The organism is Paenibacillus xylanilyticus (assembly GCF_009664365.1).
In the GTDB taxonomy this organism is placed as follows: Bacteria; Bacillota; Bacilli; order Paenibacillales; family Paenibacillaceae; genus Paenibacillus; species Paenibacillus xylanilyticus_A.
Genome location: NZ_CP044310.1, coordinates 4,095,001 through 4,152,671, shown reverse-complemented (window position 1 = coordinate 4,152,671; position 57,671 = coordinate 4,095,001). Strand labels below are relative to the sequence as shown.

Annotated in this window: 48 protein-coding genes and 1 rRNA gene (2 of these 49 only partly in view); 40 read left to right on the top strand and 9 right to left on the bottom strand. The window is 47.1% G+C overall.

The genetic code is table 11. The features are described 5' to 3' along the window. The 22 genes from leuC to F4V51_RS18170 form a co-directional block, all read left to right on the top strand. Positions 1-1,231: the 3' portion of a 3-isopropylmalate dehydratase large subunit gene (gene leuC / locus F4V51_RS18275; protein ID WP_153980763.1), read on the top strand. It extends 191 nt beyond the left edge of the window; the window shows 1,231 of its 1,422 coding nt (coding positions 192-1,422); its start codon lies off the left edge, out of view; it ends in the stop codon at positions 1,229-1,231. A gap of 31 nt (positions 1,232-1,262) precedes the next feature. Next, positions 1,263-1,865 (top strand): 3-isopropylmalate dehydratase small subunit, encoded by a 603-nt coding sequence (leuD, locus tag F4V51_RS18270; RefSeq protein WP_095292742.1) that lies wholly within the window; start codon positions 1,263-1,265, stop codon positions 1,863-1,865. Positions 1,866-2,346: 481 nt separating this feature from the next. Then, positions 2,347-3,753: an N-acetylmuramoyl-L-alanine amidase family protein gene (locus F4V51_RS18265; protein ID WP_153979146.1), complete on the top strand. Its 1,407-nt coding sequence runs from the start codon at positions 2,347-2,349 to the stop codon at positions 3,751-3,753. 257 nt (positions 3,754-4,010) lie between these two features. Then, positions 4,011-5,420 (top strand): N-acetylmuramoyl-L-alanine amidase family protein, encoded by a 1,410-nt coding sequence (locus F4V51_RS18260; RefSeq protein ID WP_153979145.1) that lies wholly within the window; start codon positions 4,011-4,013, stop codon positions 5,418-5,420. 33 nt (positions 5,421-5,453) lie between these two features. Continuing rightward, positions 5,454-6,155 (top strand): GerMN domain-containing protein, encoded by a 702-nt coding sequence (locus F4V51_RS18255; protein WP_153979144.1) that lies wholly within the window; start codon positions 5,454-5,456, stop codon positions 6,153-6,155. Positions 6,156-6,227: 72 nt separating this feature from the next. Continuing rightward, the gene (locus F4V51_RS18250) at positions 6,228-8,966 is read left to right on the top strand and encodes an S-layer homology domain-containing protein (RefSeq protein ID WP_153979143.1); all 2,739 of its coding nucleotides are present in this window, start codon (positions 6,228-6,230) and stop codon (positions 8,964-8,966) included. Positions 8,967-9,129: 163 nt separating this feature from the next. After that, positions 9,130-9,825 (top strand): endonuclease III, encoded by a 696-nt coding sequence (gene nth / locus F4V51_RS18245; protein WP_127540382.1) that lies wholly within the window; start codon positions 9,130-9,132, stop codon positions 9,823-9,825. A gap of 23 nt (positions 9,826-9,848) precedes the next feature. After that, the gene (locus tag F4V51_RS18240) at positions 9,849-10,121 is read left to right on the top strand and encodes an NAD/NADP transhydrogenase alpha subunit (protein ID WP_095292936.1); all 273 of its coding nucleotides are present in this window, start codon (positions 9,849-9,851) and stop codon (positions 10,119-10,121) included. Between the two features lie 313 nt (positions 10,122-10,434). Beyond that, positions 10,435-14,109: a dynamin family protein gene (locus tag F4V51_RS18235; RefSeq protein WP_153979142.1), complete on the top strand. Its 3,675-nt coding sequence runs from the start codon at positions 10,435-10,437 to the stop codon at positions 14,107-14,109. Positions 14,110-14,377: 268 nt separating this feature from the next. Further along, positions 14,378-16,150 (top strand): ABC transporter ATP-binding protein, encoded by a 1,773-nt coding sequence (locus F4V51_RS18230; RefSeq protein ID WP_153979141.1) that lies wholly within the window; start codon positions 14,378-14,380, stop codon positions 16,148-16,150. After that, complete coding sequence (locus tag F4V51_RS18225; RefSeq protein ID WP_153979140.1) at positions 16,147-17,997, top strand: ABC transporter ATP-binding protein; 1,851 nt, start codon at positions 16,147-16,149, stop codon at positions 17,995-17,997. Before F4V51_RS18230 ends, F4V51_RS18225 begins: the two co-directional genes overlap by 4 nt. A 136-nt stretch (positions 17,998-18,133) precedes the next feature. Then, positions 18,134-19,321, top strand: a complete 1,188-nt coding sequence (purT, locus tag F4V51_RS18220) for a formate-dependent phosphoribosylglycinamide formyltransferase (RefSeq protein WP_153979139.1) — start codon at positions 18,134-18,136, stop codon at positions 19,319-19,321. Next, the gene (locus F4V51_RS18215; RefSeq protein WP_095292715.1) at positions 19,311-19,769 is read left to right on the top strand and encodes a GNAT family N-acetyltransferase; all 459 of its coding nucleotides are present in this window, start codon (positions 19,311-19,313) and stop codon (positions 19,767-19,769) included. The genes purT and F4V51_RS18215 overlap by 11 nt, the downstream gene beginning before the upstream one ends. A gap of 440 nt (positions 19,770-20,209) precedes the next feature. Continuing rightward, the gene (locus F4V51_RS18210; protein ID WP_153979138.1) at positions 20,210-20,971 is read left to right on the top strand and encodes a CAP domain-containing protein; all 762 of its coding nucleotides are present in this window, start codon (positions 20,210-20,212) and stop codon (positions 20,969-20,971) included. Positions 20,972-21,205: 234 nt separating this feature from the next. Further along, positions 21,206-22,072: a GDSL-type esterase/lipase family protein gene (locus tag F4V51_RS18205; protein ID WP_153979137.1), complete on the top strand. Its 867-nt coding sequence runs from the start codon at positions 21,206-21,208 to the stop codon at positions 22,070-22,072. After that, positions 22,072-23,037 carry an ABC transporter ATP-binding protein gene (locus F4V51_RS18200; RefSeq protein ID WP_153979136.1) on the top strand — a complete coding sequence of 322 codons (966 nt, stop codon included), beginning with the start codon at positions 22,072-22,074 and terminating at the stop codon, positions 23,035-23,037. Before F4V51_RS18205 ends, F4V51_RS18200 begins: the two co-directional genes overlap by 1 nt. Beyond that, positions 23,030-24,019, top strand: a complete 990-nt coding sequence (locus F4V51_RS18195; RefSeq protein ID WP_153979135.1) for an ABC transporter permease — start codon at positions 23,030-23,032, stop codon at positions 24,017-24,019. The genes F4V51_RS18200 and F4V51_RS18195 overlap by 8 nt, the downstream gene beginning before the upstream one ends. A gap of 76 nt (positions 24,020-24,095) precedes the next feature. Beyond that, complete coding sequence (parE, locus tag F4V51_RS18190; RefSeq protein ID WP_095292702.1) at positions 24,096-26,075, top strand: DNA topoisomerase IV subunit B; 1,980 nt, start codon at positions 24,096-24,098, stop codon at positions 26,073-26,075. Between the two features lie 12 nt (positions 26,076-26,087). Beyond that, the gene (gyrA, locus tag F4V51_RS18185) at positions 26,088-28,550 is read left to right on the top strand and encodes a DNA gyrase subunit A (protein ID WP_153979134.1); all 2,463 of its coding nucleotides are present in this window, start codon (positions 26,088-26,090) and stop codon (positions 28,548-28,550) included. 228 nt (positions 28,551-28,778) lie between these two features. Continuing rightward, a complete protein-coding gene (locus F4V51_RS18180) occupies positions 28,779-29,219 on the top strand; it encodes a MarR family winged helix-turn-helix transcriptional regulator (protein WP_095361860.1) in 441 nt (146 codons plus the stop codon). 269 nt (positions 29,220-29,488) lie between these two features. Continuing rightward, on the top strand, positions 29,489-29,935 hold the full coding sequence (locus F4V51_RS18175; RefSeq protein WP_153979133.1) for a MarR family winged helix-turn-helix transcriptional regulator: 447 nt from the start codon (positions 29,489-29,491) through the stop codon (positions 29,933-29,935). Next, positions 29,932-31,443 carry a DHA2 family efflux MFS transporter permease subunit gene (locus F4V51_RS18170; RefSeq protein WP_153979132.1) on the top strand — a complete coding sequence of 504 codons (1,512 nt, stop codon included), beginning with the start codon at positions 29,932-29,934 and terminating at the stop codon, positions 31,441-31,443. Before F4V51_RS18175 ends, F4V51_RS18170 begins: the two co-directional genes overlap by 4 nt. A 140-nt stretch (positions 31,444-31,583) precedes the next feature. Here F4V51_RS18170 and F4V51_RS18165 read toward each other — a convergent pair whose 3' ends face one another. The 3 genes from F4V51_RS18165 to F4V51_RS18155 all read right to left on the bottom strand — a co-directional run bounded on the left by F4V51_RS18165 (position 31,584) and on the right by F4V51_RS18155 (position 33,672). Then, on the bottom strand, positions 31,584-31,922 hold the full coding sequence (locus tag F4V51_RS18165; RefSeq protein ID WP_153979131.1) for an MGMT family protein: 339 nt from the start codon (positions 31,920-31,922) through the stop codon (positions 31,584-31,586). A 161-nt stretch (positions 31,923-32,083) separates the two neighbouring features. Continuing rightward, a complete protein-coding gene (locus F4V51_RS18160; protein ID WP_236146589.1) occupies positions 32,084-32,812 on the bottom strand; it encodes an RluA family pseudouridine synthase in 729 nt (242 codons plus the stop codon). Then, positions 32,809-33,672: a class I SAM-dependent methyltransferase gene (locus tag F4V51_RS18155; RefSeq protein ID WP_153979130.1), complete on the bottom strand. Its 864-nt coding sequence runs from the start codon at positions 33,670-33,672 to the stop codon at positions 32,809-32,811. The genes F4V51_RS18160 and F4V51_RS18155 overlap by 4 nt, the downstream gene beginning before the upstream one ends. A 251-nt stretch (positions 33,673-33,923) precedes the next feature. On the opposite strand from F4V51_RS18155, the gene F4V51_RS18150 reads away from it, so the two are divergent. The 3 genes from F4V51_RS18150 to F4V51_RS18140 are packed head-to-tail and all read left to right on the top strand — an operon-like array spanning position 33,924 to position 35,799. Then, entirely contained in the window at positions 33,924-34,376 is a 453-nt protein-coding gene (locus F4V51_RS18150; protein WP_153979129.1) for a flavodoxin, read from the top strand. Between the two features lie 5 nt (positions 34,377-34,381). After that, entirely contained in the window at positions 34,382-35,185 is an 804-nt protein-coding gene (locus F4V51_RS18145; protein WP_153979128.1) for a hypothetical protein, read from the top strand. Positions 35,186-35,235: 50 nt separating this feature from the next. After that, positions 35,236-35,799 (top strand): nitroreductase family protein, encoded by a 564-nt coding sequence (locus tag F4V51_RS18140; RefSeq protein ID WP_153979127.1) that lies wholly within the window; start codon positions 35,236-35,238, stop codon positions 35,797-35,799. 26 nt (positions 35,800-35,825) lie between these two features. Here the strand turns inward: F4V51_RS18140 and F4V51_RS18135 are convergent, their stop codons facing one another. Then, complete coding sequence (locus F4V51_RS18135; protein WP_153979126.1) at positions 35,826-37,283, bottom strand: 4-hydroxyphenylacetate 3-hydroxylase family protein; 1,458 nt, start codon at positions 37,281-37,283, stop codon at positions 35,826-35,828. A 204-nt stretch (positions 37,284-37,487) separates the two neighbouring features. Beyond that, positions 37,488-37,640, bottom strand: a complete 153-nt coding sequence (locus tag F4V51_RS18130; RefSeq protein ID WP_095292667.1) for a DUF1540 domain-containing protein — start codon at positions 37,638-37,640, stop codon at positions 37,488-37,490. A 456-nt stretch (positions 37,641-38,096) separates the two neighbouring features. On the opposite strand from F4V51_RS18130, the gene F4V51_RS18125 reads away from it, so the two are divergent. Then, the gene (locus F4V51_RS18125) at positions 38,097-38,909 is read left to right on the top strand and encodes an AAA family ATPase (protein ID WP_153979125.1); all 813 of its coding nucleotides are present in this window, start codon (positions 38,097-38,099) and stop codon (positions 38,907-38,909) included. Positions 38,910-39,025: 116 nt separating this feature from the next. Here F4V51_RS18125 and F4V51_RS18120 read toward each other — a convergent pair whose 3' ends face one another. Both F4V51_RS18120 and F4V51_RS18115 read right to left on the bottom strand, forming a co-directional pair. Further along, positions 39,026-40,489: a HAMP domain-containing sensor histidine kinase gene (locus tag F4V51_RS18120; protein WP_153979124.1), complete on the bottom strand. Its 1,464-nt coding sequence runs from the start codon at positions 40,487-40,489 to the stop codon at positions 39,026-39,028. Beyond that, positions 40,474-41,160 (bottom strand): response regulator transcription factor, encoded by a 687-nt coding sequence (locus tag F4V51_RS18115; RefSeq protein ID WP_153979123.1) that lies wholly within the window; start codon positions 41,158-41,160, stop codon positions 40,474-40,476. The genes F4V51_RS18120 and F4V51_RS18115 overlap by 16 nt, the downstream gene beginning before the upstream one ends. Before the next feature lie 189 nt (positions 41,161-41,349). On the opposite strand from F4V51_RS18115, the gene F4V51_RS18110 reads away from it, so the two are divergent. The 4 genes from F4V51_RS18110 (at position 41,350) to F4V51_RS18095 (ending at position 48,956) form a co-directional block, all read left to right on the top strand. Then, a complete protein-coding gene (locus F4V51_RS18110; protein ID WP_153979122.1) occupies positions 41,350-42,066 on the top strand; it encodes a YceI family protein in 717 nt (238 codons plus the stop codon). 346 nt (positions 42,067-42,412) lie between these two features. Continuing rightward, positions 42,413-46,732: a glycosyl hydrolase 53 family protein gene (locus F4V51_RS18105; RefSeq protein ID WP_162009955.1), complete on the top strand. Its 4,320-nt coding sequence runs from the start codon at positions 42,413-42,415 to the stop codon at positions 46,730-46,732. 161 nt (positions 46,733-46,893) lie between these two features. Next, positions 46,894-47,934, top strand: coding sequence for an SPFH domain-containing protein (locus F4V51_RS18100; RefSeq protein ID WP_153979120.1), 1,041 nt, complete (start codon positions 46,894-46,896; stop codon positions 47,932-47,934). Beyond that, complete coding sequence (locus F4V51_RS18095; RefSeq protein WP_236146588.1) at positions 47,931-48,956, top strand: diacylglycerol kinase catalytic domain-containing protein; 1,026 nt, start codon at positions 47,931-47,933, stop codon at positions 48,954-48,956. The genes F4V51_RS18100 and F4V51_RS18095 overlap by 4 nt, the downstream gene beginning before the upstream one ends. A gap of 24 nt (positions 48,957-48,980) precedes the next feature. Here F4V51_RS18095 and F4V51_RS18090 read toward each other — a convergent pair whose 3' ends face one another. Continuing rightward, positions 48,981-49,682 (bottom strand): Crp/Fnr family transcriptional regulator, encoded by a 702-nt coding sequence (locus F4V51_RS18090; RefSeq protein ID WP_153979119.1) that lies wholly within the window; start codon positions 49,680-49,682, stop codon positions 48,981-48,983. A 267-nt stretch (positions 49,683-49,949) separates the two neighbouring features. Here F4V51_RS18090 and F4V51_RS18085 point away from each other — a divergent pair, with 267 nt between their 5' ends. The 8 genes from F4V51_RS18085 to F4V51_RS18050 all read left to right on the top strand — a co-directional run bounded on the left by F4V51_RS18085 (position 49,950) and on the right by F4V51_RS18050 (position 56,130). Further along, the gene (locus tag F4V51_RS18085; protein ID WP_153979118.1) at positions 49,950-50,681 is read left to right on the top strand and encodes a ZIP family metal transporter; all 732 of its coding nucleotides are present in this window, start codon (positions 49,950-49,952) and stop codon (positions 50,679-50,681) included. A gap of 387 nt (positions 50,682-51,068) precedes the next feature. Next, complete coding sequence (locus F4V51_RS18080; RefSeq protein WP_153979117.1) at positions 51,069-51,677, top strand: hypothetical protein; 609 nt, start codon at positions 51,069-51,071, stop codon at positions 51,675-51,677. 34 nt (positions 51,678-51,711) lie between these two features. After that, positions 51,712-52,365, top strand: a complete 654-nt coding sequence (locus F4V51_RS18075; RefSeq protein WP_153979116.1) for a hypothetical protein — start codon at positions 51,712-51,714, stop codon at positions 52,363-52,365. Beyond that, a complete protein-coding gene (locus F4V51_RS18070) occupies positions 52,362-52,919 on the top strand; it encodes a hypothetical protein (RefSeq protein ID WP_153979115.1) in 558 nt (185 codons plus the stop codon). Before F4V51_RS18075 ends, F4V51_RS18070 begins: the two co-directional genes overlap by 4 nt. 55 nt (positions 52,920-52,974) lie before the next feature. Next, a complete protein-coding gene (locus F4V51_RS18065; RefSeq protein ID WP_162009954.1) occupies positions 52,975-53,709 on the top strand; it encodes an SMI1/KNR4 family protein in 735 nt (244 codons plus the stop codon). 21 nt (positions 53,710-53,730) lie between these two features. Further along, the gene (locus tag F4V51_RS18060) at positions 53,731-55,032 is read left to right on the top strand and encodes a WD40 repeat domain-containing protein (RefSeq protein ID WP_153979113.1); all 1,302 of its coding nucleotides are present in this window, start codon (positions 53,731-53,733) and stop codon (positions 55,030-55,032) included. A 43-nt stretch (positions 55,033-55,075) separates the two neighbouring features. After that, a complete protein-coding gene (locus F4V51_RS18055) occupies positions 55,076-55,522 on the top strand; it encodes a hypothetical protein (RefSeq protein ID WP_153979112.1) in 447 nt (148 codons plus the stop codon). Further along, a complete protein-coding gene (locus tag F4V51_RS18050; RefSeq protein ID WP_321573897.1) occupies positions 55,519-56,130 on the top strand; it encodes an SMI1/KNR4 family protein in 612 nt (203 codons plus the stop codon). Before F4V51_RS18055 ends, F4V51_RS18050 begins: the two co-directional genes overlap by 4 nt. Before the next feature lie 70 nt (positions 56,131-56,200). Here F4V51_RS18050 and F4V51_RS18045 read toward each other — a convergent pair whose 3' ends face one another. Next, entirely contained in the window at positions 56,201-56,524 is a 324-nt protein-coding gene (locus tag F4V51_RS18045) for a hypothetical protein (protein ID WP_153979111.1), read from the bottom strand. A 106-nt stretch (positions 56,525-56,630) separates the two neighbouring features. Here F4V51_RS18045 and F4V51_RS18040 point away from each other — a divergent pair, with 106 nt between their 5' ends. Both F4V51_RS18040 and F4V51_RS18035 read left to right on the top strand, forming a co-directional pair. Beyond that, positions 56,631-57,107 (top strand): hypothetical protein, encoded by a 477-nt coding sequence (locus F4V51_RS18040; protein WP_153979110.1) that lies wholly within the window; start codon positions 56,631-56,633, stop codon positions 57,105-57,107. 477 nt (positions 57,108-57,584) lie between these two features. Next, a 16S ribosomal RNA gene (locus tag F4V51_RS18035) occupies positions 57,585-57,671 on the top strand (it continues 1,465 nt past the right edge of the window).

Here is a 57,671-nt window from a genome sequence, read left to right as displayed (position 1 = left end):
CAACGTTCCTACCAAGGATCGTTACAATATTACCGATCCAATCTCCAAACAACAAATTGATACACTTTCTCAAAACTGCCGCGACTTTGGCGTAAAACTGTATGATCTGGATACGATTGACCAAGGTGTTGTACACGTTATGGGACCAGAACTTGGTCTGACTCACCCGGGTAAAACCATTGTTTGCGGTGACAGCCATACGTCTACACACGGTGCATTTGGTGCACTGGCATTCGGAATTGGAACAAGTGAAGTAGAGCATGTCATGGCTACACAATGTTTGCAGCAAGCAAAAGCAAAAACCATGGAGGTTCGCTTCGTCGGGAAGCGTAATCCGGGCGTAACAGCAAAAGACATGATCCTCGCAGTGATTGCCAAATATGGCACAGACTTTGCAACAGGTTATGTTATTGAGTATACGGGCGAATCGATCCGTGAACTCAGCATGGAAGAGCGTATGACCGTATGCAACATGTCTATCGAAGGTGGAGCAAGAGCAGGTATGATCGCTCCGGATGAAACGACATTTGAGTATCTGCGTGGACGTGAATATGTTCCTGCTGGTGCGAAGTTTGATGAAGCTGTTGCAGCTTGGAAAGAGCTTGTTACAGACGAGGGTGCCGAGTTTGATCGTGTTGTAGAGATCGATGTGGAGTCCCTGATTCCGCAAGTAACTTGGGGCACCAGCCCGGGTATGGGAACGGATATCTCATCCAAAGTGCCTGTTCCGGCAGAACTGCCAACTGAAAATGAACGCAAAGCAGCTGAAAAGGCGCTTGAATATATGGGTCTTACACCTGGAACACCGATTTCTGAAATTCCTGTAGACTATGTATTTATCGGTTCTTGTACGAATGGACGGATTGAGGATTTGCGTGCGGCAGCCAAGGTTGCCAAAGGCCATACCGTGTCCAGCAATGTTACGGCAATCGTAGTTCCTGGCTCAGGCCGTGTTAAAATTCAAGCCGAAAAAGAAGGTTTGGACAAAATCTTCACAGAAGCAGGATTTGAATGGCGTGATGCAGGATGCAGCATGTGTCTTGCGATGAACCCGGATGTATTGAAACCAGGACAACGTTGTGCATCAACATCCAACCGTAACTTTGAAGGACGTCAAGGACGCGGAGGACGTACCCACCTGGTATCTCCGGCAATGGCTGCAGCGGCAGCAGTTAAAGGTCACTTCGTTGATGTACGTGACTGGAATTTCAAAACGGAAGCAGTTATCTAACAGGTAACGGACAGAAGGGAGAACGGATCACATGGAAGAATTTAAAACACTGCAAGGCATCGTGGCACCGGTAGACCGGGTCAATGTAGATACAGACGCGATCATTCCAAAACAATTTTTGAAGCGCATTGAACGTACCGGATTTGGACAATTTTTGTTCTACGAATGGCGTTTCGATGAAGAGGGGAATAACAATCCTTCCTTCGAAATGAACAAATCCCGTTATGAAGGAGCATCCATTCTGATTTCCCGTGCAAACTTCGGCTGCGGCTCATCCCGTGAGCATGCACCTTGGGCAATCATGGACTATGGATTCCGGTGTGTCATCGCACCATCTTTTGCAGATATCTTCTATAACAACTGTTTCAAAAACGGCATCCTGCCAATTAAATTGTCTGAAGAGCAAGTAGAAGATCTGTTCCAGCGCACAGCTGCTCATGAAGGCTATGAACTGAATGTTAATCTGGAAAACAAAACGATTACTGATGCACACGGACTGCATATCGATTTTGATCTGGATGAGCACCGTCGTCAATTCTTGCTGCAAGGTCTGGACGATATCGGTCTGACATTGCAACATGATGATGAGATTACAGCGTATGAGCAGCGTCATGCCGCAAAATTGTTTGGATAATCTCTGACATATCGAATAAAAAAGGCTTCTGCTTCTCCGTAGGAACGTTGTTCCGATCTGAGACAGAAGCTTTTTCTATTATTCAGTGCTGATTAATCCTGCTGCGTAGAGCAGCTTGCCATTGGATGCCTGTTTATACAAAGTGATCACCGGTTTCCCTCCTATGAATAAAATGACTTTCATTCTTTCTTTACAATACAAAGTAGATTGAACAGTTGGTTATGTATGAGGATCTTCTTATGGTTCTCATAAAATATAATAGCATCAATAGATGATATTTTTGACAAGATATTCAATTCCTGTTGACTAAAAAGAAGATATTTCTCCAATTTGATTTCTTTTTTCATCGTGGTTCCGACTAAATATGACAACGTTGTAACCGGATAAAAAGCCATTATCTGATAAACTGATTAGTATATTATGGAAGGTTACATAGAGGACAATACGTAGGTACAGAACACAACAGAATGGTGGATGATCTATGAAGAAATGGTCGGCTGCAGTCGTTATCTTTCTGTTCATGTGTTTATTTCCAATCGCAGCCCAAGCAGGTGTCGTGTCCTCAATTGTTCTTGATGGAGTAACCCTTGATCAGCGATCCAGTGCACCAGCAGAAAATGTCGGAAATGCCGTGATGGTCCCAATCCGCATTGTTTCAGAGAACCTCGGTTATCAGGTGAAGTGGGAAAAGGAAACCAAGTCTGTTCTGGTTCAAAAAGGGAGCCGCAGTATTGCAATGACGGCCGGTAAAGATACAGCAACAGTTAATGGAAGGCCTGTAGAATTGGATTCCCCACCTTTGGTCAAACAAGGAACGACGCTGGTCCCCTTGCGCTTCGTCGGAGAAGGCATGGGGCTTGAAGTAGGATGGGACAATGGAACCAAGACAGTCAGCCTACGCAGCGCACCGCCAGTGGCAGAACAAGATGAAGAGGATGAGGCTGCCACCACTCCTTCTCCCAGCTTGAAAGCCGAGCTTCAGAGTATCAGTTTCAGCAGTAATCGATTGATGATAACGACAAGTGGAGAAGTCAAGCCGAAGCTGTCCACTCTCGGTGCACCGGATCGGATTATTGTGGATATGCCTGAAACCACGTTCTCTGAGTCTTTCATCCAAGGACAGGATTCCACTTCGGATGGCAGTGGCAGCATTGTCGTTACAGATTCCACTGTGGTATCCAAGGTACGATACGCCATGTTCAGCCATTCACCATCCACGGTTCGAATTGTGTTTGATCTGAAACAATCCGCTACGGCTAAGTGGTCGCTTGGAGATAACGATGTGCTGCTCGTTGATCTGACAGCAAGTAATGGGGAGTCTGCCAGTCAACCCGCCTTACCAACAGATGACGGCAAGAAAATCGTGATTATTGATCCCGGGCACGGCGGGAGGCAGTCGGGAGCAGTAAGTATTTCCGGAGAGTACGAGAAGGACTTTAATCTTGCAGTGGGTTTGAAAGTACAAGCACTGCTGCAGAAGCATGAAGATATTCAAACGGTGATCACACGTCAGGATGATACTGAACTTTCCTTACAGCAGAGAGTCGAGATGGCAGAACTTAATCAGGCGGATCTTTTCATATCCATTCACGGGAACAAATTTATGACTCCTGATCCGAACGGAATAGAAACGCTCTATAGTCGGATAGAGAGCAAAACGCTGGCCGATGTGCTTCATACACATATCATGCCAGTTGCAGGCCTTAAGGATCGTGGTGTGAAAATGGTCAGCTTGCATGTCACTCGTGAGACGTCCATGCCAGCCGTTCTGCTTGAGCTAGGTTTTATGAGTAATCCAACAGATGAAGCACTCATGCTCACAGAAGATTATCAAGACCGCTGTGCAGAAGCAATTGTAGATGGAATTATAGGATTTTTAGGGCTTTAAGTCCGATTATTCGTAAATACGCAGTTTAGGAAAGCTCGTTGTTTCCAGATGTTTAATTGATAAAAAAGGAAATAAAAAGACATTAAAATGTAGAAAAAGCTTGATTTGACAACGTTTTTTTTCTGTTATGTTGGAATATATTCGCAACTTTTGAGAGTACAAGGCGTCTAATAGGTGTCTGGTAATGCCCACGTGGTCAGTCGGAGCTGTAAGTCACAACATGCGGCGAAAAAATATGAGAATGGTAGGGGTGAAGGATGAAGAAGTTCGGTTTTTTGGTACTGTTATTTGTCTTTGGGCTCGTTTTCCCGGGCTATAGTCATGCAGCTGTGGATACGAAAATTATCCTAGACGGGAAAGAAATTGTGCAGCCATCGGATGCCAAAGCGGAAATCATCAATAGCAAAGTGATGGTGCCGATTCGGGTTATTTCCGAGAGTCTGGGGTACGGTGTGGAATGGAAGCAAAGTACAAGCACCGTGACGATAAGCAAAGACAACACTGCCATGCAGATGATTGTAGGACAGAAGACGGCAACGGTGAACGGCAGTAACGTGAACCTGGATGCCCCGCCACTCGTAAAAAATGGTACGACTCTTGTGCCACTCCGATTTATCGGTGAACAAATGGGTCTTAAGGTGGGTTGGAACAACACAACGAAGACGGTAACATTAGTTACCCAGAATTCAGGTTCCGGAAACGGGACTACAACTCCTCCGAACTCCGGCAATAATGGCGGGAGTACAAATGAGGAAGGTCTTGTACTGGTGAACGGCATCAGCTTCAGTGACAACCGCTTCTTTATTGCAACCAGCGGAGAAACGAAGCCGAACGTCTTCACGATGACAGGACCGAATCGGATTGTTATCGACTTACCTAATACAGCATTTGCTGATTCTTTCAGTGAGGGACAAGCTCTTGACAGCAACCAGAATGGACAGCTTGTAGTCAGCGGTTATCCCGATGTTTCCAAGATTCGGTATTCGTTATACAGCAACAGCCCTTCTACTGTTCGTTTTGTCATTGACCTTTCGAGTGCCAAAGGTTATGACGTTCAAAACGATTCAGGTTTGATTATGGTTGATCTGAACAAGCAAGGCTCGACACCTACTCCTCCAGTTGGAGATAATGGCAAGAAAGTTGTCGTCATTGATGCAGGACACGGGGATCATGATCCTGGAGCAATTGGTGTTACCGGTAAACGGGAAAAGGATTTCAACTTGGCAATGGCTTTGAAAGTGGAAGCACTGCTGAAAAAAGAGTCTAAAATTGACGTTGTGTTAACCCGCAGCGATGATACTTTTCTGGCTTTGAGTGAACGTGTGAAAATTGCCGAAAAGGTAAACGCGGATATTTTCATCTCGATTCATGCCAATAGTGGTCCTGCTGCTGCGAACGGTGTAGAAACCTTCTATACTCGATCCACCAGTAAGGAATTGGCTACCATCATGCACAAATATCTTCTGCAATCTTCGGGATTAAAGGATCGTGGCGTGAAAACGGCAAGCCTCCATGTTACCCGTGAAACGACAATGCCAGCTGTTCTGCTGGAGGGCGGTTTCCTGAGCAATAAGAGTGATGAAGCAGCTCTGTTCACTGAAAGTTTCCAAAACAGTGTTGCCAAGGGTATTGTTGCAGGAATCAAGGAGTATCTGGGAATTAAATAAGGGTTTCCCTTATGATCAGGAGGCGGAGTTAGAATGAACAAAAAGATATGGATTGCAGCACTGCTGGTAACGGTTATGGCAGTTGCTGCCGGATGCGGAAGCAAGCCAACAGCAGCTCCTGCTCCAAGTCAGACTCAAGGGGCAGGTACGGAAGTTAGTGTCCCTGAGGATCAAACGAATGAGAATGAGACAAATGATACAGAAATTACTGATCCTGTAACTGTGGAAACAGAAGGTACGACATCTACACCGGATTCAACACCTTCAAGCTCAGGTTCGGAAGGAACAACTTCTTCGGGAGGAACTTCTACGGATTCGAGCAGTACTTCACAGAGTACAGAGCAAAAAACGATCAAGGTGTTTTATACCGATCCGGAAGAGCTGGATCTGCATGAAGCCACAGCAAATATCTCCTACGCAGCAGATGATGATAAATACAAGGAAGCATTTGCGGCTCTACAACAAACGTCTGATGACAAACTTGTTCCACTGTGGGCCAAAGATATTGAATTGAAGTCCGTAAAATTTGATGCAGGTGCACTTACATTGGATATTCATATGCCTGATACTGCACGTCTTGGTGCAGGTGGAGAAGCCTATGCAATTGATGCCTTGAAGAAAACATTCTTCCAGTTTGATGAAGTCAAATCGCTTGATTTGCTGGTGGACGGGCAGCAATCTGAGAGCTTGATGGGCCATGTCGATCTTGAGCATCCAATGACAAGATCCGAATAGTTTCGCTGCAGCATGTTGTTTTACCGTTTTCCAATGGATATCGACCGTTTTACATGAGAGGGGAAATCATAGGTGACTTTTAAATATAACAATCCATCACACTCTAAAAAAGTAGTATCAGCCGTGCTTGCAGGCATGATGGCCCTTAGCGCTGGCGGAGCTGCCATGGCAGCGGAATCAACAGAAGCGGAGCAGAGCCAGACTGCGGCTGTAAGCAATACGACTGCACCTGCAGGTTTGTTCAGTGATATCAAGGTTGGATACTGGGCTGAGAAGCATGTCTATAAGCTGGCAAACCAAGGTATCCTTCTCGGTAACAATGGTCTGTTCCGTCCTGGAGATGCGGTAACACAACAGGAAGCTGTAACCATGGCGATCCGTTTTATGAACCAGGAAGGCCAGTTAAACGACAGCACGGCTGCGGCATTACCGACAAATATGGAAGTGGGGAATTACTTCAAGCCATATGTGGCTTTGGCACTTCAACTGGGACTGATTGATAAAACGGAAGAAGCTACAGCAGACGTATCTAAAACAACATGGGGACAAAAGCCTGCATCGCGTGAGTGGATTACCAAGCTGCTGATTCGTTCATTGGACAAAGAGGCTGAAGCGAAGGCTCAGAACAGTCAGTCCACTGGCTTCGCCGATGATGCAAGCATCTCCACAGATGGCAAAGGTTACGTCAATCTCGCAGTGAGCCTGGAGCTTGCCAAAGGTGTAGAAGGCAACAAGTTTAATCCAACCGGTTCGGTAACCCGTGCCCAATTAGCGACTTTCTTCAGCAGAGGAGAAGCGTTAACAGATACAGCTTATCCGAATACGTACACGGGTTATGTAACTGGATTAAAAGATGGTCAGATCAGCCTGCTGGTTAATGGTAAAGTAACAAACTTTACGGTGAACAGCAGCACTCCATATTTTACAAAAGATAGTGAGACGCGTGCGGCAGAACCGAATGTTCAGCTCTATACCAAAGTACAGGTAGTTGGATCTGCTGGAAATGCAGCTTATGTGGAAGTCATCGATGCGACGCCGCAGGTGGAGAGCGTCGAAGGTACATTTGCGCGTTCGTTGTCAGGCAATAAAATTGGGATCTTTGTTGGCGAGAACTATGAAACTTACGGGTATGATGAAGCAACGGCATTTATCGACCAGAACGGAAATGCTATCAAGCTTGCTGATATTACAGCTGACAGCATTATTGAAGTACAGCGCGAGACCTTCTCCGCTGACAAAAAGACGGTTGCCATCCGCGTGAAGTCCGGTATTGTCAACAAAAGTGACAGTGGTGTGATTGCGGAAGTGAGCACAACCGGGAAAACGATCAAGTTCACGAATGCAGCCGGAACCACAGAGCAGTTTACGTATGGTGATAACCTGATCATTCGTTATCAGGATCGAATTCTGTCTCTAGCAGAGCTTAAAGCAGGCAGTACAGTGAAATACACAGTAAAGGACAGTGTTCTGCAAAGCATTGAATTGTCTCAGGGTGTTGAGCAGTCTGTACGTGGCACGCTGGTGGAGATTGGTGGCAATCAGTCAACATTGACGTTTAAACGTGAAGGTGGCTCGCTTGAGGCGAAACTGCTGGCTGAAAATCCGGAGGTAGTGATCAGCGGAATCCAGGACGCATCATTGTCAGATCTGATTACAGATGCAACGAATGGTGACCAGGTTGAGCTGACGCTAAATGGTGAAGATCGTGTAACACGAATTCAGGTTATTGGACGTCAGATGGAACCGATGAACGGTGCTTCAGTAGTTTCTTACAACAGTAAAACCAAAGTGTTGACTGTACTGGATAGTAACAAAAAGCCATTTGTATTTACGCTGGATGACAAAACGAAGCTGGACTACAATACAACCAAGCCTACGCTTGCAGGATTGGAATCGCTATTGAACGAAGGGCGCAAACTCGATCTGACGTATGTCGGAACCAGAGCGTTGTCCGTAAAAGTCATTTACAAATATGAAGGTACGTTTAGCGGCTTAGATACAAATAAAAAAACCATCAGCGTATTGTCTGGGAATCAAACAATCACGGTCCCTTATTCTACGGTTCCGGCAGTAGAGATCTACAACAAGTCTGGAGCAAGTCTGAGTGACCTGAAGATTGGTGATAAAGTAACCGTTACGCTTGGTTCCAATCAGGATTACGTTCAAAAAGTATCATTGAACACCGTGGCACAATTTGAAGTCGTATCTGTAGAGACCAATGGTCGTGTTCGTGTAAAATCGGACGCACTGACAAGCCAGTTTTACGTGGATCAGGCTGTTTTGACAGGTGAAGGTGGACAAAGTATTACAGCTTCACAACTGACTGCCGGCAATCTGATTAACGTGACTTTCGAAGGAACGACTCATAAAGCGGTTCAGGTCGTGAAACGGACTTTGGCAGAAGTGACTTCTGTTGATGCGACTTCGGTAACGCTGAAGTTGTTTAATGGACAGAGCGAAACCGTACCTGTTAGCGGTGCTGTTAAAGTAATCAAGTCCGGCTCTACATTAACGACGTTAAACAGCCTTACCGTGGGTGACCGTGTTGAGATGACCAAGGATACGGATAATTCCACTCGTTTCAGAGTGATGACCATTATGAGTAAGCAGTTCTGGTCTTATGATGGCGTTGGTAACCAAATCCTGGTTAAACGTGAGTCCACTTCAGATACAAATTACCGTTTTGCACTTGGTACAGGCGTATTTGTTCACCAGGGTGACAACACTTTAAGCGTGCAATCTCTCAAAGATAATGATAATATTGTATTGTATCTCCTGAATAACGTAGTCATGGAGATCCAAAAACAGTAATCGTTTTTTTCGAGGATCAAAAGAATGACCGTCTTGATGCGGGATCTTTCCCCCATCAGGACGTTTTTTTTGCAAGCTTTTTGGCGTCCCATCAGAGCACTCGAAATAAGCTTGGAAAGTAAGTCTCCACACCGTGTGGTGATTTTGTGGGAGGTAGCTCTTCATGAATGCAGCGACGGTTAGGCACATACTCGATACGATGGAAGCGATGTTCCCTGATGCACATTGCGAATTAAATCACAGCAATGCGTTTGAATTGACTGTAGCTGTCCTGTTGTCTGCCCAGTGTACCGATGAAACGGTAAACAAGGTGACCGCAGACTTGTTCCAAAAGTACACCAGTCCTGCCGACTATCTGGCGGTTCCGCTCGAAGAGTTGGAACAGGACATCCGGCGTATTGGCTTGTACCGGAACAAGGCCAAGCATATTCAGAACATGTGCCGTATTTTAATAGAGCAGTATGGCGGTGATGTACCGCAGGAACATGATCAGCTTGTTACGCTGCCAGGTGTAGGGCGGAAGACCGCGAATGTGGTTGTTTCCAATGCATTTGGTGTACCAGCCATTGCGGTGGATACGCATGTTGAACGTGTATCCAAACGGCTTGGACTGGCAGGCTGGGACGACTCCGTACTTGAAGTCGAGAAAAAACTGATGAAGCGCGTACCCCGGGATGAGTGGACTTTAACTCACCACCGGATTATTTTCTTTGGACGCTACCATTGCAAGGCGCAAAATCCCGCTTGTCATATTTGTCCATTGCTGGACGTATGCCGGGAAGGGAAAAAGCGTATGAAAACGTCCCAAATCAGGAAAGATAAGGAACGTGCTACAAGCCCAAAACGAAAAATAAATTAATGACCAGAAGAGGATGAGTAATGATGAAATGCATTTCCGTGTACACTGACAATTTTGAGGCCTTCTCCGATATTTTTGAGCAAATCGTAGAACAGGAAATGGCTGAAAACGAAGAGAAAGAAGTCGAAGGCATCACAGTAAGCCACTCTGGCGACGTGCCTGAGCACTATTTGGAGCGTATGTCTACCAAACCGGAAGTTGTGGTTATGAGAGACAAAGGAAGAGACATCACAATTTTGCAGCATGGCCAAGTATTCGAAATTCTGCTGCCTTCCCTGGAGAATGCTGTTTCCTAATTCTCCTGGTATATGCAAGACATGCTGCATCAATGCTGGCGTTGAGCTTATCACATAAGTTCATGCGAGCATTGAATGCAGCATACATAGCTACGCACAGTGAACATCATTGTGTAATCAATAGAACCATAATTCAGATAAAACCGACAGATCGGTTTTATTTTTTTTAGCAAAAATGATGTTTTCTTTCTGCAACACTTAGCTTCAAATGAACGAAACCGTTCAAATTCGGTTCGTCTAATGTTAAAATACATGTATTATGAGATAAAGACATGACAGGTACAATTAAGAGGAGCCAGGGGGAAGGCCAGACATGACCAGAACAGATTACCCAGTAGAATTGGCTGAACCACTGCTTTCGCTGCGCAAGGCAATGGAGCAGACAGAGGACCATACTTCTGTACATGCGTTAACAGATCTGATGAGCAAAGCAGAGATGAAGCAATTGACGATCGCGTTTTGTGGACACTTCTCTGCAGGAAAATCAAGTTTGATCAATAGTTTATGTGGTAAACGGGTGCTGCCATCAAGCCCTGTTCCGACAAGTGCCAATGTGGTGTCCATTCGCAATGGCGCGCCGCGAGCGCTGATTTATACGGCAGCTAACGAAAGCGCTGACAATCAGGAAGTCCTCGCAGATCCGCTTGAGGTCTCTCCTGAACAACTGGAAGAGTACTGCAAAAATGGCGGTGCATATCGCTCCATTGAAGTGTGGGATGACATCCCTTTGCTGGCAGATGATGCTGTGCTGCTGGATACACCAGGTGTGGACTCGACTGACCGGGGACATGGCTTGGCAACACATTCGGCGCTTCACCTTGCTGATGTGGTCTTTTATGTGATGGATTATAACCATGTTCAGTCTGAGAGCAATTTGTCTTTTGCCAAAAGCCTTTCCGATTGGGGGAAGCCGCTGTTTCTCATCGTGAATCAGATTGATAAGCATAGGGAACGGGAGCTGGCGTTTGACGAGTATGTGAAAGGTGTAGAGGCGATTTTTGACGCGTGGGAAGTCAGATATGATGGGCTCTTGTTCACTTCGCTTCGTGATAAGGATCATCGTTATAATCAATGGCATGTGCTCCCTGATTTGATTCAACACATGTTGAATGAGAAGGAAGCACTCATTCGTCATAGCCTTGCAAGTTCGGCGAGCCATATTACCGAGCAGCACTTAATCAGACAGGCTGAACAGCGAGAGGACGAAGAGGCAGCTCTGCTGGAGGAAATCGGAGGACAGGAAGGAATTGAACGACTTGAACGAGAGCTGGATAAGTTAAAGGCTGAAGAAGACGAACTTCGTGCAAAGCCCTCACGGGAGCGTGAGAAGTTCCGGGGGGAGCTGGAGTCCCTTTTATCGAATGCCAACCTCACTCCTGCAGATATCCGAACTTCGGCTGCAGCCTATCTTGAGAGCCGGAAACCTGGTTTTCGGGTAGGATTGCTTTTCTCAGGTGGGAAGACCGAACAGGAAAAGCAGCGCCGTGCTGCTGAGCTCGTTAAAATGCTGCAGGATCAAACTTCGGGTCAAGTGGAAGTGCATATTCGCACGATGCTTCGGAAGCTGGGAGAAGCTCATCAGCTGTGGAGCCCGGATTGGGAACAGGCATTGAATATCGAACTGCCTGTTTTGGATGAAGCACTATTGGAGATGAAACGGAGCGCTGGCGCAGAGGTGTCTCCGGAGTATGTGCTTCAATTCAGCAAGGAGGTGCGGGGCGAAATTGAGGCCCGCTACCGCAGGTCGGCCATGATGCTGGCCGACCGGATGCTTGAAGCGCTGGGCGCGCAGGGCGAAGCCGCGCTTCAGGCGCTGGACGCCAGCCGCGCAGCGGTGCTGGCGCAATCCGCGGCGGCGGCGCGCTATACAGCGCTGCAGCGCACCGCCGCCGCCGAGGCAGCAGGGCTGCGCAGCCTGCTGCCTCCTGCGGGCCCTCTCCCCTCCGGGCTGTTGCCGGAGGTGCAGGGCCCGCATGTGCCCGCGCAAGAGCCGAGCGAAGCTCACGGCTCTGACACGGGCACATCCGCGTCTGTGACTGCGCAGCCACAGACGGAAGCGCCGCCGCGCAAAGCTGCGGCGCACAGGCAGCCGGCGGCTGGCGCACAGCGCCGCCGGCGCCTCGACGCAGCTGCGGCACGGCTGGAAGCCGCAGCTGCGCTGGTAGAGCCGTACCCCGCCATGGGGTCGGCGGTACGGGATCTGCGTGCACGCGCGGCTTCGCTTGCGGGCGGCACGTTTACCCTGGCGCTGTTCGGAGCCTTCAGCGCCGGCAAATCCTCCTTCGCCAACGCGCTGCTGGGCGAAGCTGTACTCCCTGTATCGCCGCATCCAACGACAGCGGCGATTAACCGGATCATGGCTCCGGCTGGAGGCGCGGAGCATGGAACAGCCCGGGTCCGCATGAAGACCCTGGCCGCATTTCAGGAAGATCTGGCCTATTCCTTCCGTTTGCTTGGATTGGGCGAACCGGGAGCGGATTGGCAGAAACGGGTCCAATCCTTATCGCCACAAGATGTGCATCCCGCAGGACGGCCGCACTACAGCTTCCTGCAGGCGGCTGCTGCAGGCTGGGATGACACGATGGATCAGCTTGGTCAAGATGTGCAGGTAGACCTTAACGGATACCGAAATTTTGTGGCCAATGAACGGAAATCCTGCTTTGTCGACAGCATTGATCTGTACTACAGTTGTGACGTTACCGAACAAGGCATTGTGCTGGTCGATACACCTGGGGCCGATTCGGTGAATGCCCGTCATACGGGTGTTACATTCAATTATATGAAGAATGCAGATGCGCTTATCTTTGTAACCTACTACAACCATGCTTTCTCCCAGGGGGATCGACAGTTTCTCAACCAACTGGGACGGGTAAAAGACAGCTCGGCCATGGACCAGATGTTCTTTGTGGTGAATGCCAGTGATTTGTCATCATCCGAAGAAGAACTTGAACAGGTACTGGAGCATGTCAGTACTCAGCTTCGAACCAATGGGATTCGGGCCCCGCGGTTATTTCCGGTTTCCAGCCTGCTTGCCATGGAAGGCAAAAGCACGGGAGATGCGGATATGCTGGAGCAATCGGGTTTCATTCGTTTTGAGGAAGAGTTTAATCGGTTCGCTGGAACAGAACTTGCTGACCTTGCCGTAGGAGGTGCTGCCGAAGAACTGTCGAGGGTTATCCAGCGATTAGATCAGCGTGCGCACGATGCCGTTCAGGGCGAAGAAGTGCTGCAGCAGCGGAGACAGGAACTGCATGCCGTCATGGATCAGTCACTCGTTCGAATCCGAACCCTTGCCGAGCGCTCCATGAGAGAAGAGCTTGCTCAGGAGACGGCTGAACTGCTCTTTCATGTCAGACAGCGGCTGGGTTACCGACTGGGTCTCTTCATGGCAGAAGCGTTCCATCCTTCCGTTCTTCGGGAAGACCGAGGTAATCTAAAAGGGGCATTTGCAGCATGCGGACGTGAACTGCTGCGTATGATCGCTGTAGAGCTGGAACAGGAATTGCTTGCGACGACACTCCGACTGGAGCAGGCAGGGAAGAGCTGGTTAATGAGGCAGATCGATGATTGCGTTCAGGAACTTAAAGAGCGATCAGGCGGAATGGATCTTTCGCTTGCTTTTAATGAGAACTGGAGTACACCTGTGCTCGAGGAGATTCGGCTGGAGGAACCGTCAGGATGGAAAGCGTATCTCAGTTACTTCCGCAACCCGAAGCAATTCTTTGAAGGTGAAGGGAGACAACGACTTCAGGAAGCGCTCGATCCGGTCATCAAACAAATGGTGGCTGGCGTTCTTCCGGCAGCACAGGAAAAACTGGTCCAGTTCTATGATGCCCAACTGCATCAGTCATTGCAGCATCAAGCCAGCCAGTTGGAAGATCGACTGAAAGAAGCTGTTGCCGCATTGAATGAGACACTGACAAGTGGCGTTCCAGCCGAGGAATGGCACAGTCTTTCAGCACAAGTGCAGCAATTCGTACACGAATAAGTATACACGTAGAGTGTATGCATATGTATCTGCAAAAAGGCTCCTGACCGACCAGGTCAACCAGGGAGCCTTTTTTTGTCCGAACAACCTGAAACAAAGAGAATATTCAAACATTTGATTGATAGGTGGTCTTTTATTCCTGTTAATGACGCATTAAGGAGAAAGTAGCCTGAATATGGTCAGTTATTCGCTTTGCCGCGAATGGGGGACGGTGATAAACTTCATAAATGTTCATACCGTTTTTGAACGAGACAAGAGGAGGAGAAACATGGATGTTCTCAGGCAACTGCAAACCTTTTTTTGGGAAAAGCGCACGTATTTATTTGTATCAATCTTGTTCCTCGCCATAGCGACTGCGCTCGGGCTGGTGTATCCGAATTTGCTCAGGGTACTGATTGATGATGTCATTATTCCGCGCAATTTTGAAGACGTTCCCATACTTGCTTTAACCGTGTTAGGTGTTGTGATTTTGAAAGCAGGAATGCAGTTTTTACACGGATTCTATGGAGGACGCCTTGGTAACTTCCTGGCGTACCGACTGCGTAACGCATGTTACGAAAAGCTTCAGTTTTTATCCTTCCGGTATTATGATACGGCCAAGACGGGTGATCTGATGTCCCGCCTCACGGGAGACCTGGAAGCCATCCGCAACTTTATCGGATTTGGCTTTGCACAGATTCTGAACATGGTTTTAATGGTCGTATTCGGCGCAATTATGATGATGACGATGAGTTGGCAGCTTACCTTGCTGACACTCATATGTATTCCTCTGCTTGCCTTTGTTGCGCTAAGATTTGAATCCCAGATCCACCCTGCATTCCAGGAGATGCGACTGGCGCTCAGTTCATTGACGACAGCCGTACAGGAAAATATCACTGGAGTGCGTACCGTAAAATCCTTTGCACGTGAGCCTTACGAAGTGGAGAAGTTTTCCACACGCAACGAGCGTTACAAAACGAATCAGATTCATGCTGCAACGTTGTGGAGTCGCTATTTTCCCATCATGGAAATTCTTGCTTCTGTAAGCGTTGTACTCCTACTGGTCATCGGAGGAAGAATGGTTATCAATCAAACGTTGTCCCTTGGTCAACTCGTTGCCTTTTTCAGTTTGATTTGGTACATAATCGGACCTATGTGGAACCTTGGATTCCATATCAACAACTATACACAATCCAAAGCTTCTGGCGAACGGGTGCTGGAACTGTTGAATACACCGGTGGACGTGCAGGAGACAGAAGATCCAATCATTGTTGAAGCTGATCAGGTTAAGGGACATGTAACGTTTGATTCCGTAACCTTTGCGTATGGCAATAAAATGCCGGCCGTAACCGATATCAACTTTGATGCACCTCCGGGTACGGTTATCGGTTTCCTGGGAGGCACAGGTTCCGGTAAGTCCACCATTATTCAGCTCTTGATGCGTGCGTATAACGTCAATTCGGGAACCATCAAGCTGGATGGTAAAAATATTAAGGACATGGGGATACGCAGCTTGCGCAGCCAGATCGCTTCTGTTTTTCAGGAAACGTTCCTGTTCTCTTCCAGCATACGCAACAATATCTCGTATGGTCTCAAAAACGTAAGTATGGATGATATTATTCGGGCAGCGAAGCTGGCCAAAGCACATGATTTCATTATGGAGTTTCCGGACGGATATGACACGGTTGTTGGTGAACGTGGCATGGGTCTGTCCGGGGGTCAGAAACAGCGGATTGCGATCGCTAGAGCATTGCTCAAAAATCCGAAAATTCTGGTACTTGATGATGCGACCAGTGCAGTCGATATGGAGACCGAGCATGAGATCCAGTCCGGTTTCCAGGAAGTTATGCGAGGAAGAACAACCTTTATCATTGCACACCGGATTTCCTCACTGCGACATGCAGATGAGATACTGGTACTGGATGAAGGGCGTGTCGTTCAGCGCGGTACACACAAACGTCTTATTGAAGAACCTGGACCATATCAGGATGTTTACAAAATTCAATACGCAGACTACATCGCCCGCGGCAAGCGGGAGGCTGGGGAGCAGGTGAACTCATGAGTGCCGAAACGGTAGCAGACAGGCGCGAGGTCAAAGGGACCTCAGAAAAGAATTTAAATGAACGATTCGTCTATCAGGACGATGAGATCATTGAGAAACCGTTTAACTGGAAAGAATTTGGACGTTTGTTCGGTTATATGAAACCTTACGCAAGGCAGCTTCTGCCGCTGATCATATTGATGATGATTTTGGGGACGATTACGAAATTATCGGTTCCTTTCTTGATCAGTCTGGCAATTGACAGAGCCATAGCACCGGAGAGCGGACTGCCAAGCATGACCCTGTTATATATTATTGGGGGTTCGGTACTCCTGCTCTATCTCATTCAATGGGCGGCCAACACGTACCGGATCAAATTAACCAACATTATAGGACAGCGGGTTATTTATGACCTTCGCTCGGATCTGTTCAAGCATATTCAGAAACTGTCCTTTAACTTTTTTGACAAAAGACCTGCTGGGTCCGTACTCGTTCGTGTCACGAATGATATCAACTCATTGCAGGATTTGTTCACCAATGGTGCGGTCAACGTCATGATCGACTGCGTGCAGTTGTTGGGAATTATCGTCATCTTGATGCTCATCAACTGGAAACTCGGCCTTGCGGTTATTATTACAGTACCGATCATGTTTATTATTTCCACCAAGCTGCGGGTATTGATCCGCCGTGCCTGGCAGGATGTACGCATGAAGAACTCCCGCATCAACTCCCACTTGAATGAATCCATTCAGGGGATCCGCGTTACTCAGGCGTATACACAGGAAAAAGAAAACATGAAGTACTTTGACAACATGAACATGTCCAGCAAAAAATCATGGGACAAAGCATCAGCCATGAACCAGGGCTTTGGACCGCTCATTGAAATTACCGGCGGTTTCGGTACATTGATCCTGTTCTGGTTTGGTGCGTACTTGATTCAAGATGGTCAGTTAACGGTTGGTTTGCTTGTAGCCTTCGCCAACTATGTCGGTAACTTCTGGGATCCGATCAACCGTCTGGGCCAGATGTACAATCAATTGCTGGTAGCCATGGCTTCCTCCGAACGCATTTTCGAATTCATGGATGAGGAACCAAGCATTGCGAACAAACCGGGTGCGAAGCCGATTCCTTCTATTAAAGGCGATATCGTATTTGACAATGTCGTTTTTGAATACGAGAAAGGTAGACAGGCGCTTAAAGGAATCAGCTTTAAGGCCGCAGCAGGTGAGTCCATTGCACTGGTTGGTCACACCGGCTCGGGAAAAAGTACAATTATCAACCTGATCAGCCGCTTCTATGATATTTCCGGAGGAAGACTGACGATTGACGGCCATGATATACAGGATATTACGGTTGAGAGTCTGCGTAGTCAGGTAAGCATTGTCTTGCAGGATACCTTTATCTTCTCCGGAACGATTCGAGACAATATTCGATTTGGCAGACTGGACGCAACCAATGAAGAAGTGGAGGAGGCTGCGAAGGCGGTCAATGCCCACGAGTTTATTATGAAGCTGCCTGGTGGATATGATACGGAGGTTGAAGAAAGAGGAAACGTGCTGTCCATGGGACAACGGCAGCTGCTGTCCTTCGCCCGTGCCTTGCTCGCGGATCCACGGATTCTTATTCTGGATGAAGCAACAGCAAGTATTGATACCGAGACAGAGCTCAAAATTCAGGAAGCATTGAAAGTGCTGCTTAAAGGCAGAACCTCTTTCATGGTCGCTCACCGACTCTCGACGATCCGGAATGCAGATAACATTATTGTGCTCGATCACGGTGAAATCAAGGAAGAAGGAAACCATGAGCAACTTATCCAGAAACAAGGAGTTTATAATGGATTAATAGAAGCTCAATACAGATTTTTGTAAAAATTGATCGAAAAAACACAAAAAATCTTGTAAAATTCACAAGAAAAATAGGGAGCACCCTTGCAATCTTTAACCAAAACCCCGAAAATAGAGAGACAGATATAGAAGATTTCTCTTTGGGAGGATTGGAAAGAACATGTGGGGTGCTCCTTTTACGGCTCAAGCCAAAAAAATGCTACTGCTGGGTAGCGGAGAATTGGGAAAAGAGGTCGTTATTGAGGCCCATCGACTGGGAGTTGAAACGATTGCTGTTGATCGTTATGACAATGCACCTGCCATGCAGGTAGCACACCGGTCTTACTGCATCGACATGTTAGATGCCGAAGCTTTGAAACAATTGATTCGCAAGGAAAAACCTCATTACATCGTACCAGAGATCGAAGCGATTGCGACAGAAGCGTTGTTGGAGCTTGAAGAAGAGGGATTTTGTGTTGTGCCGACGGCACGTGCTGCCCGTTTAACCATGGACCGCGAAGGCATCCGGCGGTTGGCGGCAGAACAATTGAAACTTCCGACAGCAGCCTATCTATTTGCGAACAACTTGGAAGAGCTTCAAGAAGCCGTTCGTGAACTGGGTACACCTTGTGTGATCAAACCATTGATGAGTTCTTCCGGTAAAGGGCAGAGTGTATGCCGCACGCCGGATGACGTGGAGAATTGCTGGAATATCGCTCTGTCTGGAGCGCGCGGCAAATCTGTACGTGTCATCGTGGAGAGCTTTGTGAAATTTGACAGTGAAATAACGCTGCTCACCGTAAGATCTGTATCAGGAACTGTATTTTGTCCTCCGATTGGTCACATTCAGAAGGATGGAGATTATGTCGAATCTTGGCAGCCGCATGCAATGACTCCGCAGCAATGGGAGCAAGCTTGTCATATTGCCAAGTCTGTGACCGATGAGCTAGGTGGTTATGGGCTGTTCGGTGTCGAACTCTTCTTGACTTCGGACGGAGTTGTGTTCAGCGAGGTATCCCCTCGTCCGCATGACACAGGTATGGTTACCATGGTAACGCAAGATAGCTCCGAGTTTGCGCTGCATGTGCGTGCAATTCTGGGTTTCCCTGTGACAGATGTACATCTGCTTACACCTGGAGCTTCAGCTACGCTGAAAGCCAATCATGAAACATCCGACTTTACTATAGGCGGGATTGAAGAAGCACTGGCTCTTCCACGTACGCAGGTTCGTGTGTTTGGCAAACCTGAGGTCAAAGTGGGACGCCGGATGGCTGTGGCGCTTAGTGCAAGCCACGATGTGGAAGAAGCTCGAAAAACAGCGGTTCAAGCCGCAAATATGCTGAAAGTGGAGGTAAATCATGTCCAATAATGCCCAGGCCCCTGTACTGACGATCCGAGAGTGTGAACTGCGAGATGCTGAAGCGGTAACGGGACTGATGCGAGAGGTCAGCTATCCGACAACAGCCAATGTTATGAAAGAGCGCATTGAAGGTTTGGAGAGTAATCCAAACGCGTGCATGCTTGTTGCCGAAGTGGATGAACAAATTATTGGTATGATCGGCTTGCAATGTGTGCAAAGTCATGCCTATCCAGAACCTGCCGCCCAAATTACGTCCTTGATTGTAGGGCAAGAGTACCGTGGAGGCGGAATTGGCCGTCGTCTGATGGCTCGTGCTGAGGACTGGGGCAGACAGCAAGGTGGGAAACAATTGTTTGTCACCGGTGCGAATCGTGAAGTTGCTTCATCAACGTATTCTTTCTATGAGCACATTGGCTTTCAGAAGAGAGGATATCGTTTCAGTAAAGTCCTTCTATAGAAAAGATTCTTCAAAACAAGGTACCTATTCCTCAACCAGATTGTTGATGTACAGGTAACTCGAGACATTCGGACCAACATTCCGGATGTCTTTTTTTTGGTTAAATAAGGACGCCCCCTAAGGGTTGGTTTTCATATATGATAGTGTAGTAGGCGGTTCACATGGATAAAGCAGTTAAGCTTTATACCATTGATACAGGCAATGAGCTTATCATTTCATAACTATAATTCAACTACTACTGCACTTACGGATATAGGCTCATGTCTTATAGCATGACTTAAACAATTAAACCGATTTAATGCTTTTGAAACGCTATTAAAGATTACAAAAAAGTAACTTTTCCATAATTTATAGGTTCACATCACTCGTATGAATTGGTATACTGCTAGAGTATTAATTACAAAGTTGTAACTAATTAATTTTCGAGGAGATGAATGAATTTGAAAAAGAACTTGTTGAAAACCGTCGTCGCTGGAAGTCTGACAGCTGTACTGGCCGTAGGAATTATGCTCCCTGCTTCTGCTTCCGCGGCAGAGGTGTCCACATATAAAGCTACAATTAAACTTACGGATGCAACTAGCCTGAAAACATTGCTTGAAAAGTGGATGAAGGATAACGGAATTACGGTATCGAATGGTCAGGTTGTTCAAAAACCAGCAGCACAGCCTGAAACAACGAAGCCAGAAACAACAAAACCGTCTCAACCAACGCAAGAAGAGAAACCAGCGGCTACGCCAACGAAAAAGCCTGAGAACAGCAGCAACTCTGGTAATGCGAACAACACAGGTAAAACTGGTAATAACTCAAGCAACAGTGGTAATGAGTCAACTCAATCCGATTTTGCAGCACAGGTTGTAAAATTGGTGAACGCTGAGCGTGCCAAAGCAGGTCTAAGCGCACTGGCATCCGATGCACTTCTGGATAAAGTCGCGCTTGCCAAAGCAAAAGACATGAGCAACAACAACTATTTTGATCACCAATCACCAACGTATGGTTCTCCTTTTGATATGATGAAACAATTTGGAGTAACATACAGCTACGCTGGTGAGAACATAGCCAAAGGTCAAAAAACGCCTCAAGAAGTAGTTACTGCATGGATGAACAGTGAAGGACACCGGGCGAATATCCTGAGCAAAAACTTTACTCAAATCGGTGTTGGATACTACAACGGTTACTGGGCTCAAGAATTTATCGGCAAATAAGTCATTTGAATGAATAACGTTCAGATTTAATTCGGAAAAAGGTTATGTCAGCACAGCGAAATCTGTGTGAGGCATAGCCTTTTTCCATTTATAAAACTTTTAAAAAGAAAGAGCGGCAAAATTTGCAAATTAACGACAGAACATTTATGTTATTTAGAAAAAGCGTCATCTTAAAGTCAAACCATTTTAAACTATAAGCACCCAACCAGGTGTACATGAGCGGAGATGTGATGAATGAAAAGAAAAACCCTTGATTCAGCGCCATGGATCTGGAGAACAATCAGTACGGTGTCCATTTTGGCAACGCTTTTGCTATTATTCGGTTTTGGTTATGCCATAAAAGACGTCATTTATCCTGAGGGGGATTCAGCTTTAGGCACGGGGCAGTCGACGAAAACACCAGCCGATGAGGCCAGCAAACCCGCAGCTCCAGTTGATGATGGTAAAATTCGAATAGCCGTTATTGGTGATTCTCTGGCTAGAGGCACGGGAGATGATGAAGGACTGGGCTTTGTAAGGCGTGCAGGCAATATTTTAAAGGAACAGGGACATGATGTTCAGGTACTGAACAACCTGGGAGTCAATGGCCTGAGAACGGATGCATTACTAAGTAAACTGGATGAGCAAGGTGTACGTTACGTACTCCAGCAATCCAACTTTATTTTATTGTCCATTGGAGCTAACGATCTCTTTCAGGGTGGTCAGGTATTGCAGGGTGAGGACCCGCCGAGTGCCGAAAAGCTGGCTGCTGTATTGCCGGAAACGTCCAAGCGTCTCCAGGAAATTTTGAAGAAAGTTAAAGAGATCAATCCGGAAGCACAGATTGCGTACATAGGTCTTTATAACCCGTTTGGGGACGTCAAGGAGCTGGAGGTACCCGGCAACGCGGTTGTAGCTGCATGGAATGATGCTGCGCTCCAAATTTTGAACCAAGAGGATAAGATGACACTTGTACCCACCTTTGATCTGTTTGAAAATCACCTGGGCGAATATCTCTCTTCCGATCACTTCCACCCGAATGGTGCAGGATACGAGGAGATTGCGGTTCGGATCGCTCAGGAATATCAGGCTGAAACAACGGCAGAAGGGAGCACGAACTAATGGCAGAGCCGCAGAGCGATTATGTACTGTCTGTGCAGCATCTTAAGAAAAAAATAGGACGTAAATGGATTATCAAAGATGTCACTTTTGAAGTGAAGCCTGGAGAAATTTTTGGTTTTCTGGGACCGAACGGAGCGGGAAAAACAACAACCATTCGCATGCTCGTTGATCTGATCAAACCGACAGAAGGCAATATTAAAGTCTGTGGTTATGATGTGAATCGTGACCCAGAGCGTGCTCTGCAATACGTCGGTTCCATCGTGGAAAATCCGGAGGTGTATACTTACCTGACAGGTTGGGAGAATCTGGAGCACTTTGCCCGGATGCAGCCTGGTGTGGATCATGCCCGTATTCAGGAAGTGGTGGATATTGTCCGTCTGGATCAACGAATTCATGATAAAGTGAGAACCTATTCGTTAGGCATGCGCCAACGGTTGGGGATCGCCCAGGCCCTGCTTGGACGCCCACGTCTGTTGATTCTGGATGAACCTACCAACGGACTTGATCCCAAAGGGATTAAGGAGCTTCGGGTGTTTATCAAACAACTTGCAAGCGAAGGGATGGCTGTATTTGTCAGCAGTCACCTGCTGAGTGAAATTCAGCTTTTGTGTGACAGGGTCGCGATTATAAGTGCAGGTCGCGTTCTTGCCGTTGGCGGTGTAGATGAATTAATTGAAGATCACTCCAAATTCGCCATATGGCATGTTTCACCTCTGGAGGAGGGCAGGAAAATGCTGCTTGACGCAGGTATTGCGTTAGTGGATCGCCCAGCCGAGGTGATGGATGATACCATTATCGCAGGGCTTGGATCCAATGCGGTTGTGGCTGAAATGCACGAGGAACGCATCGCAGGTCTTGTGAATCAGATGGTTCAGGCAGGAATTCAGGTTGAAGGTGTACAGCGTGTTCAGCCAACACTGGAACAATTATTCTTAAAGATGACTGAAGGTGAATCCATTGAGTAATATCATGCCGCTCATCCGAAATGAAACGATTAAGATGGTGAAGAAGAAACGTCTTTATATTATATTTATTGTACTTGCGGTACTGGTTCCGATGTTTACGTATGCCCAGATGAAATCTGCGGAAAATAACCGCGACAAGTTTGGTGGCGACTGGAGACTTGAACTTCAGCAGGCAATCACGGATAATCAAAATTCACTGGGCAGTGACCGGGTGCCTGAGGAATACAAAAAGTACCGTACGGTTTATATCCAGCAGATGCAATACTATCTGGAAAATGACGTGAACCCGAAGGAGCCCAATGGTGTAACGTTTACCCGGGAATTCATGAATAATGCGGTTGGTTTGTTTATCCCGCTGCTTATTATGGCCATTGCCTCGGATCTGGTGTCGGGTGAGCGCACAACGGGTACCATCAAGATGCTGCTGACTCGGCCGGTCAAACGCTGGAAAGTACTGCTCAGCAAACTGGTCACCCTAATTATGTTTGTGTCTATAATCGTCGTATCTGCGTATATTATCTGTTACGTTATATCAGGTGCAGTATTCGGTTATAAAGGTTTCGGCATGCCGATCTTTACCGGATTCAAGGTTGTGGGTACCGATGTGGATCTGTCTGCCGTACACGCTGTGGATCAATGGCTGTATCTTCTCATGCAGGCAGGATTGATATGGTTTGTGAGCGTCATTGTGGCCATTCTGGCTTTTATGGTTTCCGTACTGGTTCGCAGCACGGCAGCAAGTATTGTTATAATGATGGCTGCACTTATCGCAGGAACCATTCTCACGAATATGGCTGCCTCTTGGCAGTCAGCCAAATACCTGTTCATGGTTAATCTGGAACTTCCGGATTATTTGTCCGGCGGATTGCCACCGATTGAAGGAATGAATTTGGGTTTTTCCCTTATTGTGCTTAGTGTTTGGGGCATTGCCTCACTCATTGTGTCATTCCTTGTCTTTACGAAACGGGATATCTTGAATTAAAATGGACAAGGATAAGAAAACATCTGTTTGCATTTTAGGCATTTTTTCAGTTGCAAGTTAAGAAGGGGGAGCATGAATGGTCGAGCAAATCGATATGTCGGCAGGTTCGACAGGCGGAGGACAGGGGTCTTCAGGCTACGACGCGGACGACATTCAAGTACTTGAAGGACTGGTAGCGGTTCGGAAACGGCCCGGGATGTACATCGGCAGCACCAGCACTTCAGGTCTGCATCATTTGGTATGGGAAATTGTGGACAACGCTGTCGACGAGCATCTCGCCAAATTCTGCTCCAAAATCGATATCACGCTGCATAAGGACGGTTCTATTACGGTTCAGGATAACGGAAGGGGAATTCCGACAGGTATACATAAAACAGGGATTCCTACTCCCCAGGTCGTGTTTACGATTTTGCACGCAGGCGGAAAGTTCGGTGGATCAGGATATAAGAAATCAGGCGGACTGCACGGCGTAGGTGCTTCGGTAACGAACGCTTTGTCGGAGTGGCTTGAAGTCGAAATCTTCCGTGATGGCAAGATTCATCGTCAACGTTTTGAATATTGGCAGGACAAAAAGGGTGTCGAACATGTCGGAGAGCCGGTAACGGGACTCGAAGTACTCGGGAATACCAACCGGACAGGGACGAAAGTAACGTTTAAACCCGATATACGTGTCTTCCAAAATGGCATTCAATTGAATTATGATACACTGGCAGAACGGCTTCAGGAAATTGCTTTTCTGAACTCGGGCCTGAAAATTGTTCTGAAAGACGAACGTTCAGGCAATCAGGATGAGTACATGTATGAAGGCGGAGCAAGCCAGTTTGTTGCGTATTTGAACGAAAATAAAGATGTGCTGCATGATGTTATTCACTTCTATGCGGAGAAGGATGACATCGAGGTTGAAGTGGCGATCCAGTACAACGCAGGGTACACCGAAACGCTGGCTTCGTTTGTTAACTCGATCCCGACCAGGGGCGGCGGTACACATGAGACCGGATTCAAGACGGCGTATACCCGTGTGATGAACGATTATGCAAGACGCACCAACATGATTAAGGAAAAAGATAAAAACCTTGAGGGTAATGATCTTCGCGAAGGCATGATGGCTGTCATCAGCGTAAAAATGTCCGAAGTCGAATTCGTTGGACAAACGAAAGATCAACTCGGCAGCGCTTCCGCTCGAAGTGCGGTCGATTCGGTCGTTTCGGAGAACATGCAGCGGTTCTTGGAAGAAAACCCGCAGGTGGCTCAGACTTTGATTCGCAAAGCGGTTCAGGCCTCCAAGGCAAGAGAAGCTGCACGCAAGGCCCGTGACGAGATGCGTACAGGCAAAAAGCGCAGTGAAAGTTCCAACCTGAATGGTAAGCTGACTCCGGCACAATCCAAGGATTTTACCCGGAACGAGCTGTTTATTGTTGAAGGGGATTCCGCAGGAGGCTCGGCCAAACAGGGACGCGATTCGAAGATTCAAGCGATACTGCCTCTGAAGGGGAAACCGCTCAATCCGGAAAAATCAAAGCTGGCTGATATCCTCAAAAACGAGGAATATCGTGCAATTACGGCTGCGATCGGAGCGGGTATTGGGACTGAATTTGCCGTTGAAGACAGCAATTATTCCAAAATCATAATCATGACCGATGCGGACACTGACGGTGCACATATCCAGGTGCTGCTGCTGACTTTCTTTTACCGTTATATGAAACCTCTGATTGATCAAGGTAAAGTATTTATTGCACAGCCGCCATTGTATAAGCTCACCCGCAAGTCCGGCAAAATGGCAAGTGTTCGCTACGCTTGGACAGATGATGAGCTGGCGAATTACATGAAGGAGTTTGGAAACAACGTCGAACTTCAACGGTATAAAGGTCTGGGTGAGATGAATCCGGATCAGCTGTGGGAAACGACGATGAATCCGGAGACACGGACGCTGCTCAAGGTGGAGATTGTAGATGCTGCCAAAGCGGAGCGACGTGTGTCAACACTTATGGGTGATAAGGTCGATCCGCGTAAGCGCTGGATTGTAGAGAACGTCGACTTTACAGAGTACGAAGAATAGAAGGTGCTTGGAATGAGTCTATCAGAACAATTTTTGCCGGCCTTTCTCGAAGAGGTCGTTGGTGACCGGTTCGGTCGCTACTCCAAATATATTATTCAGGATCGGGCCATTCCCGATGTTCGGGATGGGTTAAAACCCGTGCAGCGTCGTATTCTATACGCCATGTACGATTCCGGAAATACGCCTGAGAAGCCTTATCGCAAATCCGCAAAAACCGTCGGTGATGTGATGGGTAACTACCATCCCCATGGTGACTCCTCCATCTATGATGGTATGGTACGGATGGCACAACCTTGGAAAATGGGCCATGTGCTCGTCGACGGTCATGGTAACTGGGGATCCCAGGATGATGACCCGGCTGCAGCGATGCGGTATACAGAGGCCCGATTGTCACCGATCGCGATGGAGATGCTGCGAGATATCGAGAAACGGACCGTTCTGTTTAAGGACAATTTCGATAATACAGCCAAAGAGCCGGTTGTGCTGCCATCTCGTTATCCCAACCTTCTGGTCAATGGCGTAAGTGGTATTTCATCCGGCTTCGCAACCGAGATACCAACGCATAATCTGCGTGAAGTCATAGATGCCTGCATCGCGGTCATGGAAAAACCATCGATTGAGCTGGACGAGATCATGATGTTCATGAAAGGTCCGGATTTCCCTACAGGCGGCTTAATTATGGGTGGCGAAGGTATTCTGGATGCTTATCGGACAGGCAAAGGAAGAATTTACATTCGCTCCAAAACGGATATCGAGAATATGCGCGGTGGCAAGCAGCAGATTGTCATTACCGAGATTCCATACCAGGTGGTAAAATCCAGACTTGTTACAGCCATGGAGAATATCCGACTTGAGAAAAAAGTAGAAGGTATTGCCGAAGTTCGCGATGAGAGTGGACGTGACGGTCTGCGTATCGTGGTTGAATTGAAAAAAGAAGCGGATGCGCAAGGTATCCTGGCTTATTTACTGAAAAAAACCGATCTTCAGGTAACCTACAATTTCAACATGGTTGCCATCGTGAACAAGGCACCTCAACAGCTTGGATTGAAATCCATCCTGGAAGCCTATATCGCCCATCAGCGTGAGGTTGTGACGTTCCGGACGAAGTATGAGCTGGAGAAAGCGGAAGACCGTGCACACGTACTGGAGGGTCTTGTCAAAGCGCTGAATATTCTTGACGAAGTCATTGCAGCAATCAAGGCATCCAAAAATCGTCAGGACGCGCAAAATAATCTGATGTGGATGTTCGGATTCTCGGAGCGCCAGGCGGATTCCATCTTGACGCTGCAGCTGTACCGTTTGACCAATCTGGAGATCACATCCCTTCAGAAAGAGCTTGACGATCTGATGAAAAAGATTGCCCAATTACGCTCCATTCTGGATAGCGACCGCAAGCTAATTGGTGTCATCCGCAAAGAATTGATGGAAATCCGGGAGAAATACGGGATCGACCGTCGTTCAGCCATTCAGGGTGAGGTGGAAGAGCTTAAGGTTAATCTGGAAGTCCTCGTCAACGCGGAAGATGTGTTTGTTACATTATCCAAAGAGGGCTATGTAAAACGTACGGGAATGCAGTCCTTTACTCGTTCAGGCGGCGAACGTAACGGAAGCGGTGTAAAGGAAGGCGACTATATTTCACAGGTGCTTGAAGTCAATACGCTTGAAAACCTGCTCGTGTTCACGCAAAAAGGCCAGTACTTTTTGCTGCCTGTTCACCAGGTGCCGGAATTCAAGTGGAAAGACCCCGGGACAGCCATTGTCAATGTCATTCCGTTAGCGAAAGATGATCGTATCGCGAGTGTGCTCGCAGTCAAGTCCTTCGAAGAAGAAGGTCACAGTCTTGTCTTCGTTACACGTAAGGGACAGGTGAAGCGTACCGAGCTGAAAGAGTACGTCACCAAACGTTCCGGAGCTGTAGCTGCTTGCAAAGTGGGTAAGGACGATGAGGTTTTATCGGTACATCTGAGCACAGGCGGCAAGGATATTATGCTTATCACCAAGGAAGCGATGGCGATCCGTTTCCGTGAGGATGAGGTCAATCCAATGGGACGGGTATCCGGAGGGGTTCGTGGTATTCAGTTAAAAGATACGGATGAAGTCGTTTCTGCCTTATGGGTGGAAGGAGATGAGGGCGAGATTGCCGTGCTGTCCGACTTGGGCTATGGTAAACGTTCGCTGCTGCTGGACTATGCATTACAAAGTCGAGGAGGCAAAGGTATTGCCACATTCGAATTCAAAGAAGGTAAACGGGTAAAACCGAACGGAAGCCGCATAGCCGGTGCCTTCTATTGCAGGGAACAACGAAACGTAACGGTAATGACCAAAGAAGGGCAGGCGTATCCGATTTCTTCTGAAGCAGTACCGATTACGGAACGCAAACATATTGGCAAGCTGCTGGTTCATGTGGATAAACAGGATGAAATCGTGGAACTTCTCATGAATTTCGATGAAAATCAGCCAGCATCAACATCGTAAAATGAGTAAAAAGACTTTTTGCACAGCAGTTAACTCTGTCGTGCAAAGAGTCTTTTTTTGTTGTTCAAACTCGGATTAAAAGAGGCTGTCCATGCGAAGTTTAACAACCTTCGTCGATTACGGTCGATCGCTGGGAAATTGAAAAAAGGCAGCAGGAATGCGGGTTTTTAGCGCGAAAAGTTAAGCTAGTGAAGTGAAAAACCGGGTTGCAGAGAGGAGCGATTCAAGATGTATAATTCCGATTTTGCCAAGTGCTGGTCAAGGCTCACCAAGGACTATAAGCTGCATATGGATCAGGAACTGGCCCCCTCTTTAACAGAGGCACAGCTGGCTGTATTGGAGGTTCTTGAGGATCATCAGAAAATGAAGCCATCCGATCTGATTCCTTTTTTGGCTACAACACCTGCGGCAGTAACGATGCTGCTTGACCGTATGGAAAAAAACAATTTGATTCGTCGAGATCGCGATGACAACGATCGAAGAATCGTGTGGGTATCCTTATCTGACAAGGGACGCATGGAGACAGAACGTGGCGTTGCTATTCGAAATGATTTCATGAATTCCGTACTCAGCAATATTTCAATGCACAACCAACAGCTGCTTGTATATCTGCTGGGTAAGATGACAGCACCCAAAACAAAGGAACATGCGTTGTCCTCCACATCCTAATGAACAATGGTGGATAGGGGATAATTCATGATGATATGATTTAAAGTTAATGCTATACCATAGCAAGCCTGTGGATCCTAAGCAGGAGTGCTATGGTATTTATTTTGGCTGGAGGGAATTGACTTGTCTGCTGTATAGGACTCAGAAAGATTTCAGAAAATTTATATGTAAAGAGTTGACTATGTTATTATTTTTGTTATAATAAATAATTGTTCCCCTGATATTTCGTGTGCGAAATATTATATTCCAAAAGTAAAAAGGGTGAATTAATGATTGATACGTATGAAGTATTCTACATTATCAATTCGTTCCGGCAAGTGAATCAAATGCTGTTTCGGGCATTCTGGAATGAAAACAAGCAGATTGAGTTAACTTCGATTCAATTTATGGTGTTATCCATTTTGAAGGAGCGTCCTTCCATTGGCATCAACGAGGTGGCTGAGCTGTGCCATATGGGCAGCAGTTCCATGAGTGCTGTGGTTGAACGTCTGGTCAAGGGTGAATACATAATCCGGACACGTTCCCATTCTGATCGCCGTTCCGTTATGCTGCAAATTACGGATAAAGGAGATAAGGCACAGCAGGAAACCCACCAGTTGTGGATGGAAAGAGTATCTCCCATATTGGATATTCCAAAAGAAGATCTTGAGCATCTGCTAAGAATTCATACTCAAATGATTGAAAAGTTAGAAGGAAGAGAGATGAACAACCCATGAGTACTACCGCTGCAGCTCCATCCTCTGCGATGGACAATATTAAGAAGGGACCGATTGTAGCCGCGCTGCTAATTGGTGCATTTGTAGCCTTCTTGAACCAAACCCTGATGAACGTGGCTCTTCCTAAAATCATGGAAGATCTCGGTATCGGGGCGAATACAGCCCAATGGCTGACAACGGGATACATGCTCGTCAATGGCGTGCTAATTCCGGTCACGGCATATCTGATTGCCAGATTTTCAACACGTCAGATCTTTATTACGGCAATGACGTTATTTACATTAGGAACGTTGGTCTGCGGAATCAGTCCGAATTTCTCCGTTCTGATGGTTGGTCGTGTGATTCAAGCGGCAGGCGCAGGTATTCTGATGCCTCTGATGACTGTCGTGTTCCTGACCATTTTCCCGATTGAGAAACGCGGTCAGGCCATGGGGACAATGGGGATCGCCATGATCCTTGCTCCGGCCATTGGACCTACGCTTTCCGGTTATGTGGTAGAACATTATTCCTGGAGACTGCTGTTCTATATCATCTTGCCATTCTCCGTGATTGCAACAGCAATCGGTATTGCATTTGTCAAAAATGTAACCCGTCAATCCAAACCGAAACTCGATTATCCAGGCGTTGTTTTGTCCACACTTGGATTTGGTAGCTTGTTGTACGGTTTCAGTGATGCTGGTACAGATGGATGGGGAAGTGCAGTGGTTATCAGCTGCCTGGTCGTAGGTGCCATATCGTTGATCCTGTTCGTTGTTCGTCAACTGACAACCGATCATCCATTGCTGGAGTTCCGTATTTTCAAATACAACATGTACACATTAACTACAATTATTAATATGCTTGTGACAATGGCGATGTTTGCCGGCATGATTTTGCTTCCGATTTTCCTGCAAAATATTCGCGGCTTCTCACCAATTGAATCAGGTTTGCTCATGATGCCTGGTGCGATTCTGATGGGGATTATGTCTCCAATCACTGGCCGTATCTTTGACAAAGTTGGCGCTCGCTGGCTGTCCGTTGCAGGTCTTGCGATTACTGCAATTACGACATGGGGGCTCAGCCGCCTGTCCATTGATACAACATATGGCTACATGATGTTTATCTATACTGCACGGATGTTCGGTATGTCGATGTTGATGATGCCAATTCAGACTGCCGGCTTGAACCAACTGCCACAGCGTTTGAACGCACACGGTACAGCAATGTCCAACACACTTCGTACGGTTGCTGGTGCGATTGGTACAGCCATTCTGGTTACGATCATGAGCAGTAAATTGAAATCCCACCTGGCAGATACACTTGCCTTGGGACAGATTAATCCTGAGGATCAAGCTGCTATGCTCGGTGCTACGGCAGATGCAACCATCTACGGGGTAAACTACGCATTTACGGTGGCTACTTGGATGACCGTTGCCGCAATGCTTCTGGCGTTCTTTATCCGTAAGACGAAGCCGGCAATTGAACCAACACCGGTGGAACAGCATCAAAAAGCGAATGCAACAGCTTAAATATATTATTGGTATCATCTTTTAATATTCATACGAGTTACGCTTGTATACAAAGCGATTGAATGAGAGAGAGCCTCAGCAGTTCAAACTGCTGAGGCTCTTTTTGTATTAGAGATAGCGAAAAAGAATTATTCCTGGTGTTATCCGTCCGATGAATCGTCAAGAAATACCGGTCCAGGATCATATCCAAACTGCTGGAGGTTAATGGTCCCATTCAGCTGAAATTCAACACCCTCGCTGACGAGCTCGGTCTCCTGCATCATGCGAGCATGTTCGTCTGGAATGGCAATCTCTCCTTTGGCGTTAACGACACGATGCCAGGGAAGTCGCTCCTTGCGGCTCATGGAGTGAAGAATGCGCACAACCTGCCTTGCAGCACGGGGGCTGCCCGCAAGAGCAGCTATCTGGCCATAGGTCATGACTTTGCCTTCCGGTATAGATGCAATAATGGCCACGACTTGTTTAGTGAACGGTGTCATTTGAATGCAAACTTCCTTTCTCCATCCTAGGAGTATTGGCTCTGTTCTCTAACAGATCTTTGTCTTGTAGTGAATGGTCATGATACTTGTCGTTTCGATCGAGATACATTGTTAAAAAAACCGTGTACCCAGAATATAGATTCGGATACACGGTTTGTCCATTATTCTTTAAACGCATCCTCATACACGCCAGATGGCCATTCCGCCCATGGAAACTCGCGGGGAGGCAGCGATCTTAATGTGATCTCTTCCTTGGTTACCGGGTGAGGAAAAGCTGCGATGGCAGACCAGAGAGCGATCTGCTGGCCGGGCTTGTTCACACCTGCACCGTACTTCTGATCTCCAAACAAGGGACAGCCAGATTCTTTCATTTGAACTCGAATCTGGTGCGATCTTCCGGTGTGAAGTTCGATGTGTACGAGACTGTATCGATCCGTTTGACCGATAACCCGGTAATCCAGAACAGCGTCTTTACCGCCGGGTGTACCTTTCGGTACAGCTGTTACTGTGTTGGTTCGCGCATCTTTCAGCAAAGTATGCCTCAACGTACCCTGCTGCGCAGGTAGTTTACCATGAACAACGGCCGCGTATATTTTGCGGAAATGTCGTCCACGGACCGTTTCAGACAATCTGGAAGCTGCCTTGGAGGTTTTGGCGAAAATCATTGCACCTCCAACGGGGCGATCCAGCCTGTGAACCAGACCGAGATATACATTGCCGGGTTTATTGTACCGTTCCTTCAAATCCTGCTTCAGGAGCGTAAGCAGATCGGGATCTCCCGATGCGTCCTCCTGGGTAGGTACATTAACAGGTTTCGTAATGCCTAACAGGTGATTATCCTCGTATAGTACAGGAATATCACCAGGTGGCTGTACATGATCAGACATCATGACTCCCAGCGGCCCAGAATGCCGCAAGGCAGGTCCAAACCACTGCGTGTAATCGGCAGACCGATCTCACCTGCAGTAATGCTGCCTCCGTATTGAGCTGACATCGTCATCGTCAGCATGTTGCGCAGAACTGTGGATGAGATGCCAGTAGTGTAGGAATTAACCAGCATGAATAGTGGGTTATCCGACAAAACACTCATGCAAGATTTCAGGAAGGGGTACAGATTCTCTTCCAGCTTCCACGTCTCTCCATTAGGTCCCCGGCCGTAGGACGGAGGATCCATAATAATCGCATCGTAACGGTTACCACGGCGCTGCTCACGCTGTACGAATTTGAATACATCGTCCGTAATAAAACGAACAGGGCGGTCTGCAAGACCGGAGAGTTGAACGTTCTCTTTGGCCCACTGCACCATGCCTTTGGCTGCATCCACGTGAACTACCGAAGCGCCGGCATAAGCTGCAGCAACCGTCGCACCGCCCGTGTAGGCAAACAGGTTGAGTACGGAGATGGGCCGTCCTGCATTCGAGATTTTATCCATCATCCAGCTCCAGTTGGCAGCTTGTTCAGGGAACAGGCCTGTATGCTTGAAGCTGGTTGGTTTAATGTGAAACTTAAGGTTTTCGTATCCAATGGTCCAGCGTTCCGGAATTGGCTTCTTCATATCCCAGCTGCCGCCACCGGAAGAGCTGCGGTGATAGTGACCATGCACCTGGCGCCATTCATTGGTTTCTTTTTCGAGAGGCCAAATAATTTGGGGATCGGGTCTGCGCAAGATGACATCGCCCCAACGCTCCAGTTTCTCGCCGCCTCCTGTATCGATTACTTCATAGTCCTTCCAGTTCGATGCTACGTACATAGTCGTTTATCCATCCTTCAAAAGTCATTTGGATACTATTGTACAACAAAAAAGGGCCTGTACGCCAGTTGGGGTGGGCAGACGGGGCTTTTGTTGTTTTGATTTTGCTGTGTAACCATATCCTAAAAATGAAGAAAAGATGAAAATTTAATTTGACAATGATAATCATTATCACATATGATTTTGATAATTCAGATGTCCTTTATGAACTGCATGATCTAGATGACTAAATTAAAGTGAGGGAAAAATAGATGGCTAAATTGTTGGTGGCTTATGCGAGCATGACTGGAAATACGGAAGAAATTGCAGAACTGATTGTAGAGGGAATTACACAGGGAGGGCATGAGGCAGTCCTCAAGGATGTAGTGGATTGCAATGCAGCAGATGTGCTTGAATATGATGCTTTCCTGATTGGATTATACACATGGGGAGACGGGGAACTGCCCGATGAATTCCTTGATTTTTACGAAGAGCTGGATGAACTGGACTTGAGTGGCAAAAGAGCAGCAGTCTTCGGCAGCGGTGACACATCTTATGAGCAATTTTGCGGAGCGGTGGATCTTGCAGCTGCGAAGCTGCAGGAACGCGGGGCGGAGGTATCTCCAGAGGTGCTGAAGATTGAGTACAGTCCGATGGAGCAGGAGAAGGATACATGCCGTGAATTCGGTAAACGCTTCGCTGCTGCCGGATTACAGGTGTCCTAGAAATTATGATGAAACCTAATGTTCAGGCATCCGTTCAGCCGAGAGGATCGTACCATTCGGAGCGACTGCTTGAGGATTACAAATTGGAGGAGATGCTTCGCAGCCCGCATCGATTCATTCGCCCAGAATCGGAGGCTGCAGAGCGTTCCCCGCTGCAATGGAGACACCGCGTTCAGTATGCGGTAAGTCATGCAGTTAATGCCTTTTATAGTATGGACCCGGAAGTGCGCAAGGAGGTTCCGGTACAATATCTGCTGGAAAAGTGGTGGCCGAAAAAGGCAGCAGGTTTCGAATCCATCCTTCATTACTGGGATGTGAAAAATAAAGTCATTGATGAACTATCATTGGCGATCGCCATGAACGATGATTTGAAACATCCCATGATCCTGTTTGAACAGTGGAAAACCGAAATTCCTGCACTTTCCATGCACTTGTCGATGATTTTTCAGACAGCTTGGCAACCGGAAGGGTGGGACACTCTGCTGCTTCAGAAATTCATGGTGGTCCACGATCCAAACGTAGTTGAAGCTTTTCAGCATATGGCCAGTGTGTTTTGCTGGGAAGCCTTCGGGAAGCTGCCTGGCATGATTGAAATTTACTGTTTGCTCGAAGGTCGTAAAATTCGATTCATTCCGGGACGTCAATCCCTGGTTCGTTCAATGGATTACATCAGGCTTGTACGTGACAGTATCCCGCAAACGGAAAATTCGGAAACGGAACATTTCACCTCCCGTGACAAAGCCCGGATACATGAGGAAGTGGACCGAAGAAGAAGTGAAGTGGAGCCCAAGAAGAACTGGCTCATGTAAATCTGCATGAAGAGTGTCTGAGATAGTGAAGATAAAGGAGGAGCGAAACAATGTTAACCGGTGTGAATCAATTGGGGAGTGGCAAGAAGCGTGCAGGAAGCTGCGAATTCAGCCCACTTCCAGTACCACAGTCGGTGATTGGACGTTTGCTGGATGAGGCAGATCCTTCCTTGTACGTGATGAGTTCTAAACCCTGGCGATTTATGCTTTTTGCTGGAGAAGGCCGCCAGCTCTATCTGGAAGCGGTCAGACAGAGCTATCCTCCTCACTTGGCAGACCGATATGGTGACTGGGCTGCATATCAATATACAGAAGCCATCCCTGCGCATCTGATTGTCGTTGCACCAACGGGCAGTCAAGAGGATCATATGCTGCCTGCAAAAGCCTGGAGCAGGCGATTCACCATGCTGGCAGCAGAACAGGGACTGCATGCGGTTTGGAAAATGAATGATTATCAGCAGCACCCCGTATTTATGAATCTGATGGGCTTAACCAGTGAAGAGCAGGTATTAGGAGTCTTTCACATCGGTTACGGAGACCAGCCTGCATTAAGAGATGTGGATATTAGCAGACCAGCCTCTGAACTGATGACAGTCTATGACCATCTGGTTTGAAACGTTGCCTCTTAGGCGAACAGAAATTAATGATGCGTGTCTGCCAGGAAATTGTTAACGAGCTGACGATAGGTGTCTACGCCAGAATAGGTTGAGTACAAACGGTTGGATACGGTAATACTGTTCCCGAAGAAAAAACGTTCGAATTGGGTCTGTCTGCCGCCGAATGAACCTGCACCGAGCTCCCAGATCAAACGGAAAAGGGAAGTGCGCTGGTGTGCTGTCATATCCGTCCCTCTCAGGTAAATGTCCAAATGCGCTGCTGCATCCGTTTTGAATTCTTCCTCCTGAGGCACCATAATCATCCCGCTTGAAGCCATTAACTGGATAATTTCAATCATCTCGGGATACAGCTTCGGATATAGAATATTGGCAGCCATCAGTGGCTGTGGTGCAGGAAGTATAAAACCTCTACCATCAGGAATGGCACCAGCTTCAGCTGCGATGGCCAAGCCCTTAAGAGACTCAAGTCCGGCTAATACACGTGCTGTCTTTTCAACGACGTGTGCTTCAGAGGCAATGTCAAGTGTATCGGTGAGCAACTGAAGTGTTCCCAGAATGAATTCGGTCTTGGCAATATATCGGCATAACACTTGATGTCCCGCGTGAATGTGGAAGTTGCTTCCGCTAAATAGACGCGAGGACATTTCTTCGTTTCCGGCAAAGAAAATCCGATCATGAGGAACTAAGACATGATCAAAAATGACGATGTTATCCATTTCCTCGTATCTGGAGCTGAGCGGAAAATTAAAGCGTGATTCAGATGCATAGGTATCCCGGCATACGAGGGTGATGCCTGGCAGATCATTAGGTACGGCAAACGCAAAGGCGAATGGATTCTCGTCGTCAAATGGGGCAGGCGAGGGGGACGGGTATACAAAAATTTCGTCACAAGTTGCTCCCTGTGTAGCCATCATGAATGCCCCAGTGATAATAAGGCCATCTTCGGTGTGCTCAACCACCTTGGCTGCGATTGCATCCTCGGTAGCGTCTATTTGCCCGGATATTTTGCTGGCGTGTGGCTGTATGAAGGCATGAGAGAGGGTAATATCATTGTCACGACAGAAGGCATAGTAGTTCCTCAGATTTTCAGCGTACTGCGGAGATAACTCGTTAAGGAGATCCGCTGCAGTATAGAATGACATGATGGCCGTGTTCATATAATCGGGTGACCGACCCAGAAACCCGTGATGAGCGTTTGACCAGACACTCATCGCTTCACGGCGTTTCCGCAGATCATCCACTGTGGTGGGCGGCAGGAATGATAGTCCCACAGGTTTGCCGTCCGCGGGGGATTCGTACGTCATCTTGCCTGCAAGCAGCGGATCTGACTGCATGTCGTAGAGCTGCGCTTGTGTCTCCATAAGCCCTTTGAAAGCAAGGTGCTCGGATCTTTTACCCGTAACGAGTTCTCCCTTATACCAGCAGGGGACAGTCTGGGCATTGATTCGTTCAATGTACTGCTTGCCACTTTTAACAGGCATCGTTATTCACCTCTTGGATCTAATCGTTCATGGGCAGATTGACTGCTCTCGTAGTTTACGTGGGCAGCAGCCATTATGTGCATCCTGACAGAGGAATAACGAACTTGGCAAAAAGGGCTTGATAATAATTATCATTCTTGTTACAATACAAAAAGAAAAAGGAACCGGCCAGGGCTCCTTTAACTTAAAACAATGGTAAAGTTTTTATTTTACTTCAAAGGTTTTGCAGTCTGTTTCAGCAGACTTGCTTGCTTCTTGGGAACTGTGGCTCACGATATAAATCGAATCAGCATTACATTTGTTCTCTTCAGCCCAGTGAACACAGGAATTCACTTCACACAATACGTCTTTTGCCATGATTAATAACCTCACTTTGTGTTAGATTACATTCGTTGGTATAAAGATAAGTTCGACTTTTCAAGTTGCCGCTTGAAGTTCGAACATGTTTTGTCCTCTTGATAAAGAGGGCTTATTTGCGTTATACACAACGATGCACTTTCAGAATAGCAAATTTGGGCAGAGCATGCAACATGTGAAACTGTTATACAAAGCTTACTGCGCGAGCGTGGAAGACTGACTTTGCAAAAAGGCGGTCGTATGCTATGATTAAATAGTAATTATTACGATTAATTAAAAATGCAATAAGAAACTCATCACTAACTCACGACAATCTTTTTTTAAGTCGTTTAATGTGACGATTAGAAAACTCAGTTGATCGTGACCTCTTTATTCCACTTCTCAAACATCAATTAATTAAGGCTTGGAGATTCGCAGTTTACTCTCCTGGCATGAACGAAGGAGAGTTATCCAAACATGAGCAAAACAAATCATATGAATCGTATTCCCCGTGCCAAGGGAATAGATATGGCTGCTTTTTATTCACCAAAAGAGTGTACACGCAAAGTGAAGCACATCGTCTTCTCACAGGAGAACGAGCGTGTCATTGAGGAATTCCTGACCATTCTCGGCATGAAGGAACGCTTTGTGGAGCATGATGTTTCCATGCCGAACAAATTGGTCATGTTTGGTCCTCCCGGCACCGGGAAGACATTAACGGCATCCTACCTGGCCTCACGGCTTAATCTCCCACTGGTTTTGGTACGTCTGGACGCCATCATTCACAGCCATTTGGGAGAGACGGCTACGAATGTACGCAAACTTTTTGAGTATGCACGCCTGAATCCCTGTGTCCTGTTTTTGGATGAGTTCGATGCCATTGGCCGCACCCGGGAGAGCAATGATGAAGTGAAAGAGATGGCCAGGGTAGTTAACACCTTGCTGCAGTGTCTGGATGAATTTGAAGGCGATAGCGTACTGGTGGCAGCCACCAATTTGGAAACCCAACTGGATCATGCCGTATGGCGTAGATTTGATACCAAAATAACGTATGGCATGCCGGATGAAGAGAGCAGGCAGCGATATATCAACAAACTGGTTGGACAATTTGAGCATCAGCCAGACCTGAAAACCTATATGTGCAAGCAGTTAAAAGGATGCAGTTACGCTGATGTGGAGCAGATTGTGCTCAAAGCCAAACGGAAAGCGATTATTACGGACAGTCCATTGCATGAACAATTGATAACGGATGCATATGATGAGTATATGCCGCGATTATTATCTACATAGAAGCTCAGCCGAAATATTACTTGTTCGATAAACAAAATTAAAATGATACAACGAAACAGCCCTGCCAGGAATCCATTCAGGAAACCGGGCCGGGCTGTTCTGCTGTTTAAGATGTTCTAAGCATTTACTGGTGAACGGTACGCTTTTTCCGGAGTTGTTGCATCAGGTGTCTTCCAGCGTGGCAATTTTAGCGTAAATAGACTTCCTTTTGGGCTGCTTGAAGTGAGAGTCAGATCTCCACCTTGTGCTTGAGCGAGAAGGCGGCTGTAAGTGAGACCAAGTCCCAATCCCCGAGACCGACGCTTCTTGAGCTCGCCACGGTAGAAACGTTCAAATATTTTGGATTGATCTTCCTCGGCAATGCCTGTTCCGTTGTCCTGTACGTCTACGTAGAGATCGTGTTCTTCAGCTCGCAAGCGAATGTCGAACAACGCGGTTTGACCCGAAGCTGTGGCCTGCAAACCATTATTCAGCAGATTGACGATAATTTGCTGAATCCGCAATGCATCACCGATCGTATATAGTGCCCCCGCAGGTACATGCATTGCTACTTCCGGTGATTGATCCTCGTAAGCGATTTTCCACTGGTAAATAATCTCCCCAACCAGCAGACTCAGATCGACGCGCTCATGGCGTACGGCAACACTGCCTGCACTCATGGCATTATAGTCCAGAAGATCAGCCACCATGCGTTCCATACGTTCAGATTCTTTTAATGCGATATCGAGAAACTCCTTGCCTTCCTGCGGGCTGACGATATCATCTCGAACGGCCATAACCAGTCCTTTGATGGAGGTAACCGGGGTTTTCAGCTCATGGGTAACGCCTGCCAGTGAGAGATTACGCCATTCCTCCAGCTGCTGTAATCGAAGGGACATTTCGCGAAAAGAATGGACGAGTTCATTCATTTCCTGCTCCCTGGTGTCCAGATTCAGGTTTACATCATAATTACCGGTTCGAATCTGCTCTGCAGCATGTGCAACCTGGCGAATAGGTTTGGACAGCTTGCGGGACAGAAGATAGATCGTAAACCAGCCACATAGAATGAGAGCAGCAAACAGCAGACCTACGATCAGCAGAGTGTCGGGACTGTAAGTTATGGCTTTTTTGGACTGCAGCACCCATACTTTACCCAGCGTCTGGTCGGCATCCACTACATTGACGGTTACACCCGCAAATTTGTGGTTTCGCGGCTCCGACAGATCATCCGACAGTCTAGTATAGACTTCCTGCTGGGTCATTTTTGGGTTTGAATAGATCAATTGATTGTTGTTGTCGAGAATCATGATGCAAAAATGATTATCGGTATTAAAAAGCTTGGTACGCTTGTCCACCAATCGATCCAGATCAGGAGGGATGTGCAGTTTGTTTTCAGTCCCTGAAACCTTCTCCGCAATTTCAAGCCCCAGAAGCTCAGCGGTTTTGAGACCTTTCTCCAGAGAAGTGGTCCTGATCCAGTAGAGTGCCCCAGCAACAATAATGATGAAGCCAATACAGAGGATCAGAAAATATTGAAGCGTCCAATAGGAGAGAATGGATGTTTTTCGTTTAGGCGTTTTACGGCTCAGTTTGCGATCCAAAATTGATACCCCATTCCCCTTAAAGTCCGGATTTCTCCTGTTTCTGGCAGCCAGTGGGATAGGGCCTGACGCAACCGCTTAATGGAAAGATCCACAGCCCGGTCACTTCCGTCATAGTCCATGCCCCATACCTGCTCAATGAGATGCTCCCGGGTGAATGTTCGATTCGGATATTCGGATAGGAACATCAGCAGCGACAGGTCGCGAGGCGTTAACGCCACTTCTGCACCGTTCAGCAGTACCTGTTTGGCTGCCAGATCAATGACCAGATTGCCAAAATAACGTTTACCTTCCCCTTCTGCTGTCCAATGTGGATTGCGGCGAAGTACGGCGTTAACTCTTGCAACCACTTCCTCCGGCACGAAGGGTTTGCTCATATAATCGTCGGCACCGGCATTCAGCCCGTTGAGACGGTCCTGAATGTCGTCCAGTGCCGTTAGCATAATGACAGGGCAAGGGCTTTTTTCACGAATCACCCGCAGCAGATCCCAACCATCCATCCCTGGCAGCATGACATCGAGCAGAACGAGGGAGGGTACGTCAGAATCAAATAAAGTGAGAGCAGTGGGTCCATCTGCGGCGTGACGGACCTCAAAACCCGCTTTTCTCAGATAAGCAGCCAGCACACGCGCAATGGCTTGCTCATCCTCAACGATAAGTATGGATTTCAAGAAGGTGTCTCCTTTCACGACATAAGCTTGTGTACTGATTTTACATGAGCCGGAGCTTAAAGCCAATTAGGCAAATATTTTCAGAAAAAGAATGAAGCTTTCAACCATTTTGACGTCATCCTGACACATTGGGTTGATAAGATTCTTGCAACAACCAACTTAAACAATGACCAATTGGAGGAGATAGAGATGAACAAAAAGACAAAAACATGGGTGATATCCGGCGTCGCAGCAATCGCAATTCTTGGGGGCGGAGGTTACTATTTCGCTAACAGTTATATGGGAAACAACGTAGATATTGAGCAGGTACTACCAGCAAGCACCGCAGCATCCACAACGGAAGCAGGCACAGGTACGACGGTTGCTAATGAAGCAGCAGCAGGCGCGGAGCAATTAAACGGGGATTGGACCATCAGCGAAGGCTCGAAGGTGTATTTCTCGGTAACGACATCACAGGAGACCGTCAATTTTGTGGACGAGCAGGTAAGCGGAACCTGGGCGATTAATGTGGACGATGCTTCCCAGATGAAAGCGGAAGGTCAGATTGAGATGAGCGGAATTGATTCGGGTAACAGTCAGCGCGATGGTCACGTGAAAGAAGCTGATTTCTTCGATGTTAGTACACATCCGCAAGCGACTTTTACGGCCACTTCTTTTGAAGGCATGCCAGCGGAATGGACTGCAGGGCAAACCGTGGATTTTAAAATGAACGGTACCCTTACGGTTAAAGGCGTCGAAAAAGAGGTTACTTTTGATGCAAAGGCTGCCTATGAAAATGGTCAGGTACTGCTGTCTGCCACGACGACGGTAACTTTCGAAGACTTCGGTATGGAGAACCCTCACTCTGTTGTATTATCCACAGAGAATGATATTCAGGTCCAACTGGAACTGAAGCTTGACAAATAAGTGATTTGTTCATGAAACGGACAAGACACGGATCCTGAATTCAAAATAGGATTACTGTTGATCCCGTCCCATCGGAAGGAATAATACAAATAGTAAACCTGTCCCAGATGCCGTAGGCAAAGGGTCAGGTTTTTTTGCGTTACGGCGTTGTTCTAACACAGGAGAAGCAGAGAGACTCAATGGTCCGGGGGGTTCGGCTAGCAGCAAATGATATTAAACTGTTTGAAATAACTGCTGTTTCCTTTGGAAAATGCCGTGTTCCTGCTTGATCTAAAGCGCTTACAATAGTATAGATTTCATCATTGATTCAATCATGTTCAGTCAATCGAAAAGGGGGAGATCAAGAGTGAACAAGAAATACATAAGCGGCTGCCTGGTCTTACTCATGCTGTTCTGTGAGTTGGGCTTCTGGGTACGTCCGGCTGGGGCAGCAGGGGTAAACGTTGCATTGAATAAACAGGTTACCGTGAGTGCAGAAGATCTGCAATACAATGGCAACAAGGAAAATGCCGTGGACGGGAGCGCCGACACCAAATGGAGTGCAGACAGCAGGAATGAAGCGGAGCAGCCTCATTGGTTAATGGTCGATCTGGGAGGAACGTACCAGGTATCGGGAGCTGAGGTGACATGGAAAGATAAAGGCCAGGTGGTACAGTACCATATTGAAGTGTCAGCAGATGGCGCTCTATGGACAACGGCTGCAGATCAACGAACGAACGAAACAGCAGAAGACATCGCGAAGGTGAGTTTTCAGGCTAACGACGTGAGGTATGTGAAGGTTACGATTCCATATTATGCTGGAACAGATTGGTGGCCAGGCATTGCCGAATTGAAAGTCTGGGGGCAAGAAGAGGGGCTTACGCCAGAACTTATTACATCGTATTCTCCAATTACTGTTTCCACCCTAAAAGGTATTGCACCCGTAATGCCTGCTGAAGTGCAGGCTCATTATGCAAATGGAAAGACGGCAGATGTTCCCGTGTCATGGAAGGCGATAGATCCGATTCAATATTCTTCCGCTGGAAGCTTCACGGTTACGGGGGATGTATATGGAGCGCCTACTCAACCGGTAGCTAATATTCAGGTTGGGGGATACCGGAATGATTTTGTACGTGGGGTGGACATCTCAACCTTAACGGCAATTGAAGACAATGGCGGTAAATATCTGGACAGTAATGGGACGGAAAGGGATCTGCTCGACATCCTTAAGGACCGCGGCGTGAACTATGTTCGTCTCCGACTGTGGAATGATCCACAGAAGTCAGGTGGATACAATGATAAAGATGATGTAATTCGACTAGCTAAACGTGTTAAGGAAAAGGGAATGAAGATCCTGCTGGATTTCCATTATTCCGATGAGTGGGCTCATCCAGGTCAGCAGCTTCGGCCGAAGGCATGGGAGGGCTTATCCTTTGAAGAACTGAAACAGGCGGTATTCAATTATACGTCTGAAGTCGTAGGTGAGATGAAATCCTCCGGTGCCATGCCGGACATGGTTCAGATCGGGAACGAAATTAACAGCGGTGTTCTAAATGGCCTGAACAGCAATGTGAATTTTGATGAGAATGTTGCCTTGCTGAAGAGCGGTGTAGATGGGGTGCGCGCTGTTGATGGTGGAGATCAGGTTCAGATCATGATTCATCTGGCAGAAGGCGGCAAACCGGAGCTGTTCGATTGGTACTTTGGAGAACTGGAGAAGCGCGGACTGAAGTATGACATCATTGGGTTATCCTACTATCCGTTCTGGCATGGAACCTTCGCAGACGTACGGAAGACAATGAATACAGTCTCCGCCAAATATAAAAAAGACGTAATCATTGCCGAGACCTCATATCCGTTTTCCTACAAAAATGGAGATGCCCACGGCAACATCATTGGCAGTCCAGAGGCGCTGAATGTGGGAGGTGCGACTTTCCCGGCTACGGTGCAAGGTCAGCATGATGCCATCGCCGGCATTATGGATATGATTGCAGAAGTTCCTCATGGTCGTGGAGCGGGCTTCTTCTACTGGGAGCCGGCATGGATTGCCGCCAATGTGGGTTGGATTGCTTCAGAGGGAGATGCATGGGAGAACCATGCCATGTTTGACTATGATGAGTACCCTGCCAATGGAGGGTACTCGTTCGAAGGTCGTGCCTTGGAATCACTGAATGTGTACAAACGAGGGATGGATACCCTGCCTGTAGACCGCCAGCAATTATGGGCAGCCATTAAACGCGGAAGTGAAATGGTGGCTTCTGATTATACGCCGTCTAGCTGGATAACCCTGGCACCAGCCATTCAGACAGCGAAGAACACATATCATAAAGCCTATACCTCAGAGGTTCTGACACAACAGGAGACTGATGAAGCTGCAGCAGCACTCGAAGCCGTTATGCAGCAGCTTGAAGTTATTCCGGCTGATCGGAAGGCGCTTGAAGGCAAAATTGCAGAAGCTGAATCATACCATGAAGCAGATTGGTCAATGGCAACATGGGCCGTTTTTAGCAAAGCTCTCGTCAAGGCTAAACAAGTACTGGCTGATCCAAGAGCGACCCAGACCGAAGTGAATCAGGCAGTAATTCATTTGGAGAAAGCCATTCAGGGTTTGTCCGATGTAGACAAGACTCTGCTTATACAGCTCATCGAAGAGACTCAGCAGCAGAGTGAATCATCGTATACTTACCGAAGCTGGAGCCTTTTGCAGACGGCGCTGCAGGCAGCCATTGTGGTAAGAGACAAACCTGATGCCATCCAGTCTGAAGTTAATCGAGCACTGGAACAGCTTCAGCAAGCCGGTCGTGACCTTGTTCAACTCGAAGCCTTAACAACAGGGAAGACAGCAACAGCCTCCACGAGTGCAGGAACAGGCGGCGGACAGAGTAACTCACCTGACGGGGCGATTGACAGCAACCCGAATACATCATGGGGAACGGATCAAAGTGTAGGCAGCTGGTGGCAGGTGGACCTGGGCACCATTGCCAATATTCGTAAGTTAGAAATGTCCATGTGGAGTGGAGGCATCAAATACAGAATCGAAGTTTCTGAAGACAATGAAAATTATGTCACGGTGGTGGATACCACAAGCGATGTCGTTGTATCCACCAGTCCAAGGCACATACTGCCGGAAAACACTCAGGCACGTTATATTCGGGTTACCATCACGGCTGGTTCGACATGGGTAGGATTCATGGATTTTGAGGCATATGGAACATTCCCTGCAGACAAAACTGCTCTTCAGATGACCGTGGACTCCGCGTCCAAGCTTCAGCAAAATCAATACACGGCTGCGAGTTGGAGCAGATTGGAGGAGGCGCTGACTACAGCCAAGGAATGGATGGACGATATCGAAGCTTCAGTTCAGAATATCAGTGAAGCGGACAGTGCATTAAAAGAAGCCATGCGTCAGTTGGTCCGGCAGGAGTCAACCTCTGGACCATCGCAACCAGTCCAACCGTCACAACCATCCTCACCAGGAAATCCAGCGGTTACAGTACCTGGACCTGAAACGGAACATCAGACCGAAAAGGGTTCTACCCTAATCAAAGGAGTTTTGACCGGGAAAGATCAGTATTCTGTTTCACTGAACGAAGAGCAGCTGATTCAATTGGTTAAAGGGCTGGAAGCAGGAAACCAACAGCTGCGTTTGGTCGCAGACGTTGCTGAGCCATACCAAGCAGTCACATTCCAATTGCCTGTTGGAGCATGGGTTCAGACGCAGGCGTTACAGACACTGGAACTGAGAGTGGGCCAGACATCGGTACGCATACCGATGAAATCACTTCAGGAGATGCATGCATCGACTGCCAAAACACTGGATGTGGTGATATCGAAGGGATCCACTGCGAATCTATCCAAGCAGCAAAAAGCAGTGATCGGTAATCACTCCGTTATCGACGTCAAACTGTTGGTGGATGGCAAAGTGCTGCCTTGGACGGATCGAGCGATTGAGATCGCATTTTCGGATATAGCTAAACCGGAGACAGCGAATACAGTTCCCGTTGTTCAATCCTTATCGCCAGATGGTCAGATGAAGACAGTTCTGTATTCCGCTTATGATGATTCTGCACAGGTCATGACGTTCAAGCCGCTTCAATCCGGTTCATTCGTAATTGTAGAGATGAATGTGCCTTTGACGGATATACAAGCACATTCTTGGGCAGTAAATGAAGTGAAAAGTTTGTATGCTAAAGGAATTGTCTCCGGAATGTCCGGTAACCGTTTCGATCCGTTGGGTGAGCTGACCAGAGCCCAGTTCTTGCATATGGTTGTGCAGGGAATTGGTGAGTCTCATGTTCCGAACAAAACCGGATATATGTTAAGTGATGTATCCGAAGGACAATGGTATACGGATTCGATTCGTCTAGGTTTGGAGATGAACATTATTCAGGGACGCCCTGACGGATCGTTTGGAGTGCATGAGCGGGTTACCCGTGAAGAAATGGCGGTTATCCTGGAACGTGCCATGCAAGCTGTGAAGCAGGATGCAACGTCCGATTTGGATGTATCCACTGGGGAGTTCAGGGATAACGAAGATATAGCAGGTTATGCGAAGCAAGCCGTGTCATCCATGCAGCAGTTAGGTTTATTGAAGGGCATGGGCGATGGAAACTTCGCTCCCAAACAGACGGCTAACCGTGCACAAGGTGCTGTTGTCGTCGCCAGAATGATGGAACTGCTATATTGATATAGTGAAGCAATGAAATATAGACCTGTCTTAAGGCTGCGGCCAAGAGACGGGTCTTTTATTTTTTAGGAGTTCATTAATGTCATATTGACATTATCATCGTTGTTTGTTATCATTTCGATAATATCATAATGACAATATTAAGAAATGGGGAATGAACGATGTTTGGATTCCGATTCGTGAAGTTTCAACCCAGTGAATATGTAATGAAAATTAAAAATGGCAAGGTGCAGCGTGAAGGTGTAGGACTGTCCTTTTATTATTATGAGCCTACAACGTCGGTTGTTGTCCTGCCTGTATCATCCGTCGATGTTCCGTTTATGTTCGAAGAAATTACGGCGGACTATCAAACGGTGACGGTTCAGGGCCAATTGAGCTACCGCATCGTGGATTACCTGAAAATAACGCAAAGCTTAAATTACACGTACAACTTACGCAAAAACAAATATATCTCTGACGATCCTGGCAAGCTTGATCAACGTGTGATTACGACTGCCAAAGTATTAACCAAGAAGCACTTGGAGCAGATGCCATTGAAGGAGGCCATTCAATCCAGTGAACGGCTTGCAAGCAGCATGAAGCGCGAAGTGGTGCAAAGTGAGGAGCTTGAAAAATTGGGCGTTGAGCTGATGAGTCTATCCATTCTGGCCATTTTGCCGAATAAGGAAACGATGCGGGCGCTGGAGGCACAGGCAAGAGAAGAAATTTTACGTCAAGCGGATGAAGCATTATATGTGCGCCGCAATGCCTCCATTGAGCAGGAGAGACGAGTGAAGGAAAACGAGCTCAATACGGAAATAGCTGTGGAAACGAAAAAGCAGCAGATCAGGGAGACACAGTTACAGGCGGAGCGATCGGTCAAACAGAAAGAAAATGAAATGGAGCAGGAGCAGCTTCAATTCAACACGGCCATGGAGGAACGGAGACAGCAGCTCATTGAATTGACCATTGCCAACCAAAATGCTGAAGCGGACGCGAAAGCCTATGAAATTGCTGCTGTTATGAGATCTTTGCAGGATGTTGAACCGAATGTGCTTCAAGCAATGGCTAATATGGGAATGAACTCGGATAAGCTAATTGCGCTGGCATTTCAGGAATTGGCAGAGAATGCAGGGAAAATTGGTCAGCTCAACATTTCGCCTGATCTGCTGCAGGGCTTAATGTCGACACCTGGAAGAGAGAAGGGAGGCCATGCACGATGAGACTGGGGAACTCCAATAAATCTTCACGTACACAGCATGCTGACCAAAACCATCTTGGTGATGCCAAGCTGATTCTGGTCAAACGGAGAACAAGATTGGAAGAACTCGTGGTGCGTTATAACACGGTGCAGCAGGCTCAATTTTACATTGAACGTCTTGGTGCCGATTTCAGTGATTATATTGAGGAAGATCGACGTTATCGACATGCCGTGCTGCAGGCCCAGCATCAGCTGGGTCAACTCGGCCGGGTACAGACCATTGACCGGGAACATGTGCCCAATTTTATATTCGGAGAACAGGACATCGTTGTGGTTGTAGGGCAGGATGGACTGGTGGCGAATACGCTCAAATATGTGACGGAACAGCCGCTCATCGGCGTGAATCCCGATCCCATGCGATGGGATGGCGTACTTCTTCCTTTTACGGTAGAGGATCTGAAGATGATTATCCCGGATGTCATGCGCAGGCAGCGTTCCTTGAAAGAAGTAACCTTGGCAAAAGTGGAACTTAACGACGGACAGTTTCTGTACGGGGTGAACGATCTGTTCATCGGACGGAAGACCCATGTCTCAGCCAGGTATGAGGTCCGTCTGGGCTCCTCGGTAGAACAGCAGTCATCAAGCGGTATTATAGTTTCCACAGGGCTCGGATCGACAGGCTGGTTCAAGAGTGTGCTGGCTGGAGCAGCCGGCATTGTGGGGTCCGAAGCTTGGAAGCATATGCACATCAATAATGATGTTAACGCTTTTAGTCCGGTTACCCGCGGGAATCAAGGAGAGAACTTTGGGTGGGATGCGCCCTATTTGTACTTTACAGTTCGTGAACCGTTCCCGAGCCGGACAACAGCAGTTAACCTGGTGTTTGGTCAGGTTCATCCGAAACAGCCCCTGCGCATCGTATCGCAAATGCCTGAAGATGGGGTCATTTTTAGCGATGGTGTGGAACAGGACTTTCTAGAATTCAACTCGGGGGTGGAGGCCACCATTGGTCTGGCAGAGAAGCGGGGGCGTCTTGTCGTTTAATCGTTTATTGCCATCAAAGATTGTTCAAGTATCACGTAAATCCTTTAAGGCCTGAAGATCATGGATAATGATCTGTTTTCGATCTACTTCAAGCAGATTCTCCTTCGTGAGCTGATTCAACAAACGATTGGCTGTTTCCCTGGTCGTGCCAATGGAATTGGCGAATTCCTGATGTGTCATGGGCAAGTTGATAATGATTTTGTGACCGGAAGGCTGACCGTGCTGCTCAGCTAACATCAGCAGGAAGGAGAGCACACGATTACGGACGTCTTGACCGGATAGCACCTGCAGTTTATCCTGCAGTTCGCGAATTTTATCACCGAGCACCCGCATGATTTTGATCGCAATGGTTGGTGTATTTAGCATAAGGCGTTCAAACAGCCTGACAGGGATCGCAATCAGTTCCACAGGCGTGATGGCTTCTGCTGTAGCAGGATAAGGATGGGCATTGAAGAACCCGGTATGCGGAAACATGTCTCCCGTTTTCAAAAAGGAAACGATCTGCTCATGCCCATTCTCATCTGTTTTAAACGCTTTTACGATACCCGTTCGGATAAAAAATACAGCTTCCTTTTCGGTGCCTTCGGAAAAAATAACCGCTTTTTTATGAATGGATCGGGAAATGGCGATATCCTCCACCTGCTTCAATTCCTCAGGACTTAGATCCTGGAAAATGGGGAACTGTTGAAGAAACTCTGCTGCCGTATCTTTGTTTTCCCTGCTCATCAAGATTCATCCTTTCTATATACATGGCCAGTGGCTGCATCTACTGCTATTCATGGCAGCACTTGGATAGTTGAGATGATGTAGTTCGCCTATGAATGATTTAAGGTACCATGTGCATTTGTTTTCTTTTCACATTGTACAGGAAGTCTGTTCTTAGTGAAATCAGTCTTACTCTATCTTACGGGTGGTCTGCCTGATGTTTGTGGGGGAACAACCCAGGTTAATGAAAGGATAGATGTGATATAGACTTGAGAGGGGATGACCCGGATGTGGGCTGCATTCATGTGGGGAGGCATCTCCGCTTCAGCCGTAGTTATTGGTGCTCTTGCTGCACTTTTTCTCAAGATCCCTAAACGGGTGATTGGCTGGATTATGGCATTCGGTACGGGAACATTGATTGGGGCAGCTTCATTTGAACTGATTGGCGATGCCCTGAATGACGGAGGGATTATACCGACAGCAATAGGATTTACAGCGGGTGCTGTTGTGTACACCTTGTTCGATCTGCTTATTTCCAGCAAGGGTGGTGGTGGGCGCAAACGTTCAGCACACTCGAAGACTGGAGACAGCAGTCAGAGCGGGCTCGGTATTTTTGCAGGTACGGTGATGGATGCCATTCCTGAATCCATTATGCTGGGAGCAAGTTTACTGACCGGCAAGGGTGTGAGTGTGGTGCTCATCGTTTCCATATTTGTAAGCAATATACCTGAAGGGTTGTCAAGCACCGTGGGTTTGCGGGGCAATCACTATTCCAAATCTAGAATCATCGTGATGTGGCTTGGTGTACTGTTGATTTCGGCGCTTGCGGCCCTAGGCGGGTATCTTTTTCTGGAACAGCTTCCGGATGAAATGGCTGCGGCCATTGGCGCATTTGCAGGGGGCGGCATTATCGCCATGATCTGTTCTACCATGATGCCTGAAGCTTTTGAAGAAGGTGGTCCTGTCGTAGGCTTCATTGCTTCCATGGGGCTGCTTGTATCCCTGCTGCTTGATCTGTAAGAAAGAAGCATGCCATAAAAGAGTATTCGCTCCCATACATTTTGAGATGCGGATACTCTTTTATCTCAACAGAGAATAATACAGCCTGCGAGGATGGCCATATTTTATTTTTTAAAGTGAAATTATTCACAAACGATACAAGACCATGCCGAAACCATGTCTCGTGTACCACAGCCCGATGCGGACAATTGTGACTGAAACAGACTCTCCCTAACGCCTCAAGATTCAAAATTCCCGTAAATAGTCACGTTTCTTGTACTACGCGATGGAGTTACTTATAATTTTAGGTAGCGCCGGATGGGAAATATTGAGGGTTGAAATTTTTGTTTACTGCCATGCGGATGAAAGCCAAATAAAATTCCGTCGAAGAAAGGAGTCGGTTTATTAATGAAGCGATTTGTGGACGAAGGGGCCTATAAATATAATTTTTATTGGGTACTCCGCCGAGGTGAGCGTGTGGATGTCACATGTCAATCCTGTGGTGGTCATGCGTATATTGAAGAATGTCAGGATGAAATCACGTGGAAGTGCTCGTCATGTTATGCGCATGGGGTGGAGAAACAAGTGTATCAGTATCATGCCAAGGGTAATTGTACTCTCTGTGAACGATGGTTCAATGTTGAGGTAACAGATGAGAAAAAAATATCACATAAATCAACGCACATCCATTGTCCGCACTGCGGCGCAGTCAATCAGGCCGAGCTGCATAGCAAGCCGGTTTGCAGAAGATATATTATGGACACCCGTGACGGGAGAGACCCCGTTTTTGGGATGGAGTTATATTTCCTGGACCACGTTCGAGGAAAATTGGTATGGGCTGTTAACAGGGCACATTTAAATTATCTGATTTCGTATGTTTCCGCCGATCTGCGGGTACGACGTGGAAATGTGCCGTTAAAAACAGCATCACATTATCTACCTGTATATATGAAGGAAGCAAAAAACAGGGATCAAATGGTGCGTACACTCACCAAGCTTCAGCACAAAACGGGCTAAGGATGATGCTGTACATGTTTGAAGGAGGAAAGGAATGAAATTGCGCGGCAAGCTGCTTACTTTGGCTATTATTTTAGGGATCCTGATGATCCCGGCCTTTTTTATTTTACAAACGTTTGGTGTGTTCCAAAAAGAAAAAGTTTTATCAGACTATGCGCTCGCGATCGATGTGGATGGAAAACCGTATGATGCATGGCCGCTGATCAACAGTTTCGCTGCCATGGATAAGAGCGGAGATCATCGCCAGCTGTATTACCGGGTGGATATGAGTGATATTAACTACCTTTTTCAATTGGCTTATCAGGAGTATGACATTACACCCGACAACGAGAATCCCTATTTGGCAGGGAAGGTGGACTACCATAGCCTTGAAACCACGTATGTGAAATCGGAAATGGAATATTCCAATGCCAAGGATTACACCACCTTCCTTCATTTTTACAACAAAGAAGGACAGGAGATTTATACTTATGAATCTACGGGCAAGGGCGATGGGAGTCTGGTACAATCCATTATTCATCAAGGGATGACTCGCTCTCATAACGGAGGAAGTGAGCCGGCACGTGACCCGTACCTGAACATTACGGCACTATTTCACGATAAGCTGAATGTGGATGTCAACCTGACGGTAGATGAAGAAAAGAAAATTGTATGGATACGAATGAATAAAGCGGAGGCGAGACCATGAATTTGTTTGGCGTACATAATGGACCTGCATATCTGGAAGGGATCGTTAAGAAAGTAACGGATGGGGAGAACCAGGAAGTGGAGTGGAAAGGCAAGTTGCAAATGAATGATGGCCATGACAAGTTCCATATCTTTTATTATGGTGACTTGATGGAAGATGATCTGATAACCTGGCAGGATTCGACACCGTTAATTGTATATGCCGAACACACGGTGACTGGAGAGCGTTACCTGCTTATTGATGCAGCCAAACATGGTTATGATGCGATGCTGTGTGAAACTTATCCGCAGGAAGAGCTGAGCAAAAGGACGCTGCGTCCTTATCTGGACGTAGAAGGAGAAGATACGTTTGAAGTTCACTTGTCCGCCTTTTATAACGTTCCATGGGATGAGGAATTCGGTGAAGATGTGGATGAAGACGGAACCTACGAATTGATTACGGGTGAACATATGGATTTTGACCAGGTTAAACGGGATGGATATGATGCATTCTCGATTCGTATCGTGAATCGTAAAGGCGTAACTACGGAAATTGTTCAGGAGGAGCTTGCCTGATTGTTCATTTGAATTATAGGACAGAGATCGGATTGGAAGATAGGAGATGTCGTTCATGTACGTGGTAAGTCATAGGTTAAAACCGGTATCAGCGGAGGAGCTTGGACATTTTGAGCAGCAGTATTCTGTATCATTGCCTGCATCCTATCGTCAGTGGCTTGAACAATATGGAGAAGGAACCTATTCGGGTTGGATGAATATCCAGCGGCCCGATCAGGAGGTATTGAAGCCTTTTGCAGAGTATGATTTTTGGATGCATACCGAAGATACGCCTGTCAGTCAAGATCAGTTGAAGGAGTGCATTAGTATTGGCAGTTCTGTGGATGGAGATTTTCTGGCCATTCATCCGGAGATTGACGGTCTGCTGTGGCTCCCTCGCCACGATGAACAGATTACGTTGTGGGAACATACCGAATCCGAATTTGGAGATATGCTGGATAAGATCTATGCTGGATACTACCGCCAAGCTGCTCCAAACACGTTAAGATATTATGAACCGTGGAATGAGCTGAGGAATCATACCTTTTACCACTTGCAGGATAACGGGGAAGAGCTCTCCCTCCACCACTTGTCCAAGTTATGCCAATCGCAGTTCAAGTGGGATGCCGTGATGGAAAATGAATATACCTGTAAGCTGTTTATGGCTTCAATCGGTGGATACCTGCGTTTTAATTACGCGTATGGGAGAGAAGTTGCTCTTTTCTATGAGGAAACGGACGGCAACTGCGGTACAACAGATTACGACATCGAACAATTTTTGCTCGCACATCACTGTAAAATCATGAATTGACACGGAGTGGAGGACTCACGGATGAGTTGGTTAAACGAACAGATCGCGGAGCAGTGGAGGAATGAAGGGAGACGCTATGCCCAGAGTGTAAATGATTTTGTGCGCAGAGGTATGGCGGGAGAAGAGCCGGATGAATCCGAGCTGACAGACGACGGAAGAGCCGGAATCAGTGCGCAAGTGTGGGACATGGTGAAGAAGGCCAATGAGCAGAACGATCTGCAAAGACTGCGTACGGAGTTGCCAGCAGCGACTTGGCCTTTCAATGAAACCTTCCAGTCATCCATGCAGGCCGTGCGTGTAGCCGGATATCTGAATAACAGTACCGTTGTGTTCAATAGTGGTTTTCATACAGATCAAGGTTGTGTGTATACTGCGGATTCCGAGCAAGTACTTTCTTTTCCGCAATATCAATTTGCGGGCCAGTCCCCGGATGCTGCACAGTATGCTCTGGCAGGCAGTGAGGGGATTCGGGTGATAACGCATCCAGATCCTCATCTGGAAGGAAAAGAAGTGGCCATGTTCCGCTGGGACGAGATTCAATCGGCTATTCACCAGGCGCTGCCTCGAATTGAATCTCTTGCAGACTGTGAATACCCGGAGCGCACACTTGAAGGGCTTATTCCATTTGATGAAGGTCAGGCCCTCCTCATTTTGTCCACTTACGGAATTTATCTGGTGAAACATGGCAAGGTATCTCCAATTCATCCGGATCCTGCAGAGGTGGAGGAGCATGAATTGGAGGATACACAAATTTCTATGGGTCACTCTGCGGTATCACAGGATGGGCGATGGATTGCGTTTGGCAGTCAGGTCAGTGACCATATGCTTCTGGATCTTGAACGTAATCATACTTATTCTCTCTATCCGGAGTCCAGCTATCCGCATCATGCGTTATTTACCAAAGATAGCCGGATGGTATGGTTTAATGCATGTCATTTTTATAATGGAGTTACAATGCAGGTGGAATTGAGTGAAGTGGATGGCAATGAATCCAGAGAAGATTGGCCGATAATGGATGAGATTGCTCGTGTCTATGCTTCGGTAGAAATACCTGAAGGCATGGTTATTGGTGATGCTTACGGCTATCTCAAATGTATAGATAAGAAGGGTCAGGAGGTTTGGAGACATTTTGTAGGCAGCACCATCTATTCACTGGCACTTTCGCCTGACCAATCCAGACTTGCAGTAGGTACGTTTGGAGGGATGGTGCACATTCTTGATCTGCATGCTGACCAGATGGATGACTATAGTATAGGAACAGGAACGCTCTGTGAAGTAGAGCGCTTTATGGTATGGCGTGGAGAGCAGCCTTTACGATGGTAAAGTGGGGGATGTATGACATGCAAAAAGAAATGGGGAACGCTCATTGAGAATTGAAGAAGCTGTGCTTTTGTTGAAATGTCATGCCTTTGTTCATGACAATCTAGAGCACCCCAAGATGGAAAGCGGCTTTCTGGGAAGCCTGCGCCCTTACCGCGGGCAATTAATCGAAGAAAACTTTCACGAGTTAATGGAAATTGTCCGCACGTTGGTACCACAACTTAAGCAGCCCGCACTAAACCGGGAAGTGATGTCCTGCTTATGGAGCATTATGCATTTGGCGCGTGCATGGGCGATATCGGCTGATGGTATGCTGCGCAGGAACCAACTCATTTCGGATGAGCAAATTGCCTTAATGGAAGAATGGCTGGACCTCCTCTCTTACGCCGTCATGATTCTGATTGAAGATGGCGGTGAAGAAGAAGCGTTCTGGGGATATAAGGAATATATGCGGGAACAGGCAGAAAATGGTGAGAAGGGGAGAAGGTTGTGAAATCGGATATTCACGAAAGAATGCATGAACTGATGAATCATTTGAATGAAGTATTGGATGTTAAAGTGAAGGATGAAGAGATTAGGCAGCTATACAATGAGTATCAGGAGAAGAAAGGAGCTTCCGAGGATCGTTTGGCTGCTTTTGAAACCGAGATGCATGTCCGGCTGCCCGAAGATTTTCGCGAGTTCTACAAATGGAAAGATGGTAGCGGCTATGCCTTTCATATCCTGTATCCCGGAGATGCCGAGAGAGAGGAATGCACCCCGTTTTACATGATGTCACTTGATGAGATAAGGGAAACCAAGCAATATTTCTGTGAGCGTGATGAGAAGCTGAGTGAGTATTATTCCGCAGAAGAGATCAGCAAACTTGACCCCGAGATCAAACCTTATTTATTTCATAAACCGTGGATTCCCTTTGCGACAATGGCTGGTGGTTCCCTGTATTTGATGCTGGACTTTGACCCGGCAGAACAGGGGAGTTATGGCCAGATTATTATGTATGTACATGATCCCGATTTTGTTTATTTTATTACAGACACATTCACTAACCTGCTGAAAGATTCTAATCGTAATCTGGAGATTATGGATGAGATTGAGTACTAGGTAACTAGTGAAGTCGTAAAATCATAAATAGCAGGAACTGCCTGTAGCAGCTCCTGCAAGATTCCAAATGTTATCCCTGCTGGAAAAAGCGATGACCGTGAAAACCTCCGGGACCTCCACCTGGAGGACCACCAGGACCTCCGCCATGTGAACCACCGGGATAGCCGCCTCCAGGGAATGGTCCGTGATGTCCGCCTGGGTATCCGCCTCCCGGATGCCCTCCATGCCACCAAGGACCGCCATAGGGAATGGGCAAAGGCAGTGGGTAATATGGCGGGTATGGATAGGGGTATGGATAAGGGTAAGGATAAGGGGATGGCGGTGTTGGTGGATAATATGGATAAGGATACCCCGCAGTGGACGGAGATGAAATCGAACCAGGTCCGTATGCCATGTAATCAGCCTCCTGTTATCGAATAGATGATATCAGCCTATGCCACAATGCAATCGCATGACACTGTAGAAATAATCAGAAATATTGAACATGTAGGGGGATTGACATGAGAATAATACCTTTTCATACGGCTCCAAGCGGCGATGCCTATAGATATTTAATTGACGAATTGATTGATAGGACGGGTCGCTTTTTCCTTGTGGACAGACGACACGACATAGGGGACATTCCAGCGGAAGTGGCTAGAGTTTTCGAGAGATTAAAGCCATATCTGATTGAGCGTTGTACCACGGAAGAAATGATGATGAGGACAAGAGCATTCTACACAGAAGGAATCTATTACATATATGAATGTACGCCAGCCGCTGGACAGATTCTGAAGGAAGAGGCCGATGGTTTCCTCGATTGGCTGTATCCCTCTTTGCCAGAGGATCTGTGCTTTCTGAATGAAGACGGAAGCGATCATTTGTATACGGAAGCACATGAAGATGGATGTGGAATGCGAATTACAGAACAAGAAGCGAGAGATCTAATGAAGCGTATTCCTGGTTTAATGTTTATTATGGAAAGGTTCCCTTCCTAATGAAGCTAGAGACTGAAGCCAAAGGCAGATTGGGGTTTTGGCAAATTGCAGTTCTTTGCAGTTCAACTTGCTTAAAGTCCTGGAATAATTTACAACTAGCTAGTTAGCTAACAAAATGATATATTATTCTTCCGGCCGCAAAAGGCACGGAAAACTCTCGAAAAATATTTCGAGAAATAACTTTACAAGATATAATAAAATGTGATATATTCTAATTCCGGCCTTGATAGAGTCGGAAACGAAGTTTGATCTTTGAAAACTGAACAACGAGTGAGTAATGATCTTACTTTGTAAGATCGATGCTGAGAAATGGGTACAAGTCATCTGACTGTATGATTTTGAAGCGAAAATGAGATTTTTAATCTCGTCAGATTCAAAATGAGCTAATCGCTCTTTTCAATACTGGCTGCAAGACATTCATCCACTCAGCCGAGTTGGACCGAATGTCATGCAGGACGATGTTGCTCTGCAACATCTTTATTGGAGAGTTTGATCCTGGCTCAGGACGAACGCTGGCGGCATGCCTAATACATGCAAGTCGAGCGGAGTTGATAGGAAGCTTGC

Bases quoted from the DNA above. Each gene is read 5' to 3' on its own strand.
- leuD (WP_095292742.1), top strand. From the start codon at position 1,263: ATGGAAGAATTTAAAACACTGCAAGGCATCGTGGCACCGGTAGACCGG.
- F4V51_RS18265 (WP_153979146.1), top strand. From the start codon at position 2,347: ATGAAGAAATGGTCGGCTGCAGTCGTTATCTTTCTGTTCATGTGTTTA.
- F4V51_RS18260 (WP_153979145.1), top strand. From the start codon at position 4,011: ATGAAGAAGTTCGGTTTTTTGGTACTGTTATTTGTCTTTGGGCTCGTT.
- F4V51_RS18255 (WP_153979144.1), top strand. From the start codon at position 5,454: ATGAACAAAAAGATATGGATTGCAGCACTGCTGGTAACGGTTATGGCA.
- nth (WP_127540382.1), top strand. From the start codon at position 9,130: ATGAATGCAGCGACGGTTAGGCACATACTCGATACGATGGAAGCGATG.
- F4V51_RS18240 (WP_095292936.1), top strand. From the start codon at position 9,849: ATGAAATGCATTTCCGTGTACACTGACAATTTTGAGGCCTTCTCCGAT.
- F4V51_RS18235 (WP_153979142.1), top strand. From the start codon at position 10,435: ATGACCAGAACAGATTACCCAGTAGAATTGGCTGAACCACTGCTTTCG.
- F4V51_RS18230 (WP_153979141.1), top strand. From the start codon at position 14,378: ATGGATGTTCTCAGGCAACTGCAAACCTTTTTTTGGGAAAAGCGCACG.
- F4V51_RS18225 (WP_153979140.1), top strand. From the start codon at position 16,147: ATGAGTGCCGAAACGGTAGCAGACAGGCGCGAGGTCAAAGGGACCTCA.
- purT (WP_153979139.1), top strand. From the start codon at position 18,134: ATGTGGGGTGCTCCTTTTACGGCTCAAGCCAAAAAAATGCTACTGCTG.
- F4V51_RS18215 (WP_095292715.1), top strand. From the start codon at position 19,311: ATGTCCAATAATGCCCAGGCCCCTGTACTGACGATCCGAGAGTGTGAA.
- F4V51_RS18205 (WP_153979137.1), top strand. From the start codon at position 21,206: ATGAAAAGAAAAACCCTTGATTCAGCGCCATGGATCTGGAGAACAATC.
- F4V51_RS18200 (WP_153979136.1), top strand. From the start codon at position 22,072: ATGGCAGAGCCGCAGAGCGATTATGTACTGTCTGTGCAGCATCTTAAG.
- parE (WP_095292702.1), top strand. From the start codon at position 24,096: ATGGTCGAGCAAATCGATATGTCGGCAGGTTCGACAGGCGGAGGACAG.
- gyrA (WP_153979134.1), top strand. From the start codon at position 26,088: ATGAGTCTATCAGAACAATTTTTGCCGGCCTTTCTCGAAGAGGTCGTT.
- F4V51_RS18180 (WP_095361860.1), top strand. From the start codon at position 28,779: ATGTATAATTCCGATTTTGCCAAGTGCTGGTCAAGGCTCACCAAGGAC.
- F4V51_RS18175 (WP_153979133.1), top strand. From the start codon at position 29,489: ATGATTGATACGTATGAAGTATTCTACATTATCAATTCGTTCCGGCAA.
- F4V51_RS18170 (WP_153979132.1), top strand. From the start codon at position 29,932: ATGAGTACTACCGCTGCAGCTCCATCCTCTGCGATGGACAATATTAAG.
- F4V51_RS18165 (WP_153979131.1), bottom strand. From the start codon at position 31,922: ATGACACCGTTCACTAAACAAGTCGTGGCCATTATTGCATCTATACCG.
- F4V51_RS18160 (WP_236146589.1), bottom strand. From the start codon at position 32,812: ATGATGTCTGATCATGTACAGCCACCTGGTGATATTCCTGTACTATAC.
- F4V51_RS18155 (WP_153979130.1), bottom strand. From the start codon at position 33,672: ATGTACGTAGCATCGAACTGGAAGGACTATGAAGTAATCGATACAGGA.
- F4V51_RS18150 (WP_153979129.1), top strand. From the start codon at position 33,924: ATGGCTAAATTGTTGGTGGCTTATGCGAGCATGACTGGAAATACGGAA.
- F4V51_RS18145 (WP_153979128.1), top strand. From the start codon at position 34,382: ATGATGAAACCTAATGTTCAGGCATCCGTTCAGCCGAGAGGATCGTAC.
- F4V51_RS18140 (WP_153979127.1), top strand. From the start codon at position 35,236: ATGTTAACCGGTGTGAATCAATTGGGGAGTGGCAAGAAGCGTGCAGGA.
- F4V51_RS18135 (WP_153979126.1), bottom strand. From the start codon at position 37,283: ATGCCTGTTAAAAGTGGCAAGCAGTACATTGAACGAATCAATGCCCAG.
- F4V51_RS18130 (WP_095292667.1), bottom strand. From the start codon at position 37,640: ATGGCAAAAGACGTATTGTGTGAAGTGAATTCCTGTGTTCACTGGGCT.
- F4V51_RS18125 (WP_153979125.1), top strand. From the start codon at position 38,097: ATGAGCAAAACAAATCATATGAATCGTATTCCCCGTGCCAAGGGAATA.
- F4V51_RS18110 (WP_153979122.1), top strand. From the start codon at position 41,350: ATGAACAAAAAGACAAAAACATGGGTGATATCCGGCGTCGCAGCAATC.
- F4V51_RS18100 (WP_153979120.1), top strand. From the start codon at position 46,894: ATGTTTGGATTCCGATTCGTGAAGTTTCAACCCAGTGAATATGTAATG.
- F4V51_RS18095 (WP_236146588.1), top strand. From the start codon at position 47,931: ATGAGACTGGGGAACTCCAATAAATCTTCACGTACACAGCATGCTGAC.
- F4V51_RS18090 (WP_153979119.1), bottom strand. From the start codon at position 49,682: ATGAGCAGGGAAAACAAAGATACGGCAGCAGAGTTTCTTCAACAGTTC.
- F4V51_RS18085 (WP_153979118.1), top strand. From the start codon at position 49,950: ATGTGGGCTGCATTCATGTGGGGAGGCATCTCCGCTTCAGCCGTAGTT.
- F4V51_RS18080 (WP_153979117.1), top strand. From the start codon at position 51,069: ATGAAGCGATTTGTGGACGAAGGGGCCTATAAATATAATTTTTATTGG.
- F4V51_RS18075 (WP_153979116.1), top strand. From the start codon at position 51,712: ATGAAATTGCGCGGCAAGCTGCTTACTTTGGCTATTATTTTAGGGATC.
- F4V51_RS18070 (WP_153979115.1), top strand. From the start codon at position 52,362: ATGAATTTGTTTGGCGTACATAATGGACCTGCATATCTGGAAGGGATC.
- F4V51_RS18065 (WP_162009954.1), top strand. From the start codon at position 52,975: ATGTACGTGGTAAGTCATAGGTTAAAACCGGTATCAGCGGAGGAGCTT.
- F4V51_RS18060 (WP_153979113.1), top strand. From the start codon at position 53,731: ATGAGTTGGTTAAACGAACAGATCGCGGAGCAGTGGAGGAATGAAGGG.
- F4V51_RS18045 (WP_153979111.1), bottom strand. From the start codon at position 56,524: ATGGCATACGGACCTGGTTCGATTTCATCTCCGTCCACTGCGGGGTAT.
- F4V51_RS18040 (WP_153979110.1), top strand. From the start codon at position 56,631: ATGAGAATAATACCTTTTCATACGGCTCCAAGCGGCGATGCCTATAGA.